This window comes from Providencia xihuensis (assembly GCF_041953405.1).
Taxonomy (GTDB): Bacteria; Pseudomonadota; Gammaproteobacteria; order Enterobacterales; family Enterobacteriaceae; genus Providencia; species Providencia vermicola.
This window is the reverse complement of sequence record NZ_CP169565.1, coordinates 692056-749726: the sequence shown is the minus strand read 5'-3', so window position 1 is coordinate 749726 and position 57671 is coordinate 692056. Positions and strand designations below refer to the sequence as shown.

At 41.3% G+C, this 57671-nt stretch carries 48 protein-coding genes and 1 other annotated feature (1 of these 49 running past the window's edge); of the genes, 20 read left to right on the top strand and 28 right to left on the bottom strand.

Going from position 1 to position 57671, the window contains the following annotated elements; genetic code table 11:
• Both ileS and ribF read right to left on the bottom strand, forming a co-directional pair.
• Positions 1 to 327, bottom strand: the 5' portion of a protein-coding gene (gene ileS, locus ACE2AL_RS03225; RefSeq protein WP_206084533.1) for an isoleucine--tRNA ligase. It extends 2484 nt beyond the left edge of the window; only the first 327 of its 2811 coding nucleotides appear in the window; it begins with the start codon at positions 325 to 327; its stop codon lies off the left edge, out of view.
• A gap of 28 nt (positions 328 to 355) precedes the next feature.
• Positions 356 to 1294: a bifunctional riboflavin kinase/FAD synthetase gene (gene ribF / locus ACE2AL_RS03220; protein WP_206084532.1), complete on the bottom strand. Its 939-nt coding sequence runs from the start codon at positions 1292 to 1294 to the stop codon at positions 356 to 358.
• A gap of 589 nt (positions 1295 to 1883) precedes the next feature.
• Here ribF and rpsT point away from each other — a divergent pair.
• Complete coding sequence (rpsT, locus tag ACE2AL_RS03215) at positions 1884 to 2144, top strand: 30S ribosomal protein S20 (RefSeq protein ID WP_006662810.1); 261 nt, start codon at positions 1884 to 1886, stop codon at positions 2142 to 2144.
• A 59-nt stretch (positions 2145 to 2203) separates the two neighbouring features.
• Here rpsT and nhaR read toward each other — a convergent pair whose 3' ends face one another.
• Complete coding sequence (gene nhaR, locus ACE2AL_RS03210; RefSeq protein WP_206084531.1) at positions 2204 to 3121, bottom strand: transcriptional activator NhaR; 918 nt, start codon at positions 3119 to 3121, stop codon at positions 2204 to 2206.
• A 192-nt stretch (positions 3122 to 3313) separates the two neighbouring features.
• Positions 3314 to 4489 carry a Na+/H+ antiporter NhaA gene (nhaA, locus tag ACE2AL_RS03205; RefSeq protein ID WP_206084530.1) on the bottom strand — a complete coding sequence of 392 codons (1176 nt, stop codon included), beginning with the start codon at positions 4487 to 4489 and terminating at the stop codon, positions 3314 to 3316.
• Between the two features lie 391 nt (positions 4490 to 4880).
• Between nhaA and ACE2AL_RS03200 the strand changes: the two genes are divergently transcribed.
• Positions 4881 to 5729 (top strand): EamA family transporter, encoded by an 849-nt coding sequence (locus ACE2AL_RS03200; RefSeq protein ID WP_272574276.1) that lies wholly within the window; start codon positions 4881 to 4883, stop codon positions 5727 to 5729.
• Positions 5730 to 5858: 129 nt separating this feature from the next.
• Positions 5859 to 7259 (top strand): amidohydrolase, encoded by a 1401-nt coding sequence (locus ACE2AL_RS03195; RefSeq protein WP_206084528.1) that lies wholly within the window; start codon positions 5859 to 5861, stop codon positions 7257 to 7259.
• Positions 7260 to 7325: 66 nt separating this feature from the next.
• Here the strand turns inward: ACE2AL_RS03195 and dnaJ are convergent, their stop codons facing one another.
• Together dnaJ and dnaK are read right to left on the bottom strand one after the other, a co-directional pair.
• Positions 7326 to 8462: a molecular chaperone DnaJ gene (gene dnaJ, locus ACE2AL_RS03190; RefSeq protein WP_206084527.1), complete on the bottom strand. Its 1137-nt coding sequence runs from the start codon at positions 8460 to 8462 to the stop codon at positions 7326 to 7328.
• A 109-nt stretch (positions 8463 to 8571) separates the two neighbouring features.
• Positions 8572 to 10488: a molecular chaperone DnaK gene (gene dnaK, locus ACE2AL_RS03185; RefSeq protein ID WP_206084526.1), complete on the bottom strand. Its 1917-nt coding sequence runs from the start codon at positions 10486 to 10488 to the stop codon at positions 8572 to 8574.
• A gap of 336 nt (positions 10489 to 10824) precedes the next feature.
• Here dnaK and satP point away from each other — a divergent pair, with 336 nt between their 5' ends.
• Positions 10825 to 11391, top strand: coding sequence for an acetate uptake transporter (satP, locus tag ACE2AL_RS03180; protein WP_272538973.1), 567 nt, complete (start codon positions 10825 to 10827; stop codon positions 11389 to 11391).
• Positions 11392 to 11448: 57 nt separating this feature from the next.
• Here satP and mog read toward each other — a convergent pair whose 3' ends face one another.
• Entirely contained in the window at positions 11449 to 12030 is a 582-nt protein-coding gene (gene mog / locus ACE2AL_RS03175) for a molybdopterin adenylyltransferase (protein ID WP_206084524.1), read from the bottom strand.
• A gap of 186 nt (positions 12031 to 12216) precedes the next feature.
• Complete coding sequence (tal, locus tag ACE2AL_RS03170) at positions 12217 to 13170, bottom strand: transaldolase (RefSeq protein ID WP_272539038.1); 954 nt, start codon at positions 13168 to 13170, stop codon at positions 12217 to 12219.
• 473 nt (positions 13171 to 13643) lie between these two features.
• Between tal and yaaA the strand changes: the two genes are divergently transcribed.
• Both yaaA and ACE2AL_RS03160 read left to right on the top strand, forming a co-directional pair.
• Positions 13644 to 14420, top strand: coding sequence for a peroxide stress protein YaaA (gene yaaA, locus ACE2AL_RS03165; protein WP_206084523.1), 777 nt, complete (start codon positions 13644 to 13646; stop codon positions 14418 to 14420).
• 191 nt (positions 14421 to 14611) lie between these two features.
• The gene (locus ACE2AL_RS03160; protein ID WP_206084522.1) at positions 14612 to 15601 is read left to right on the top strand and encodes an aldo/keto reductase; all 990 of its coding nucleotides are present in this window, start codon (positions 14612 to 14614) and stop codon (positions 15599 to 15601) included.
• A 52-nt stretch (positions 15602 to 15653) separates the two neighbouring features.
• Here the strand turns inward: ACE2AL_RS03160 and ACE2AL_RS03155 are convergent, their stop codons facing one another.
• Genes ACE2AL_RS03155 through ACE2AL_RS03135 form a run of 5 tightly spaced genes read right to left on the bottom strand, consistent with a single transcriptional unit; the run spans position 15654 to position 22287 of the window.
• Entirely contained in the window at positions 15654 to 16076 is a 423-nt protein-coding gene (locus ACE2AL_RS03155; RefSeq protein WP_206084521.1) for a DUF411 domain-containing protein, read from the bottom strand.
• Positions 16077 to 16121: 45 nt separating this feature from the next.
• Positions 16122 to 19259 (bottom strand): efflux RND transporter permease subunit, encoded by a 3138-nt coding sequence (locus ACE2AL_RS03150; RefSeq protein WP_272681914.1) that lies wholly within the window; start codon positions 19257 to 19259, stop codon positions 16122 to 16124.
• 3 nt (positions 19260 to 19262) lie between these two features.
• Positions 19263 to 20531, bottom strand: coding sequence for an efflux RND transporter periplasmic adaptor subunit (locus ACE2AL_RS03145; RefSeq protein WP_272574280.1), 1269 nt, complete (start codon positions 20529 to 20531; stop codon positions 19263 to 19265).
• 17 nt (positions 20532 to 20548) lie between these two features.
• A complete protein-coding gene (locus ACE2AL_RS03140; RefSeq protein ID WP_241016854.1) occupies positions 20549 to 20890 on the bottom strand; it encodes a copper-binding protein in 342 nt (113 codons plus the stop codon).
• An 8-nt stretch (positions 20891 to 20898) separates the two neighbouring features.
• The gene (locus tag ACE2AL_RS03135; RefSeq protein ID WP_206084518.1) at positions 20899 to 22287 is read right to left on the bottom strand and encodes an efflux transporter outer membrane subunit; all 1389 of its coding nucleotides are present in this window, start codon (positions 22285 to 22287) and stop codon (positions 20899 to 20901) included.
• Positions 22288 to 22440: 153 nt separating this feature from the next.
• On the opposite strand from ACE2AL_RS03135, the gene ACE2AL_RS03130 reads away from it, so the two are divergent.
• The 4 genes from ACE2AL_RS03130 (at position 22441) to ACE2AL_RS03115 (ending at position 25499) form a co-directional block, all read left to right on the top strand.
• Entirely contained in the window at positions 22441 to 23124 is a 684-nt protein-coding gene (locus tag ACE2AL_RS03130; protein ID WP_353168062.1) for a heavy metal response regulator transcription factor, read from the top strand.
• Positions 23117 to 24505, top strand: coding sequence for a Cu(+)/Ag(+) sensor histidine kinase (locus ACE2AL_RS03125; protein WP_349415725.1), 1389 nt, complete (start codon positions 23117 to 23119; stop codon positions 24503 to 24505). The genes ACE2AL_RS03130 and ACE2AL_RS03125 overlap by 8 nt, the downstream gene beginning before the upstream one ends.
• A 110-nt stretch (positions 24506 to 24615) precedes the next feature.
• Complete coding sequence (locus tag ACE2AL_RS03120) at positions 24616 to 25083, top strand: hypothetical protein (protein ID WP_375083971.1); 468 nt, start codon at positions 24616 to 24618, stop codon at positions 25081 to 25083.
• A gap of 197 nt (positions 25084 to 25280) precedes the next feature.
• Positions 25281 to 25499, top strand: coding sequence for a hypothetical protein (locus ACE2AL_RS03115; protein WP_272574285.1), 219 nt, complete (start codon positions 25281 to 25283; stop codon positions 25497 to 25499).
• Between the two features lie 150 nt (positions 25500 to 25649).
• On the opposite strand, the gene thrC is transcribed toward ACE2AL_RS03115, so the two are convergent.
• From thrC to thrL, 4 genes are all read right to left on the bottom strand, one after another.
• Positions 25650 to 26945, bottom strand: a complete 1296-nt coding sequence (gene thrC, locus ACE2AL_RS03110) for a threonine synthase (protein ID WP_375083970.1) — start codon at positions 26943 to 26945, stop codon at positions 25650 to 25652.
• A 3-nt stretch (positions 26946 to 26948) separates the two neighbouring features.
• Positions 26949 to 27878, bottom strand: a complete 930-nt coding sequence (gene thrB, locus ACE2AL_RS03105; RefSeq protein ID WP_206084512.1) for a homoserine kinase — start codon at positions 27876 to 27878, stop codon at positions 26949 to 26951.
• A 3-nt stretch (positions 27879 to 27881) separates the two neighbouring features.
• Entirely contained in the window at positions 27882 to 30341 is a 2460-nt protein-coding gene (gene thrA, locus ACE2AL_RS03100) for a bifunctional aspartate kinase/homoserine dehydrogenase I (RefSeq protein WP_206084787.1), read from the bottom strand.
• A gap of 24 nt (positions 30342 to 30365) precedes the next feature.
• Positions 30366 to 30487 (bottom strand) — a sequence feature (Thr leader region).
• Entirely contained in the window at positions 30426 to 30494 is a 69-nt protein-coding gene (gene thrL, locus ACE2AL_RS03095; protein WP_071548816.1) for a thr operon leader peptide, read from the bottom strand. It overlaps the preceding feature by 62 nt.
• A gap of 1055 nt (positions 30495 to 31549) precedes the next feature.
• Between thrL and arcA the strand changes: the two genes are divergently transcribed.
• Entirely contained in the window at positions 31550 to 32266 is a 717-nt protein-coding gene (gene arcA / locus ACE2AL_RS03090; protein WP_206084510.1) for a two-component system response regulator ArcA, read from the top strand.
• A 71-nt stretch (positions 32267 to 32337) separates the two neighbouring features.
• Here the strand turns inward: arcA and creA are convergent, their stop codons facing one another.
• Positions 32338 to 32814: a protein CreA gene (creA, locus tag ACE2AL_RS03085; protein WP_206084509.1), complete on the bottom strand. Its 477-nt coding sequence runs from the start codon at positions 32812 to 32814 to the stop codon at positions 32338 to 32340.
• Positions 32815 to 32993: 179 nt separating this feature from the next.
• Here creA and robA point away from each other — a divergent pair, with 179 nt between their 5' ends.
• A complete protein-coding gene (robA, locus tag ACE2AL_RS03080) occupies positions 32994 to 33908 on the top strand; it encodes an MDR efflux pump AcrAB transcriptional activator RobA (RefSeq protein WP_206084508.1) in 915 nt (304 codons plus the stop codon).
• A 40-nt stretch (positions 33909 to 33948) separates the two neighbouring features.
• Here robA and gpmB read toward each other — a convergent pair whose 3' ends face one another.
• Positions 33949 to 34596 carry a 2,3-diphosphoglycerate-dependent phosphoglycerate mutase GpmB gene (gpmB, locus tag ACE2AL_RS03075; RefSeq protein WP_206084507.1) on the bottom strand — a complete coding sequence of 216 codons (648 nt, stop codon included), beginning with the start codon at positions 34594 to 34596 and terminating at the stop codon, positions 33949 to 33951.
• 52 nt (positions 34597 to 34648) lie between these two features.
• On the opposite strand from gpmB, the gene yjjX reads away from it, so the two are divergent.
• Complete coding sequence (gene yjjX / locus ACE2AL_RS03070; protein ID WP_047756997.1) at positions 34649 to 35185, top strand: inosine/xanthosine triphosphatase; 537 nt, start codon at positions 34649 to 34651, stop codon at positions 35183 to 35185.
• A gap of 191 nt (positions 35186 to 35376) precedes the next feature.
• On the opposite strand, the gene trpR is transcribed toward yjjX, so the two are convergent.
• From trpR to ACE2AL_RS03050, 4 genes are all read right to left on the bottom strand, one after another.
• Complete coding sequence (trpR, locus tag ACE2AL_RS03065) at positions 35377 to 35694, bottom strand: trp operon repressor (RefSeq protein ID WP_272574286.1); 318 nt, start codon at positions 35692 to 35694, stop codon at positions 35377 to 35379.
• 440 nt (positions 35695 to 36134) lie between these two features.
• Positions 36135 to 38048: a murein transglycosylase gene (gene sltY, locus ACE2AL_RS03060; RefSeq protein ID WP_272574287.1), complete on the bottom strand. Its 1914-nt coding sequence runs from the start codon at positions 38046 to 38048 to the stop codon at positions 36135 to 36137.
• A 298-nt stretch (positions 38049 to 38346) separates the two neighbouring features.
• Positions 38347 to 38652: a HigA family addiction module antitoxin gene (locus ACE2AL_RS03055; protein WP_375083967.1), complete on the bottom strand. Its 306-nt coding sequence runs from the start codon at positions 38650 to 38652 to the stop codon at positions 38347 to 38349.
• 10 nt (positions 38653 to 38662) lie between these two features.
• Positions 38663 to 38899, bottom strand: a complete 237-nt coding sequence (locus ACE2AL_RS03050; protein WP_375083966.1) for a type II toxin-antitoxin system RelE/ParE family toxin — start codon at positions 38897 to 38899, stop codon at positions 38663 to 38665.
• A 301-nt stretch (positions 38900 to 39200) separates the two neighbouring features.
• Between ACE2AL_RS03050 and ettA the strand changes: the two genes are divergently transcribed.
• Positions 39201 to 40868 carry an energy-dependent translational throttle protein EttA gene (gene ettA / locus ACE2AL_RS03045; RefSeq protein ID WP_225820234.1) on the top strand — a complete coding sequence of 556 codons (1668 nt, stop codon included), beginning with the start codon at positions 39201 to 39203 and terminating at the stop codon, positions 40866 to 40868.
• Positions 40869 to 41061: 193 nt separating this feature from the next.
• Here ettA and nadR read toward each other — a convergent pair whose 3' ends face one another.
• The 3 genes from nadR to serB form a co-directional block, all read right to left on the bottom strand.
• Complete coding sequence (gene nadR, locus ACE2AL_RS03040; RefSeq protein ID WP_206084502.1) at positions 41062 to 42297, bottom strand: multifunctional transcriptional regulator/nicotinamide-nucleotide adenylyltransferase/ribosylnicotinamide kinase NadR; 1236 nt, start codon at positions 42295 to 42297, stop codon at positions 41062 to 41064.
• A gap of 24 nt (positions 42298 to 42321) precedes the next feature.
• Entirely contained in the window at positions 42322 to 43707 is a 1386-nt protein-coding gene (gene radA / locus ACE2AL_RS03035) for a DNA repair protein RadA (RefSeq protein ID WP_047756332.1), read from the bottom strand.
• A 364-nt stretch (positions 43708 to 44071) separates the two neighbouring features.
• A complete protein-coding gene (gene serB, locus ACE2AL_RS03030) occupies positions 44072 to 45049 on the bottom strand; it encodes a phosphoserine phosphatase (protein WP_206084501.1) in 978 nt (325 codons plus the stop codon).
• Between the two features lie 191 nt (positions 45050 to 45240).
• Between serB and ACE2AL_RS03025 the strand changes: the two genes are divergently transcribed.
• On the top strand, positions 45241 to 45996 hold the full coding sequence (locus tag ACE2AL_RS03025) for an AhpA/YtjB family protein (RefSeq protein ID WP_375083965.1): 756 nt from the start codon (positions 45241 to 45243) through the stop codon (positions 45994 to 45996).
• Positions 45997 to 45999: 3 nt separating this feature from the next.
• Here the strand turns inward: ACE2AL_RS03025 and ACE2AL_RS03020 are convergent, their stop codons facing one another.
• Positions 46000 to 46782, bottom strand: coding sequence for an energy transducer TonB (locus ACE2AL_RS03020; RefSeq protein WP_206084499.1), 783 nt, complete (start codon positions 46780 to 46782; stop codon positions 46000 to 46002).
• A 200-nt stretch (positions 46783 to 46982) separates the two neighbouring features.
• On the opposite strand from ACE2AL_RS03020, the gene ACE2AL_RS03015 reads away from it, so the two are divergent.
• From ACE2AL_RS03015 to ACE2AL_RS02995, 5 genes are all read left to right on the top strand, one after another.
• Positions 46983 to 47516 carry an RNA polymerase sigma factor gene (locus ACE2AL_RS03015; RefSeq protein WP_272538963.1) on the top strand — a complete coding sequence of 178 codons (534 nt, stop codon included), beginning with the start codon at positions 46983 to 46985 and terminating at the stop codon, positions 47514 to 47516.
• Between the two features lie 2 nt (positions 47517 to 47518).
• On the top strand, positions 47519 to 48508 hold the full coding sequence (locus tag ACE2AL_RS03010) for a FecR domain-containing protein (RefSeq protein WP_272682011.1): 990 nt from the start codon (positions 47519 to 47521) through the stop codon (positions 48506 to 48508).
• Positions 48509 to 48626: 118 nt separating this feature from the next.
• On the top strand, positions 48627 to 51395 hold the full coding sequence (locus ACE2AL_RS03005) for a secretin and TonB N-terminal domain-containing protein (RefSeq protein ID WP_375083964.1): 2769 nt from the start codon (positions 48627 to 48629) through the stop codon (positions 51393 to 51395).
• Positions 51396 to 51464: 69 nt separating this feature from the next.
• The gene (locus ACE2AL_RS03000) at positions 51465 to 53171 is read left to right on the top strand and encodes an ABC transporter ATP-binding protein/permease (protein ID WP_272574292.1); all 1707 of its coding nucleotides are present in this window, start codon (positions 51465 to 51467) and stop codon (positions 53169 to 53171) included.
• Complete coding sequence (locus ACE2AL_RS02995; RefSeq protein WP_375083963.1) at positions 53161 to 55950, top strand: M16 family metallopeptidase; 2790 nt, start codon at positions 53161 to 53163, stop codon at positions 55948 to 55950. The genes ACE2AL_RS03000 and ACE2AL_RS02995 overlap by 11 nt, the downstream gene beginning before the upstream one ends.
• A gap of 65 nt (positions 55951 to 56015) precedes the next feature.
• Here the strand turns inward: ACE2AL_RS02995 and ACE2AL_RS02990 are convergent, their stop codons facing one another.
• Positions 56016 to 57563, bottom strand: a complete 1548-nt coding sequence (locus tag ACE2AL_RS02990; protein ID WP_375083962.1) for a hypothetical protein — start codon at positions 57561 to 57563, stop codon at positions 56016 to 56018.
• Positions 57564 to 57671 lie beyond the last annotated feature (108 nt).

Below are 57671 nucleotides of genomic sequence, written 5' to 3'. Positions count from 1 at the left end.
GATTTGTTCAACTTTGTGTTCAATCGGTAAGCCATGGCAATCCCAACCAGGAATATACGGGGAATCATAACCCGCTAATCCTTTGGATTTAATAATAATATCTTTGAGAATTTTGTTAACTGAGTGACCAATATGAATACTGCCGTTAGCATATGGAGGGCCATCGTGCAGAATAAAGGTTTTCTTGCCCGATTTTGCTTTACGGATTGCTTGGTACAAACCTTCTTTGTACCAGCGCTCTAACATCTGTGGTTCGCGTTTAGCGAGATCGCCACGCATTGGGAACCCTGTTTCTGGTAGATTCAGGGTATTTTTATAGTCACTCATCGATTCTCAGTTCCAATTTTCCGCTAAATTATCTGATTCCTATTGCAGTAAGATATTCTCTTGCTGCAATTACATCATTAGCAATTTGCTCCTTAAGCGCTTCCAACGAAGCAAACCGCTGCTCATCACGTAATTTCTTACGTAACACTACATCGATATGACGCCCATATAAATCCATAGTGGCATCAATCAGATGAACTTCTAACTGCGTTCCTTTTCCAGATACAGTCGGTCGTGTGCCGATATTCGCCACACCAGGCAAAGGCTTATCACCTAAACCATAAACTTCTACAGCATACACACCCGTCACTGGTGTGACTAAACGTTTTAATGGTAGGTTTGCCGTCGGAAAACCTATTGTTCTGCCAAGCTGGTTACCATGAACCACTCGCCCACTAATACGATAGGCATGCCCTAACAGGTTTTCCGCCAATTCAAGGTCGTTAACCTGAATAGCCTTACGAATGGCCGTGCTGCTGATGCGAAGACCTGAATCACAAAAGCTTTCTGTATCAGCAACCTCAAACCCAAACTCTTCACCTGCTTGCTGCAAAAAGGCAAAATCCCCCATGCGATTTTTCCCAAAACGGAAATCATCACCGATGGCGAGATATTTCACCCCTAATTTGTCAACCAGTAAATCTGAGACAAACTCAGCGGGTGTTAAAGAGGCAAAGTGCTGGTTAAATTCAACACAAAGAAGGTAGTCAATACCACTGTCTGCGAGGTATTTAACTTTATCTCTTAAACGTGTCAAACGCGCAGGCGCTTTGTCACCAATAAAAAATTCAAGAGGTTGTGGCTCAAAAATCATCACAACCGTAGGTAAGCCAAGTTCCTTACCCTTGAGTTTCAAATTTTGAAGTAATACTTGGTGCCCACGATGAACACCGTCAAAATTACCAATAGTCAGCACGCAACCATGATGGCACGCCCGGATATTCTGTATACCGCGAATTAGCTCCATAACAGGCTCAATACCGAGGAAATTGCAGGATTATACCTTGTACGACGCATAAGGTTAACCTTAGTTCGCAAAAGGTTACATTAAACCCTATTTTTTTGATTCTAACACGACCTAATAGCCATCTATTTTACGTGAACAACAAGCCACAATGCTACCCAATATGAGCAATTAGGCATAGATATCAAAAAATGTTGGGATAACCAATGGATTATCAATACAACAAATTTGTTCCGAGGTCTCTAAAAATATTCAATTTTTATCGTTTTCTCATCAATGCCTATAGCTAAACACATTTCGTGATTAATAAGCAATCAATAAGCGAGCAAATATCATACTCTCCTCTTATTGATGGGCTAAAATTTTTTTCTATCGTGATTGTTTTTAATTTTCTGACATCAATTACGCATTTTTTCACGCTAAGATCTGTATTCTTCTCATATTTGCTGATAGAATCTTGCACCATTCACAGCGCATGGACATCGAAGTACACGATGTTTATTTGCACAAATCCATTGACAAATGCAGGGCGAAAGGGCATATTCCTCGACCTTTGAATTGTCCTCAATAGAATACATTTGGGAGTTGGACCTTGGCTAATATCAAATCAGCTAAGAAACGTGCCGTTCAGTCAGAGAAACGTCGCCAGCACAACGCTAGCCGTCGCTCTATGGTACGTACTTTTATCAAGAAAGTTTACCTTGCTATCGCTGCAGGCGATAAAGAAGCTGCTCAGAAAGCATTCAATGACATGCAACCTATTGTTGATCGTCACGCCAGTAAAGGCCTGATCCACAAAAATAAAGCAGCACGTCATAAAGCTAACTTAGTTGCTCAAATTAAAGCAATGTAATTTTGCTTCTTGATTAGCTAAAAAAAACCGGCCTAGGCCGGTTTTTTTATTTGCTTAATTTACTGCCCTAACTTGTCAAATGACACTGAAAATAATTCTGAAAAATCTTTATTGCAAACTCGCTGCACTGCTGGATGCTGAATCATTCTTTCTGCAAAAATAACGTAATATTCTTCTTTTACATTTTCTAATCGCCCTAATTCTACAATATCTTCTCCGCCTAAAAGGTCAGGTGTATACTGAGAAGGAGCAACAAAAATAGCATTATAATGCATGCCAAACGCTTTCATTAATGCAGCATCATCGAACTCGCCTAATACCTCAACTTGTAAATTTTTATTCCGTATCCAAGCTAAAATATGCCGACCTAAAAGATAACGTCTTCCAGGAATCAGTAAGCGACGCTCTTCTAAACATTCAGGAAATGGCTTTTTCGGTATTGGCTGACGGCAAAAAAAGCTCATACTGCATTCACCCAATTTAACGGAAAACAGGCCTTCCTGCTGTGATGAATCAACTGGGCAGTCCGATAAAATCATATCCAACTTATGTTGGCTAAGTTGCTCTAATAACAGCTCGTGAGTTGATTCAAAACAGCGCAAGTGAATCTGTTCATGCTCAACAACTGTCGTTTCCAATATTCGGCTAACTAACTGTTTTGACAATGTATCAGCAACACCAACATCAAATAGTAAGTTGGACTCTCTGCTGTAATTAACTATATCGAGCATTTCTTGGCTAAGCATAAACATTTTATCTGCGTAGCGAAAAATAAGTTGCCCGAGTTCGGAAGGCACTAAACCACGCCCCTGTCGCTTAAATAATTTACCACCTAAACGCTCTTCTAGCGCCTTTATTTGGCCTGTTATGGTCTGAGGAGTCAGGTAAAGTGCTTCAGCCGCCCCCACGACAGACCCCTCTTTACATACATGCCAAAAGTAGTAAAGATGGTTAAAATTTAAATGTGAAACCCGCATATCGATTCCTTTTGTATCGTCAATAACCACACTTGGTGCTATTCACCATACATATCTACCTGTCCCCATGAATCAGGGGCTTTTATTATGTATAACCGTAGTGTATCTGCAAAAGATACACTACGGCATATCATAGAATATTAGTTCGGAAATTCTTACTAAGAATTAACTAAATTACTTTATAATTCTAGTTCACGCTAACTGTTTTTGTTTCGGTAAGACTACTCTTAACATAAAATAACCGAGCACTGCTGCCACTGTGGAGCCAATTAAAATACCTAGGCGTGAGTAAGTACTATATACCTCATCAATACCATCGAATGCGAGCCCAGTTATAAAAATAGACATAGTAAAACCGATCCCACATAACACCGAAACGGCAAAAACTTGCTTCAAATTAATCGACTCAGGTAATTTCGCAAAGCCAAGTTTTACCGAAATCCAACTAAATAAGAAAATCCCAATTGGCTTACCCAATACTAACCCTGCAGCCACACCAAGCGGTAACGGACTCAATAACCCATCAAAGGTGATGCCTTGTAATTGAACGCCTGAATTTGCAAATGCAAAAATAGGTAAGATTAAATAGACAACCCACGGATGTAAGACATGCTCAAGCTCTTCAGAAGGTTTTGTTTGATTTGTGCCCCTTAATGGAATTAAGAAACCAACAATCACCCCCGCCAATGTAGCATGAACACCTGACTTTAATATACATACCCACAATATCAGCCCTATAACTAAATAAGCTGCTGTATTTTCCACTTTGCGCCAATTCATAGTGACCAATATTGCAATACATAAAGCAGCTAAGCCGAGCGCAATCATTGATACAGAGCTTGTATAGAAAAAGGCAATAATCACAATAACACCAAGATCATCGATAATAGCTAGCGCCAATAAAAAGACCTTTAACTCAGTGGGTACGCGCTTACCTAATAACGCCATAACACCTAAAGCAAATGCAATATCTGTTGCCGCTGGTATTGCCCAACCTTGTTGAGTGATTTCATTTCCACCATTAAAAAGCAGATAAATTAGCGCAGGAACAATCATCCCACCTAATGCTGCAATTGCTGGAAATATAGCTTTATCACGACCAGCTAAGGATCCTTCCAATAATTCACGTTTAACCTCAAGACCCACGACTAAGAAAAAAATAGCCATTAGGAAGTCATTAATCCATAAAATTAATGGTTTATCTAGCCCAAAGTCTGAAATTTTAATCGATACTGGGATCGTTAAAAATTGCTGATAAGCGCCTTGCAATGGCGTATTAGCCATAATCAAAGCAACTATGGCAGCAATAATCAGGAGTAAGCCCCCTGCTGCTTCTAACCTTAAAAATTTACGAATAATTGCTGTCATTTATTTTAACCTCAATATTTTTTGAATGTTAATATTATGCTAATTATTAATTCGTAAAAAATCGTTTATTCATCCATTAAAAATCGGAATTAACGATCTATTTAGGTTAGAGATCACTCAAAATGATAAAAAAACGTTAATTTCACTATAGACAACTTTTATAAAAACAAATAATAAATTTTTTAAAAAGTGACTTTATAAATTCAACTTTTTCTCGTTTTTCTAATTTACATTTTTTGATGTTCTTGTCGCAATCATCTATTTTTTCTGTTCGAAGGGTTTCGCAATAATTTTTAATATGGGAGACTGAGTTACAATCGTTTTGCGAAGCGTTTCGCAACAACAACGTTATTTATTTTTCAAACAAAAAAATAATCTTTATCCTTAAATTATGACTACTTACGTATTACTCGCCGTCCTTTTTGCTGCTTTTTGCCATGCAACTTGGAACGCTTTAGTTAAATTTGGTAATGACCGTTTTTTTGGTCTCGTCATGATTTCTTTTTTTTCGGGTGTGCTCGCCATTCCAGCAATATTTTGGTTGGGGTTACCTTCTCCCCAAGCAATGCACTGGTTGGCCTTATCGGTATTGTTCCACATTGGCTACACCTACTTTTTAAGCCAGGCCTATACTCACGGTGATTTGAGCCAGATTTACCCTATTTCACGAGGTTCCGCGCCACTGATTACAGCATTGCTTGGCGCTGTATTATTCAATGAGTTTATTCCATTAATGGGTTTTATTGGCATACTGCTCATTATTAGTGGTGTTTTACTCATCGCCTTTGCTGGAAGAAAATTTCAATTAAATATCAAAGGAAAAGCGTTAACTTTTGCCTTATGTACAGCCTTTTTCACAGCCTGCTACACACTTTCAGATGGCCACGGAGCTCGAGCCAGTGAAGACCCTGTCGTCTACACACTTTGGCTATTTTTATTAAATGGTATCGTCTTAACTATTTCAGGTATTATTAAATATCGCACAACACTTGTGCTCGGTATTCAGCAATATTGGCGTTCTGGGTTATTAGGTGGGTTAATGCAATTAGTGAGCTATGGCATTGCTATTTGGGCAATGAGCCAAGCACCTATAGTTATGGTAGCAGCCATCAGAGAAACCAGCGTACTCTTTGCAATGTTCCTTTCGATTGTCTTTTTAAAAGAAAAGTTCAACTTAATGCGAGTTCTTGCCTGCATAGTTATTTTATCGGGTGTTTTACTTGCCAAACTTAGCAGTTAGCCCGCGATAAGGGACTGAACATAAATATCAATCCCTTATATTTAGGTATTAGAGTGTGGTTTTTAATAAATCCACTTGAGCCTTTTATAAAGAATAAAAACTGATTTTTCATTTGGATATGAGGTAACAATGTCTTTTACAAAGTCTTTATTAGCACTTGCAACAATGACGTCTTCTTTTGCAAGCTTTTCTGTCACACCTGTGGATATGATGATAGTTGATGGTACAGTCTTAACGATGGATGCTAAAAACCATATCATCAAAAACGGTACCGTTGTCATTAAAGAAAATAAAATCATTGCCGTAGGTGGACCAGAGCTTGCAAAAGACTATCAAGCTACGAATGTGCTCAATGTCGAGGGAGACATTGTCATGCCAGGTCTAATTAATACCCATACTCATGCATCAATGACTGTTTTTCGTTCATTGGCGGATGATGTTCCAGACCGCTTACATCGTTATATATTTCCCCTAGAAAACAAGATGGTAAGCCGTGAAATGGTACGCGTTGGTGCGAATCTTGCCAATATTGAAATGATTAAGGGGGGCGTCACAACATATGTCGATATGTATTATTTTGAAGACGAAGTGGCAAAAACGGTTGATAAAATTGGCTTAAGAGCTGTTTTAGGTGAGTCCGTGATCCAGTTTCCTGTTGCTGATGCGCAAAATGCAGATGAAGGTATTCAATATGCAGTGAGTTTTATTAATCAATACAAAGACCATCCACGCATAACTCCAGCTTTTGCACCCCATGCTCCATATACCAACTCAACTGAGCATTTACAGCAAATTTCAACATTATCTCAAGAATTAAATGTTCCAGTCATGATCCACTTAGCCGAAACCGATCGCGAGCAAGAAGAAATTGCTAAGCGAACAGGTGGTAAAAGCCCTGTTCAATACATGGCTGATATTGGTGCACTGAATAATAAAGTCATTGCTGCACACGCAATTATGGTGAATGAGCAAGATATGGATTTGCTGAAAAAATACGATGTCGGTGTCGCACATAATATCAGTGCCAACACCAAATCAGCAAAAGGCGTTGCGCCTGTCACGACTATGTTAGAAAAAGGCATTCGGGTAGGGTTAGGAACCGATGGCCCAATGTCGAGCAATACTCTAACAACATTAAATGAGCTTAATTTAGTCGGTAAAATTCATAAACTAGAGAACAAAGACCGAGCTGCAATGCCGCCGCTCACTGTTGTCGAGCTAGCCACCAAAGGCTCAGCTAAAGTTCTGCATATGGAAGATAAATTAGGCTCACTTGAAGCGGGTAAACTTGCAGATATTATTGTTATTGATACTAAATCACCTAATATGGTTCCAATGTATAGCCCATATGCCGCACTTGTTTATGGCGCGAATGGGGCTAATGTTCGCCATACGATAGTAGACGGTAAAGTTTTGATGCAAGACCGCCAATTACTCACCGCTGATGAAAAAGTGATTATCCAAGAAGCACAAGACTTTGCAAACAAAGTACGTGAAACCGTTATTGCTAGCGGGGAAGTGGTTAAATAACATAAAAAAATGGCTGGTTCTGTATTTCACAGACCAGCCATTCTAATTTATTAAATAATTAACACATTATTTGTTCGTTAAATCATCAAAGAATTTTTTCACGCCATCTAGGAAGCTTTTGGAACGCGGACTATTTTTTTCTCCGCTTTTGCCACCTAAAGACTCGCCAAACTCTTTGAGTAACGCTTTTTGTTTCTCATTCAGTTTTACGGGAGTTTCAACAACAATGTGGCACATCAAATCGCCTTGCAGACCTCCACGCACAGATTTCACACCTTTTCCTTTCATACGGAAAATTTTACCTGTTTGTGTCTCTGCTGGAATTTTCAGTTTTACACGACCATCAAGGGTTGGAACTTCAATTTCACCGCCCAAAGCTGCATCGGCAAAGTTAATTGGTACTTCGCAATGCAGGTTATTACCATCACGCTCAAAAATGTTATGAGGTAATACATGAACTTGAACGAATAAATCGCCTGCTGGAGCTCCGTTCTCACCCGCTTCACCTTCACCCGATAAGCGAACGCGATCACCCGTATCAACCCCCGCTGGAATTTTAACTGATAGTGTTTTATATCTTTCAACACGACCATGACCATGGCATTTGTTGCATGGGTCTTTGATAACTTTTCCGCGACCGTGGCAAGTTGGGCAAGGTTGTTGTACCGAGAAAAAGCCTTGGCGCATATGCACTTGGCCCATACCATGACAAGTGGAACAAGTATCAGCACTGGTTCCTGGTTTCGCACCATTACCATGGCACACATCACAGGTTTCTAGCGTCGGAATACGAATTTCTTTGGTCACTCCACGGACAGCCTCTTCAAGAGTCAATTCCATGTTGTACTGCAGATCAGAGCCACGGCTTGGGCGTTGCTGTCTGCGACCGCCTCCGAAAATATCACCGAAGACGTCACCAAAGATATCGCTAAAGTCAGCGCCACCGCCAAACCCGCCGCCGCCCATTCCGCCTTGTTCAAACGCAGCATGACCATATTGGTCATAAGCGGCACGTTTTTGCTCATCGGAAAGAACTTCGTAAGCTTCTTTAATTTCTTTAAATTTTTCTTCAGATTCGTCTTTATTGCCCTGATTACGGTCAGGATGGTATTTCATTGCTAAGCGCTTATACGCTCTTTTTATGTCTTTTTCTGAAGCATTCTTTTCAAGTTCTAAAACCTGATAAAAGTCTCTTTTTGCCATTTAATTTACCCTTAACATGCGGAACGGGCGCAGAGTTCCCTCAACGCCCGTATCCGGTATCAGTAACTATTAACCATCTTCGCTACAGCTACTGCGCCCGCTAAGGGCATTATTTTTTGTCTTTGTCGTTAACTTCTTCAAACTCAGCGTCAACAACATCATCATCTTTCTTCGCTTCTGCGCCAGCTGCACCGGCACCGCCTGATTGAGCTTGTTGCTGTGCGATTTCCAGAAGTTTTGCAGATGCAGTGACTAAAGCTTGGATTTTCGCTTCGATATCTGCTTTATCTTCGCCTTTCGCTGCAGCTTCTAACTCAGATGTTGCTTTTTCGATGTTTGCTTTATCGTCCGCTGGTAATTTGTCACCTGCTTCTTCGATTTGTTTACGTGTACCGTGAACCAGTTGGTCAGCTTGGTTACGAACCTGCACTAACTCTTCAAATTTACGGTCAGCTTCTGCGTTCGCTTCTGCGTCACGTACCATTTTTTCGATTTCTTCGTCGTTCAGGCCTGAAGAAGCCTTAATGGTGATGTTTTGCTCACGACCGCTGTTTTTGTCTTTCGCAGACACATGTAAGATACCATCAGCATCGATGTCGAAAGTCACTTCGATTTGTGGCATACCACGTGGTGCTGCTTGGATACCGTCTAAGTTAAATTGACCCAGTGATTTGTTATCACCCGCACGTTTACGTTCACCTTGCAGAACATGGATCGTCACGGCTGCTTGGTTATCTTCCGCGGTTGAGAACACTTGGCTGTGTTTTGTTGGGATAGTGGTATTCTTCGAAATTAACGAAGTCATCACGCCACCCATGGTTTCGATACCTAAAGACAGAGGCGTTACGTCAAGTAACAGAACGTCTTTAACATCACCTGCTAAAACACCACCTTGTACTGCAGCACCCATTGCAACCGCTTCGTCTGGGTTAACGTCTTTACGTGGTTCTTTACCAAAGAAGTCAGCAACAACTTTTTGAACCATTGGCATACGTGTTTGGCCACCAACTAAAATAACATCGTTGATTTCACTCACACTTAAACCTGCGTCTTGCAGTGCAACTTTCACTGGCTCCATTGAACGCTTAACTAAGTCTTCTACCAGTGACTCTAATTTTGCACGAGTCACTTTGATGTTCATGTGTTTTGGACCTGTTGCATCAGCAGTGATATATGGCAGGTTCACATCAGTTTGTTGTGCAGAAGACAGCTCAATTTTCGCTTTTTCTGCAGATTCTTTCAGACGTTGCATTGCTAACGGATCGTTACGCAGGTCAACACCTTGTTCTTTTTTGAATTCTTCAACTAAGTAGTTGATTAAACGTGTATCGAAGTCTTCACCACCTAAGTGAGTATCACCATTGGTTGCTAACACTTCATAGGTTTTTTCGCCATCAACTTCATCAATTTCGATGATTGATAAGTCGAATGTACCACCACCTAAGTCGTAAACAGCAATTGTACGGTTACCAACTTCTCTATCTAAACCATAAGCTAATGCTGCTGCTGTTGGTTCGTTGATAATACGTTTTACTTCTAAACCAGCGATACGACCCGCATCTTTAGTTGCTTGACGCTGAGCATCGTTAAAGTAAGCAGGCACAGTGATAACCGCTTCTGTGACTGGCTCACCCAAGTAATCTTCCGCTGTTTTCTTCATTTTTTTCAGAACTTCAGCTGAAACTTGTGGCGGTGCCATTTTTTGGCCTTTCACATCTAACCAAGCATCGCCGTTATCTGCAGCAATGATTTTGTATGGCATGATAGCGACATCGCGCTGAACTTCTTCGTCTTGGAAACGACGACCAATCAAACGTTTGATTGCAAATAAAGTATTTTCTGGGTTAGTAACAGCCTGACGTTTTGCTGGCTGACCAACTAAAATTTCACCATCTTGAGTGTACGCAATGATGGAAGGAGTAGTTCTGTCACCCTCGCTGTTCTCCAGAACACGAGCGGTAGTACCATCCATAATTGCAACGCATGAGTTAGTTGTACCCAAGTCGATACCAATAATTTTACCCATCTAAAACGCCTCCAAAGGAATTCTTTTCACTATGATTTCGATATCAATCTATATGCGGCTCAATATTTCTTTTTCAAGGGCATTTTTCACCCTGAGCCTAAATTATTTTTCAATACGCAATAATTCACAGAGATATCGGTTGATGCTTTAAAGATGGGGTCGTAAATCCATTCATCAAGGGGGGAATTAAAAAAAATTTGCATTTATTGCAAAAAAACCTGTCTTGTGATCATTGTTTAGGCAACTAAAACTGCGTATGATTCGCCGCCACTGCCATTTTAGCGGTGTTTATTTCTTTTTATCTATTTGAATTTTATATATTTTACCAGAGGTTATATGCAGTCTAGCTCTCTTGCAAATCCAGGCCCACTTGGTTTACTAGGCTTTGGTATGACAACCATCCTGTTGAATATTCATAACGCAGGATTTTTTCCGCTTTCATCCGTTATTTTAAGCATGGGTATTTTTTATGGTGGGATTGCCCAATTTATCGCAGGGCTGATTGAATATAAAAAGGGCAATACATTTGGCGCAACCGCATTTACCTCTTATGGGATGTTTTGGATTGCATTAGTTGGTTTATTATTTTTACCAACTATGGGGTTAGCCGAAGCCACCTCGCCTGAATTTTTAGGCGTTTTCCTTGCTATTTGGGGGATTTTTACCTTTTTCATGTTCCTTGGCACATTTAAAGCTAACGTTGTGCTGCAATTTGTTTTTGGTAGCTTAACAGTCTTATTTGCCTTACTTGCTATTGGCAATCTAACGGGCAACGCTGCGCTGCTCCAATTTGCAGGTTTCGAAGGAATTATCTGTGGTGCGAGTGCGTTCTATTTAGCGGTCGCAGAAGTGTTAAATGAGCAATACGGCAGAACTGTGCTACCTATTGGCCAGCGCGGCTAATTATTGCTAATGGTATTTAATCAGGTGAGTGAATGCTCACCTGATTGTATTCAAAACTTATTCAGTACGGATCGCCGATTTTGGCCTAAACGCCTTAACGATTGTAGGATCAGTTTCCACATACGGGCCATCGAGCAATTGAATGCAATAAGGAACACTGGCAAAAATCCCTGATACCAGTACATTTCCTTCCTTATCTTTCAACCCTTCCAATGTTTCAGCAATGGCTTTTGGCTGCCCTGGTAAGTTTAAAATTAAGGCCTGATTGCGGATCACGCCGACTTGACGCGATAAAATAGCAGTGGGAACGAATTTCAAGCTAATTTGGCGCATTTGCTCACCAAACCCTGGCATTTCACGATCGGCGATGGCTAATGTTGCATCTGGTGTCACATCACGACGAGCAGGCCCTGTGCCACCTGTGGTAAGCACTAAATGGCATGCAAACTCATCCACCAGCTCACACAAAGTTTGTTCAATCATGACTTGCTCATCTGGAATTAACCGCGTTTCAATGCGAAAAGGCGTTGTTAGCGTTTTTGCTAACCACTCTTCTAATGCAGGGATGCCTTTATCTTCATAAATACCGCTCGAAGCACGATCAGAAACAGAAACCAGACCTATGCGCAATTCATTCATACAAACCTCAAAAATTGACTTATCAGAAACTGTTTATTTGCCCATAAACAGGTGTAATATCATACCATGAAGCATATTTTCATGCAGCGTTGTGGCTTTTTTATATTTAAATTGAGATATAAATCAATGAAAAATAGCCATAAAAAAACCCAACCAATTGGCTGGGTTTTGACGACGCTAGAAAAATTACAGTAAATCCGCAATCATTTTTTCCAGTTTTTCTTGGTCTACAGCAAACTTACGGATACCGTCAGACAGTTTATCAACCGCCATTGGATCTTGGTTATGCTGCCAGTAGAATTCAGCTTCAGTCAGTTTAGCACCTGGCTCTTGCGTTTTACCCGCGTCAGTCAGTTTACGTACTAATGTGCCTTCAGACTCAGACAGCTCTTTCAGTAAGCCTGGGGAGATTGTTAAGCGATCGCAACCTGCTAATTCAATGATTTCGCCCACATTACGGAAACTTGCACCCATAACAACTGTTTTATAGCCGTGCGCTTTGTAGTAGTTATAGATTTCAGTTACAGAAACCACACCTGGATCTTCTTGTGGTGCAAACTCTTTTTTGTCAGTATTTGCTTTGTACCAGTCAAGGATACGGCCCACGAATGGAGAGATCAGGTAAACACCTGCTTCTGCACAAGCGCGTGCTTGAGCAAAAGAAAATAATAAAGTCAGGTTACAGTTGATGCCTTCTTTTTCCAGTTTTTCCGCTGCACGGATACCCTGCCAAGTAGACGCTAATTTAATCAGGATGCGATCATTGCTGATACCCGCATCGTTGTACATTTTGATTAAATGACGTGCTTTAGCAATACAGGCTTCTTCGTCATAAGAAAGACGTGCATCAACTTCGGTAGAAATACGACCCGGAACTAATTTCAGAATTTCCAGACCGATATTCACAGCCAGTTTGTCACAAGCATCAATAATTTGTTGCTCACGATTGCTGCTTTGCTTACGTGCCCATTCAACCGCTTCATCAATTAATTTACGGTACTCAGGAATTTGTGCAGCATTTAAGATCAGCGACGGGTTGGTGGTCGCATCTTGTGGTTTGTAAAGCTTCATTGCTTCGATGTCGCCTGTATCAGCAACAACAGTTGTCAGACTACGTAAGGAGGTCAGTTTATCGGTCATTTCTTTAATCTCGTTGTTATACCCGTTATATTTCAAGTTGTAGCGGTGTTGGCTACGCTCTCTCGCTCTAGTCATATACTAATGTATGCTCCTAGAGACTCGTTTACTTGCCGCCTACCTACAACTTGAAGTATTTAGGGTAACCCGTCATGCTTCAAGTTGTAGATGTATTGGCTAACAGACTGCAACTTGAATTACTTTGCGTATTATAAAGGAATTGTGGCTATCGCCGCACCGTCTACAGATAATATCATGCATCCATATTGCTGCAAGCAAGGAAATCTAGTCAAAAGCAACTATTTGATTGGCAATCGGTTTCGCAACTTGATATCAAGCTGAATCCTTTTAGCGAAATATCTCGTCAGCTAACAATAGCAAAGAATAATATTGATTTGCCTTATTGCATCAATTAGCTATTTAGGATGAATTTTTGCTAAAGTAAGCGTTATTATTCTTTTATAAAGGGTCAAGTCATGCTTATTACTATTTCACCTGCAAAAACACTAGACTACGAAAGCCCGCTTGCGACAGCAAAATTTACGCAACCTGAGTTATTAGCAGAATCGCAAAAGCTCATCAAAGAATGCCGTAAGTTAACCCCTGTGGATATCGCCAGTTTAATGAAAATCAGTGATAAATTGGCAGGCCTCAACGCCGCTCGTTTTGCAGAATGGCACGCAGACTTTACCCCTGAAAATGCACGCCAAGCCATTTTAGCGTTTAAAGGTGATGTTTATACGGGAATGAAAGCAGAGACATTTTCCCCAGCAGATTTTGAATTTGCCCAATCCCATTTACGTATTTTATCGGGTCTTTATGGTATCTTGCGCCCATTAGATTTAATGCAGCCTTATCGCCTTGAAATGGGAATTTCACTAAAAAATACCCGTGGTAAAAACCTCTATGAATTCTGGGGCGATATCATTACCAAACAATTGAACCTGGCTCTTGCTCAGCAAAAAGACCAAGTCTTAGTCAACCTTGCATCTGACGAATATTTTAAATCGGTAAATACCAAAAAATTAGATGGGAAGATTATTAAGCCTGTTTTCCTTGATGAGAAAAACGGCAAATACAAAGTCATCAGCTTTTATGCAAAGAAAGCACGCGGTTTAATGAGCCGATTTATTATTCAAAATAAACTGACAAAAACCGATCAATTGTCTGACTTTAATTTAGAAGGTTATCAATTTGATGAAAGCCAATCTAAAGGTAATGAGCTCATTTTTACTCGCCCAGAACAAATTTAATCTTCTAACAGAGGGTATTCACTCACAGTGAATACCCTCTGTTTTCAATGCATCCCAAAATTCTTCGTACACCATCACAATTTCGCGATAAAAAGACCATACTAAATTAAATTAGCATCGATTCCTCAGCTCACATTTGGGGTTTATGACAATATCAGAATGATTTTTGCTCACTATTTTGGAGGTGAAGTATGCCTTATGTCGCATCATCAAAGCGCTATACTGAAATGGAATACCGTTTATGTGGCCGCAGTGGACTGCGTTTACCACTGATTTCATTAGGGTTATGGCATAATTTTGGCGATAACAAATCGTTTGATAACTGCCAAGCCATGGTGCGCCATGCTTTTGACCTTGGTATTACGCATTTTGATCTTGCCAATAACTATGGCCCTCCTCCAGGATCTGCCGAAACGAGGTTTGGCCAGATCTTACAGCGAGATTTTCTACCTTATCGCGATGAAATGATCATTTCATCAAAAGCGGGGTTTACCATGTGGGATGGCCCCTATGGCGATTGGGGAAGCAAAAAATATTTGGTTGCCAGTCTCAACCAAAGTTTAAAGCGTATGGGGCTTGATTATGTGGATATTTTTTACCACCATCGCCCAGACCCTGATACGCCATTAGAAGAAACCATGGCTGCTCTTGACTTAATTGTTCGCCAAGGAAAAGCACTGTACGTTGGGATTTCAAACTACCCCGCCGATTTAGCGAAAGAGGCCATTGGTATTCTGACTGAATTAGGAACACCCTGCCTTATCCACCAACCAAAATATTCCATGCTTGAACGCACGCCCGAAGAAGGTTTGTTTGATGTTCTTGAAGAAGAAGGCGTAGGTTCAATCGCATATTCTCCACTTGCTGGCGGGATCTTAACGGATCGCTATTTAAATGGTATCCCCGCCGACTCACGAGCTGCTGGTAATCCGTCATTGCCTCCTGAGCGACTGACTTCTGCTATCTTAGCAAAAGTTAAACAGTTGAATGAAATTGCGGCAAAACGCGATCAAAAGCTAAGCCAAATGGCATTAGCGTGGTTATTACGCCATGATAGGATCACTTCCGTTTTGATTGGGGCAAGCCGTATTAGCCAAATTGATGACGCAATAGGGATCTTAAAAAACCGCGATTTTAGCCAAGAAGAACTAAAATCTATTGAGCTGATATTAGAAAGCTAACCACCGTCACAAAAGTTGCAGGTTCCCCTGCAACTTAATCTATTTTTCTGAACTAACGGTATTCGCCATTGGCTTTAAATTGAACCACTGAATACGGCTGCGTTCTTCCATCTGGCTGCTCCATCCCTAAGCTGCCAATTGGCATACCTGGTACTGAAATTCCAACCACATCCGCAGGCAACGTATCAATCGCATCTAAACTGCTCACAGGCACATGCCCAACAATCACTTTACCTTTATATTTCGCGATATGGCAGCTGCGTAAGTTATATGGCACATTCAGCTCATCATTCAGCTTGTTCAATTCATCATAACTGATTTCATTGACCACAACGTCATACCCTGCTTTTTTTACTCCTTCTCCCCATAACTGGCAGCAACCGCAATTGGCATCTTTATATAGTTGCACGCTCTGGTTTTGAGAAAATGCAGAAAATGACAGTAAAAACATTCCACCTAAAATTATCTTTTTCATTGCTATTTACCTTATCAATAATAATGATTAATACCTGTAAAATTTCTATTTCTTATGGCGTATTTGGCAAATTAATTTATATGCAGCTGGAATGATAAATAACGATAATAATGGTGCCGTTATCATCCCGCCAATCATTGGGGCAGCAATTCGGCTCATCACCTCTGACCCAACTCCTGTTCCTAATAAAATTGGCAATAATCCCGCTAAAATAACGGCAACTGTCATCGCTTTAGGTCGGACGCGCAATACTGCCCCTTCATATAACGCACTATCTAAATCCTGATTGGATAATGTATTTATTCCTTGCAGTTTTTCTCTGTCTTCAATGGCATGCCTTAAATAAATCAACATCACCACACCAAATTCAGCGGCAACCCCTGCTAATGCAATAAAGCCAGTCCCTGTTGCAACGGATAAATTAAAGTTCATCCCATATAGGAACCAAATCGCACCCACTAATGCAAAAGGCAAACTTAATAAAATCAACAGAGCCTCGCTAAAGCGCCTGAAAGCTAAATAGAGCAAGACAAAAATAATCATAATAGTAGCAGGTACCATTAACATTAATTTTTGGTTGGCTCTTTCAAGTAATTCAAATTGCCCTGTGAAGGAGTAGCTGACCCCTGGTTTCATTTGAATATTATTTTTTATTGCCATATCAATATCATTAATGACAGAGACCATATCCCTATCCCGCGCATCGATATAAATCCAACTGGTGGGCCGTGCATTTTCTGTTTTTAGCATCGGTGGCCCCATTTGCACTACCACATCAGCCACATCACTGAGAACGATTTGTTGCTTATTGGGTGTTAAAATCGGTAATAGTTTCAATGCAGAAACACTGTTTCGATAATCCTGTGGGTATCTTAGGCTAATGGGATAACGCTCAATCCCTTCAACGGTTTCTCCTATCATCTCCCCCCCTGTCGCCATAGAGATATAAACCTGTACATCGCTGATACTCATACCAAAACGAGCGGCTTTTTCCCTATCGATTTTGACATCAACATACCGACCGCCCACCAGCCGTTCGGCTAATACAGAGACGACCCCTGGGACTGTTTTCGTCACTTTTTCAATCTGTTGCGCAAATGCATCGATTTCTTCGAGGTCTTTCCCTGAAACTTTAATGCCTATCGGGCTTTTGACCCCTGTGGAAAGCATATCGATTCGATTACGAATCGGTGGAACCCATAAATTAGCAACTCCTGGCAAACGCACAGTTTCATCTAACTCATCGATAATTTTTTCCAATGTCATCCCTTCACGCCAGTCAGACTGTGGCTTTAAACGAATGGTGGTTTCGATCATTTCCATCGGTGCCGAGTCAGTAGCAGTTTCTGCTTTCCCCACCTTGCCAAAAACGGTATCAACTTCAGGAATAGTTTTGATTAGCTTATCGGTATTTTGTAATAAAAACGCCGCTTGAGCAGGAGATACCCCCGGTAGTGTCGAGGGCATATACAGCAAATCACCTTCATTAATTGACGGGAGAAATTCACCCCCTAAATGCTTTAATGGCCATATCACAGTAAACAATGACAGAATGCCAATCAGCAATGTCGTTTTCGGCCATGCCAACACTTTTAATAAAATTGGGCTATATATTGCAATTAGCCAACGGTTTAGTGGGTTTTTATTTTCATTTGGGATATTACCGCGGATCCAATACCCCATTAATATCGGAATTACGATTAATGCTAGTGCAGCAGCCCCAGCCATCGCATAGGTTTTGGTAAATGCCAGAGGGCCAAATAAACGCCCTTCTTGGCCTTCCAACGTAAAGATGGGAATAAAAGACAACGTGATAATAAGTAAGCTGATAAATAATGCAGGCCCGACTTCAACCGCTGAGTCAGTAATTAATTTCCAACGCTGTGTATTATCAAGAATTTGCCCTTCATGTTGATGTTGCCATTTTTCTAATTTTTTATGGGCATTTTCAATCATCACAATAGCCGCATCAACCATTGCGCCAATCGCAATCGCAATTCCCCCAAGCGACATAATGTTTGCATTTATTCCTTGGTAACGCATAACAATAAACGCAATAAATAGCCCTAGAGGTAAAGAAATAATCGCTACTAAAGCAGAGCGGAAATGCCATAAGAAAACTGCACAAACTAAAGCAACAACAATAAACTCTTCTAACAATTTATCGCTGAGGTTATCAATCGCATTATCAATCAGAATGCTTCTATCATAGGTTGTGATGATTTCAATACCGTCTGGCAAACTCGCGCTCAAATCTTCAAGCTTTTGTTTTACATCATGAATAACATTTCGCGCATTTTCACCTGAACGTAATAAAATGATCCCACCGACAACTTCACCTTCCCCGTTAAGCTCAGCAACACCACGGCGCATTTCAGGGCCTTCTTGAATGCGAGCCACATCTTTCAGGTAGATTGGGACGTTATTTTCCGCCATTTTTAGGTAGATTTTATTAAAGTCATCCATGGATTGCAGGTAACCATTGGCTCTAACCATAAACTCAGCTTCGGCAATTTCGATGGAAGACCCACCAGCCTCTTGGTTCGCCATTTCAACTGCTTGTTTTATTTCAGGTAACGTCACTGAAAACTGCGTTAATTTAAGTGGGTCAACAATAATTTGATAGGACTTCACTACACCACCAACTGTTGCAACTTCAGAAACATTTGGCAGCGCTTTTAATTCATATTTCAAAAACCAATCTTGCAGCGATCGTAATTCAGCTAAGTTATGTTTACCGCTTTTATCAACCAAGGCATATTCAAACACCCAACCTACACCCGTTGCATCTGGGCCAATTGAGGCGACCGCACCTTTTGGCAGTTTTGCCTGAACTTGGTTTAAATATTCCAAAACCCGTGAACGAGCCCAATATAAATCCGTATTATCCTCAAAAATCACATACACATAAGAGTCACCGAAGGCAGAAAAACCGCGAACTGTTTTCGCCCCTGGTACGGATAACATTGTGGTCGTAATCGGGTAAGTAACTTGATTTTCAACCAGCTGGGGAGCTTGCCCTGGGTAAGTGGTTTTGATGATCACCTGCACATCAGATAAGTCAGGCAGTGCATCAACAGGCGTACTACGGATACTCCATATTCCTATTATGACTAAAAATACCACCCCCATTAAAACTAAAAAGCGATTCGCAACCGAGCGTCTTATAATCCATTCCAACATAGCCTACTCCTTAGATTTATGCGATGAATGATTTAATGACGTGGATTGCACGGGAAGCGCCTCCATTCGGGCTAATGCACCCGCAATATTTGCTTCTGAATCGATCAGGAAAATACCTTGCGTCACAACCTTTTCGCCAACTTGTAACCCTTGTGAAATAGCCGTTGTTTGCTGGGACTCTGCCATAATACGCACGTTCTTAGGGATAAACTCCCCTTGCTCCCCCACCACAATAACGTGTTGTTCTTTCCCTGAATCCACAATAGCTTGAGAGGGGACTAATAAACTTTCTTGGCCTTTCGCCAATACGTTTAAATAGGCGGTCATTCCTGGTTTTAATACATTGGCGTTATCTTCAATTTCTGCACGGATATTGATGGTACGGCTTGCTTGATCCGCACTTGGTAATACTAACCAGTTTTTCACTATAAATTGCTGAGTTGAATAAGCGGGAATAGAAACAGAAAACTGGGCTTGTTTAGTCAATAATTCCGCCGCTGATTGGGAGACGGATGCATTCACCCACAGGGGATTAGTTCCCTGTATTTGGGCGATAGTCACTTCTTTAGAAATATTCATTCCTAAACGTAGATTTAATGCAGTAATAACACCGGATATCGGTGCTTGAATGGTAAAGCGTGTTTGCACTTTCCCCGTTTTAATAAATTGGGATAGCGATCCTTCAGGCATTCCATTTAATCGTAAGCGCTCGATCACGCTATTAAGATCAGATTGGTTAGCACCCATTTGTTTTAACGCTAAATATTCACTTTGCGCCTCAACCCACGCAGGGATCGTTAAATCTGCAATTGGAACGCCTTTTTGAATTCGTTCACCAACGGTAAATGGATAAACTTTTTCCACAAAACCGCTTTCCCTTGCTTGTACAATCGCAAATTGGTGATCATTAAACGTAATTTCAGCAGGAAATGTTAGGTCATAGCTTAATTGCCCCCATTTTACCTCAACCGTTTTTAACCCTAAATTTTGGGTTTGAGTTGGATTAATGGTGACTCCTTTACTCTTTGCTGATCCTTGGTTTTCATCGGCATATTTAGGCACAAGATCCATGTCCATAAATGGCGACTTACCTGGTTGATCAAACTTGGTATTTGGATACATAGGGTCATACCAATACAATACCGTTCGTTCTTGTTTTTCCATCAGTTGACTATTATTTTCTTCAACAAAAAAATAGCGATAAAACAAGATTGAAATAACGCTCGATACAATAATAACCAACAGCAATTTAGTGAGGTTAATTAATGACATAACATCTCTCTATCTAATTAGTTTATTTTTTCGACGGATTTCAATATTGAAAGATTGCCTTTTTGCTCAAAGGAAAATTTTAATTCGTCATTGTCTTGTAAGCCTTTAATCATATTTTCATCTTCATAAGTGAAGCGCATCGTCATTGGTGGCCAACCAATACTTTCAATCTCTTTGTGGTTAATCGTTAATTTCTTATTTTCTTTATCAATAGAAATTAATTTCCCTTCCGTATTGATAACAGGTTCTGCAACTTTTTCGGGGTAAACTGAGTGATTATGATCCGCTGTATTTGCGTAACCTGTCGCAGTGAACATGCCGATTGAAAGGGCAAAAATAATGCCGTTTAACTTTTTCATACTTATCCTTATGATTTAATAAACCCACCACCTAGTGCAGAGAATAAAGTCACCTCATTCTTCTGCTGTTCGATTTTTAACTTCAGTAAATTTTGCTGCTCAGTAAATAAGCTTCTCTGTGCTTCAAGTACATCAAGGTAGCTAGCACCCCCATGGCGGTAACTTGATTGTTTCTGTGTTAAGACACTCTGCAATGTATTGACGTACAGTACCTGCTCACTTAATTGCCTCTCCAAACTCGACTTAATAACCAACGCATCTTTCACTTCACGAAATGCTACTTGAATACTTTTTTCGTAGTTCACTATGGCTTTATTTTTACGAATATTTGCGAGCTCTAGATTTCGGCTATTTGTTCCCCCAGTAAAAATAGGTAAGGTGATTTTAGGAATAAAATTCCAAATACCATTAGAAGAATCAAATAAGCCAGATAACGAGTCGTTACTGTTAGCAACACCAGTATTGAAGGAAATCGACGGGAAAAAGGCGGCTCTTGCTACGCCAATATTGGCATTTTCAGAAATAATGTTTTGCTCTGCTGCTATAATATCTGGACGGCTTAATAGAATGTCAGACGATAAGGCTGAGGGGGCTGTAATCAACGGGTAATTAAGCTCAAAACCACCTTCTGGCATTTTGACTTGTTGAATATAGTCATTCGTTAAAAAATTCACTAAGTTTTCATTTCTGGCAATTTCGCGGTGAATGTTTTCGATATTGATCTCAATTGACTGAACTTGCCCTCTCGCTTGTTCTAAATCAGCTAATGTCGCTTTTCCCGCTGCCACTTTTTGTGCCACAATCGACTGGCTATTGAGGTAACTGGCTTTCGTCTCTTGTGCAATCAATAAGAGTTGCTGGTTATACGCCACATCTAGATAAGCCTCAGCGACCGTTTTAATGGTTAAAATTTGAGTCGCTCTGAGCATCTCTTCTGAGGCAATAAATTTGGCTCTATCGGCTTCAGTTAAGTTCCTTATTCGCCCAAAAAAATCCAATTCATAGCGAATATCTACGCCTGCATTATATTTTTTATCGAATACAGCGCCTTGCTGTAACCCTTGGCTATACTCGCTCCCCATTGAAGCATTCATCTGCGGATATTTTTCTGCACTGGCTAACCCAAAACGGGCTCGAGCTTCTTCGACATCCAATACCGCTAAATAAAGATCACTATTTTTTTCAAGCGCACGCTGAATAACCGCTTTTAGTTGCGAGTCTTGAATAAATGCTTGCCAGCTTGGTACTGAAAATGTTGATTTTTCACTTGAGGTGGGTGCACCGCTGTTTAATTGGTTCGGGATATTTAAATTTGGGCGTTGGTATTCAGGCGCTAATGAAACACAGCCACTTAAAATTAGGGCATTCGCTATCAATAATATTTTGGGAAAATACATGGTATAGCCATGCCTCTAGTGATTTAAATTAGCGTTATCGTAAAAAAAGCCATCTGTTAGATTCATGACATGAAAATGACAAATTTGTCATTTTACATTTGTGGATTTCAATGCTTAGAATGAAGTCGTACAAATATTGTCGTTGAGGTGACTGTGAAATTACTGATTGTGGAAGATGAACATAAAACCAGAGAATATTTATCCAAAGGATTAACAGAATCTGGCTTTGTGGTTGATGCAATAGAGAATGGGATCACAGGCCTACATATGGCGACAACTGAAGCGTATGATTTAATTATTCTTGATGTGATGCTACCCGATATTAATGGTTGGGAAATTGCCAAAAACTTGCGATCAATGGGAAAAAATGCCCCCATATTAATGCTAACAGCCTTAGGTAATGTTGAGCATCGAGTAAAAGGGCTCGAATTGGGAGCCGATGATTATTTAATCAAACCTTTCGATTTTTCTGAATTACTAGCACGCGTTCGTACATTACTGCGCCGTGGTAATAATAGTATCCAAAAAACTCAATTTCATATTGCAGACCTTCATGTCGATTTAATAAAACGACGCGTTACTCGTGCCAACGATAAAATTAATTTAACCAGTAAAGAATTCGCGCTACTTGAATTTTTTGTTTTACACCAAGGTGAGGTTTTATCTCGCTCTTTGATTGCCTCAAAAGTGTGGGACATGAATTTTGACAGTGATACCAATGTCATTGATGTGGCGATTAAGCGTTTAAGATCAAAAATAGATCTCAATTACGAGCCAAAATTGATCCATACCATCAGAGGAATGGGATATTTACTAGAGATCCCAGAAAATGATTAAATTATTTAATACGCCTGTCTCTATCTTAACTCGACTCGTCATTTTGATCGGTGCGACACTATCACTGGCTTTATTATTATTTAGTTGGATCATGATCAACTCCGTTGTGTTACATTTTAAGCAACAGGACGAATACACCTTAAGCCAGATAAATTTAACCATTAGTAGCTTATTAAGTGAAAACTCAGATCCACAAAATGAACAATTTTCTCGTATACAAACTATTTTAAATGAGCACCAAGATATTGCTGTTTACCTTTCAGATAATCAGGGTAATACGTTAGTTTCCCCCAATACGAATAAAGAAATTATTGAAGCATTAAAAAACTATAATGTTGAAAAAGATAACCACGACCAATATCTTGAAAATTACCGTATTGCTGAAAGTCATATTCAGGTTCGCGTGCCGAATGACACAAAAAAATATCGATTAGTAACCGCACTTTCTCTTAACTTTCATCATGATTACCTGAGCTCCTTAATCAATAACTTAATCATTAGTGCTGTTTTACTCTGTTTATTAACAGTTATTATTGTCTATTTTCTCGTCATTAAAGGGCTTAAGCCCCTTAAAGAAGTCAGTGACAAAATTAAAAATGTCACGTCGGAAAATTTGAGCATTCGGTTAGACCCCACATCCGTACCAAAAGAATTAAAGCAGCTCACTGAATCATTTAACCAAATGATAGTGAAAATTGAGGATGTTTTTGTTCGGCAGACTAATTTTTCTGCCGATATCGCTCACGAGATGCGAACACCGATTACAAACTTAATGACAGAAACTCAAATTTCGCTAAATAAAAATCGGACAAAAGAGGAGCTTGTCGAAGTCCTTTATTCAAACCTAGAAGAATATAACCGACTTTCCAGAATGATATCCGATATGCTTTTTCTTGCTCAAGCAGATGATAATATGCTTATCCCTGAAAAAAAACTTATTCATATTAAAGCTGAGATTGAGTTAATTTTTGATTATTTTGAATATCTTGCTGAAGACAATGAAATAAAACTGAAGCTTATTGGAGATGCAGAACCAATTATGGCTGACAAAGATATGCTTAGAAGAGCTATCACAAATTTAATTTCAAATGCTATTCGTTATACGCCCAAGGGTGACACTGTTAGTATTAATATATCCAATATAAAAAATGGTATTGAGCTTATTATAAGTAACCCTGGAGTTAAAATACCAGAAGAACACTTACCAAAACTTTTTGACCGTTTTTATCGAGTTGATAAGTCAAGACAACGAAAAAATGAAGGAAGCGGAATTGGCCTAGCAATTGTTAAATCAATTATTTTAGCGCACAAAGGATATATAACAGTCTCTTCAGATGATTATTCAACACGTTTCACTTTAATTTTGCCAAAAAATTTTTAATCCCAATAACGCTTAAATGGCATTTTTGTCATTTAAGCGTCAGCATGAAGACAGAAATGAAACCTTATTATAGTAACAAGAAAAGCAATTTAATTTAATAAGGATTTATTATGAACAAGTTTGTCTTTGCCTTAACGCTTCTGGTATCAACAACTCAGGTTGCATTAGCCCAAACTAATGCTGAAATACATGAAAATGCGGCTACAGCACTAAGTTTCACCGAGAACAATACGGCTTATTCCAATCTAAAAGCGATTAATAGTCATTTAAACCAAGCTGGTATATCCACAAATAAAAACACTCGTTCTACCGAACCATTTTCGCAACTGGATAGTCATGAACAAGCCGCTATTGCTTTAAGTTTTACCCACAATAATACCTCAGCATCTATCTTGAATATGATTGAAAAACATCAAGAAAAATCAAAAAAATCGACCAAAAGTGAAACCTCAGTAGCAAAACTATTTAGTGATATGAATGAGCATGAAAAAGCCATTGCCATGCTAAACTTCAACAAAAACAGTTCATCTGAATCAATTCAAAAAGAAATACAGTTTCATTCCAATAGAATGAATTAGAGTATAATTAAAAGCCATATTAATATACAAATATGGCTTATTCTTAACATATCAAATTATTAAAATTAATTTTTATTATTTAATTGACTAAATTAAATTTTATTACGTTATCTATTCTAGATTTGCTTTTAACCTGACCATAAATAAACTAGTCTTTTTTATGCAGTTCAATTTTAACTTTTAAAAAAGGAAATTATATGTATATAAAATCCACTCTATTCTCATTAATATTATTCCCTCTAGTATCTTCTGCCTTACCAATTTTTCCACCGATTCTAACTCCACCTATTATTTATCTACATTCAAATCAGACTCAAGCAACAAATGGAGATGATGGTGATGTTTGGGTAGAAGAAAAAAAAGGGGATGAGGGCGATGTCTGGGTTAACAACAATAAAGGCCATAAACATTCTTAAGTTATTAAGATATAACATTGCACTTAATTTATTCACCTGAGCAATAGTTATATAAACAAATGATAGTTATGTTTTGGCAATACTTAAAAATAAAGTGGGATATTCTCTTTGTTTATCCCACTTTGTATTATTTTTACGAATGATTTCTAATTATGATTTAGGTGCAAGTTTCATCAAAAAGTGACGTAGCTGCGCAAAATCAGAGGGTAAGAAATGCGATAACAATGGCAAATCTGCACGCTCAGCTAATTCTTTCGGTAAAGGTATTTCCTTATTAAGGATTTCTTCAACACTTTCCTTAAACTTAGCAGGATGTGCCGTACCTAAAAATAGACCATATTCACCCGCTTGGAGTTGATCACGTAACACACGGTAAGCAACCGCCGCATGAGGTTCAGATAAATAGCCTTTTTTATCCAATTCGCGAACAGTATCTTTTGTCACTTCATCATCAACTGCACCAAATCCAAGTTCTTTCAAAGACCAACTTTTGCGGCGAAAGAGTTCTTCAATACGTGGCCAGTTATTTGGCTGGCTCACATCCATCGCATTAGACAATGTTGCGACAGTTTGATGCGGTTTCCACTCACCTTCGACTAAATAACGTGGAACAGTGTCATTCACATTGGTTGCCGCAATAAAGCGTTTAACAGGTAAGCCCATGGATTTCGCCAATAAACCTGCCGTGAGATCGCCAAAGTTGCCGCTAGGAACCGAGATCACCAGTTGATCGCGTTTTTCTGCTGGGATCTGTGCAACCGCTTCAAAGTAATAACAGATCTGCGCTAATAAGCGGCTGATATTGATCGAGTTCGCGGAGTTTAAAAATAACGCTTTTTTCAACTCTTCATCATCAAACGATTGTTTAACTAATGCTTGGCATGCATCGAAATCGTCTTTAATTGCCACCGTGTGAATATTTTCACCCAGCGTACAGAACAGTTTTTCTTGTAGCGGGCTAATTTTGCCTTCTGGGTAGAGGATCACGACTTGGACGTTATTTAAACGATAGAAAGCATGTGCCACTGCCGCACCTGTATCACCAGACGTTGCGGTTAAAATAGTCACAGGTTGCTCACCTGCAACTTGCCCCAGAGCTTGTGCCATAAAGCGTCCACCAAAGTCCTTAAATGCCAATGTTGGCCCGTGGTATAGCTCTAGAGTTGCCACGTCATCTTCCACTTTAGAAACAGGTGCAGGGAAAGTAAATGCCGTTTTAACACGCGCCGCAAGCTCTGCTTCTGGAATCTCATCACCAATAAATGCGCTCAGAATTTTACTACTGCGCGTAACGAAATCTAATTTTAATAATTCGTCGATTTCTGCTGTGCTAAATTCTGGCAAATCTTGTGGAAAAAATAGGCCTTGTTGCTTGCCTAAACCTTGCTTGACGGCTTGCGCAAAGCTGACTTGTTCGTTGTTATCTTTTAAATTATACAGTTTCATTGTTTACCCTATTGTCCTTGCCCCGGCGAGATCCAAACGGCAGATATGCACAAAGCCTTCATCATTCTGAATATAATGTTGTTGCAAATACGTGGCCATTTTTTCGGCGATGAGTTTGTCATCACAAATAGCAAATAATGTTGGCCCTGAGCCAGAGATCCCGCAAGCTAATGCACCAATTTCTTTAGCATTTTGACGAGCCTCAGCAAAGCCAGGTAGCAATTGTGTACGGTATGGCTCTGCGACAACATCTTGGATCATCGTCGCCGCCAATAATGGCTGGTGAGTATGACAAGCGTGAATAAAGCCCGAGAGATAACGCCCATGATTAACGATATCATGACGCGGATAGCTGTTTGGTAAGATAGCACGCGCTTCAGCTGTCGAGACTTTAATTCCTGGATACGCCATTACCCAATACCAATTTTCAAATGCTGGTACAGGTTGTGAAATAATACCATTTTGCTCAATAATCAGCTGTAATCCGCCAAGGAAACACGGTGCGACGTTATCGTAATGCACGCTACCTGAAATACGCCCTTCCAATTCTCCCATCATGCCAAGCAGCTGAGTGTCATCGAACGGCTTTTGCGCAAATTCATTCAGCGCCATCAGTGCAGCAACAACAGAACATGCGCTCGAACCTAAGCCAGAGCCAATTGGCATGTTTTTCTCCAGCGTCATTGCCACATTCAAGGTTTTCCCCAAACGCTCACAAAACAGCTGCCAACATTGGTAAACGATATTGTGCTCGTTTTTCTTTGGTAGCTTAGAAACAAATTTGCCTTTATTGGTTAACGAAAACGTCTCTGCCGCTTCGACAGTCACACAATCGCCTAATAATGAGCCGTCAGCGGGTGAAACCGCCGCTCCAAGGACATCAAACCCGACACTAACATTACCAATTGAAGCGGGTGCATAAACTTTAATCACTTATTAAACTCCCAATTTCCATGACAGAGTACGTAACATATCTGCAAATACACCCGCTGCTGTAACATCATTACCCGCACCATAACCTCTTAATACTAAAGGAATTGGTTGGTAATAGCGTGTATAGAAAGCCAATGCGTTTTCGCCATTTTTGACTTTAAAGAGCGGGTCATTACCATCCACTGCAACAATCTTAACTTGGCAGCGCCCTTCTTCTATCAATCCAACATAGCGTAACACTTTTTGTTCTGCTTCAGCGGCTTTTATGCGTTCAGCAAATTGAGCATCGAGTTGCGGTAAACGTGCCATAAACTCAGGAACTGGGCCTGAGCTGTCAAAATCAGCTGGGAGAACGGCTTCAATTTCAATATCTTGTAACTCTAATTTATAACCTGCTTCACGGGCTAAAATTAATAATTTACGCGCAACATCCATCCCTGATAAATCATCACGAGGATCTGGCTCAGTAAAGCCTTTTTCTTTCGCCAAGGTTGTTGCTTCAGATAATGACATCCCTTCATCTAACTTACCGAAAATAAAGGATAATGAACCTGATAAGATACCGCTAAAGTGCACCAGTTCATCACCTGCATTCAATAAATTTTGCAGGTTTTCGATAACAGGCAGACCCGCTCCCACATTTGTATCATATAAAAACTTACGCTTTGACGTTTCACTTGCGGTACGTAATTGGTGGTAATAATCCATGGATAACGTGTTTGCTTTCTTGTTCGGTGTCACCACGTTAAAACCATCTTTTAAGAAGTTCACATATTGTTCAGCAATTTCTTGGTTAGAGGTGCAATCGATGATCACTGGGTTTAAGAAATGATATTCACGTTCTAAACGGATCAAACGACTTAAACTAAACGGTTCTTTTGCTTGTGCTAATTCTGCTTTCCAATTATCCAGATCAATGCCCTGCATATTGGTCAACATTGCGCGCGAATTAGCAATACCGCACACACGCAGGTCGATGTGTTTTTGCTTCAACCATTGCTGTTGGCGATGAATTTGTTCAATCAATGCATTACCCACACCGCCGACACCAACGATGAATGCTTCAATCACTTGTTCTGCATTAAACAGCATTTGGTGACAGAGGCGAACCGCCGTTGTCGCTGACTCATTTGCAATCACAGCAGAAATAGAGCGCTCAGACGAACCTTGGGCGATTGCCACTATGTTGATATTACCGCGGGTCAATGCCGAGAAGAAACGCGCAGAGATGCCTTTTAATGTGCGCATACCATCACCAACAACGGAGATGATAGCCAGTTGCTCCATCACATCCAGCGGGTCTAATACGCCATCTTTAAGTTCTAGATAGAACTCTTCTTCAAGAGCTGTACGTGCACGCTGCAATTCTCCTTGAGGCACACAGAAGCTAATACTGTATTCAGACGACGATTGAGTGATTAGCACGACAGAGATCCCCTTACGAGACATCACTGAGAAAATACGTGCAGCCATCCCTACCATCCCTTTCATTCCAGGCCCTGAAACGTTGATCATCGCCATATTGTTCAGGTTAGTAATGCCTTTTACTGGTGTGCTATCATCTGTTTGACCGTCACCAATTAGGGTGCCTGGAGCGCTTAAGTTAGTGGTGTTTTTGATTAGGCAAGGGATTTGGAACTGGGCAATTGGGGCAATTGTTCGAGGATGAAGAACTTTAGCACCGAAATAAGAAAGCTCCATGGCTTCTTGATACGACATCCCTTTCAATAAACGGGCGTCAGGTACAAGACGTGGGTCACAGGTATAAACACCATCAACATCAGTCCAGATTTCACAACAATCTGCGCGCAGACAGGCAGCTAATACGGCTGCTGAGTAGTCAGAACCGTTACGCCCTAAAACGACTAACTCCCCTTTTTCATTACCTGCGGTGAACCCAGCCATTAACACAAAGTGGTCTTTGGGAATATTTAGATCAGCAATACGCTTTGTTGACTCATTAATATCAACTGTAGACTCGAGGTAGTGCCCCTTGGCTAATAAACTTTCGACAGGATTGATTACCGTGACGTTATGACCCCGAGCTTTTAAAACGGACTCCATAATGGCAATTGACAGTTTTTCACCACGACAAATAATTGATGCGTTAATGCTATCAGGACATTGGCCTAGAAGAGTAATACCATGCAGTACTTGTTTAATTTGCGCGAATTCTTGTTCAGTGAGTTTTTTCAACCTGTCATATTCAAAACCAGGCTGTTTTTCTTTCAATCCTTTTAACAAGCTAGCAAAAATCATTTCGGCATCATTCACATGCGTGATGACATCCTGACCTGCAACCGTTTTATCAATCATTGCAACGAGATGGTTTGTGATTTTTGCTGGTGCTGACAACACCAGAGCCACTTGCCCATCTGCTAATTTACTTTCAGCAATGTCAGCAACATTCAGTACTCGTTCATCATTCGCAACCGAAGTACCGCCAAATTTAAGCACACGCATGGTATTTCTCTCCTGAATTAACACCAAAAAAAAGCCCGCATCTGGTAGGGATGCGGGCTTTTTCATTTTTATTTTTTGGATGCGTCAGCCCGCCCCGTTTCCTGTGGTTACGGTGGTGGTGGTAATAATAATAGTCAGGCTGATATTACGCATAAATTCTGTCTGTCTCATTTGATTCATTAGGTTTCTCCCTATACGGTTAAAGCAATTGCTATAAATTGTCAAATTTATTTGTAAAAACATATGGCTAAAATTGCTTTTTTTGATTAAAAACTATCTACAAAAAGAGCTAAACCTTGAATAAAAACAGAGTGAATACAAAAAATGCAGTTTTTAACACCATAAAATATTAAATTTTAAGTTTAATATCTTTTTGAAAATTTTAATTCAAATCAGGTCATTAAATAACCAAAAATAACAAGTATTCTGGCTTTACTGTGAGCGATGTACATCTCTAAAAACAAAAAATTCATTGTTATTTTGATTTTTTCTTCTCAAGTAAAATCACCTATCCAAAACTAAGTTTTTTTACTTAGTATTATGATTTTATTGGTATCTACCCAACAACAACACTGAGTAATATGTTTCTTAATTGTAAAAAAAACCAATTAATTAAAATAAAATAGAGAACTTTCCAAACTAAACACCACAAAACCCCAAGATGGATGTTTTTATTTTATCTTCCCGCTATCACTGATTCTCCAAAGAGGCTTTCTGGCAACACAAATAACCCTCTAGAATTCGAACTAGGTCACAAATTGAGCATTAATAGTCATGGTATATTTAGCTGGCTAAAAACTTATTGCTTTAATATCAATCCCAAACAGGAATCCCTCTCATTAGCTCCTGCAATTTTAAGCTCCTATCTGATATCTAAACCACAAGTTAATTTATATAATTATCTACCTAACAATTTTTGTTAACGTGCTACAATTGATTTTGATATGTATCAACAAAAGTTAGTTTTTTAGGTGGTAAATGCAGTATTAGCTGTTATATTGCTGTTAACAGCCCAATATTGGGAGAGTGCTTATATTTTGATTCACTTTTAGAGTCAATTGCTAGAAACGGCAATATAAAGTCACTGTTGAATTTCAAAACAAATTTATACTCATAAACGTGTTTTCCCAGAGAACAATATTAATAACCACCTAACTGGAAACGGCTTGTGAGTTCAGTATTTTTATTTTAATACTTAGGTAGCAACTATGCAGACCCCACACATTTTGATTGTTGAAGATGAGATTGTCACACGCAATACGCTGAAAAGTATCTTTGAAGCGGAAGGCTATGTGGTCCATGAGGCAACTGATGGCGAAGAGATGAACAATATCCTCTCTGAGCATGACATCAATTTAGTCATCATGGATATTAACTTACCAGGTAAAAACGGTTTATTATTGGCACGTGAGTTGCGTGAGCAAGAAAGCATCGCTTTAATGTTCCTAACAGGCCGTGATAACGAAGTCGATAAAATCCTTGGCCTCGAAATTGGCGCTGATGATTATATCACCAAACCATTTAACCCACGTGAACTGACCATTCGTGCGCGTAATTTATTATCTCGTACCATGAATTTAGCAGGTGGCACTGAAGAACGCCGTCTTGTTGAAAGTTATAAATTCAATGGTTGGGAATTGGACATTAACAGCCGTTCATTAGTCAGCCCAGCAGGTGAACACTACAAATTACCACGTAGTGAGTTCCGTGCGATGCTGCATTTCTGTGAGAATCCGGGCAAAATTCAAACCCGTGCTGATTTACTGAAGAAAATGACTGGTCGTGAATTAAAACCACACGACAGAACGGTTGACGTAACTATCCGTCGTATCCGTAAACACTTTGAATCGACACCAGACACGCCAGAAATCATCGCGACTATTCACGGTGAAGGCTATCGTTTCTGTGGTGATTTAGACGAATAATTAGCTCTCTATTTTTCGATGTAAAAAAGCACCTGAAAAGGTGCTTTTTTGTGTTTATCACTCGCTCAGCATCACCAAGGCATAATCGGCACAGCACTTAAGGCATTTTTCGGGGAACCGTCGATCATTTTATCTGAGTAAGTTAAATAAATTAGTGCATTCCGTTTTGGATCATAAAAACGCACCACTTGCAGCTTCTTGAAAACTAACGACGTTCTTTTCTGGAAAACAACCTGACCTTTTGTTGGCTTGCGTTTTACACGGTCGCTCAGCTCAATAGGGCCAACTTGTTGGCAGGAAATTGCTGCATCTGAAGTATCTTCCGCTAACCCCAACCCGCCCTTGATCCCACCCGTTTTTGAACGACTCAAATAGCATGTGACATTTTCAACATCAGGGTCATCAAAGGCTTCAACAACAATTTTATGGTCTGGCCCAAAAATTTTAAACACAGTATCCACTGAACCAACTTCTTCAGCGAGCGCTGAACCAGACGCCACCGCTAATAATGACGCAAATACAACCTTTTTTAATGTGGAAAAACGCATACTGGGTTTCCTATTCAATTTAAACCAATAAAACACCGTTACAGAGTTAATTATTCACTTTTCTAACTAATTCTCAAATACAACTCATTTACTATAAACGAAAAAGATAACTTGATATAGAATAGCAATTCATTGATAGATTATATCTGTTCGATAAGTCGCATTGGCTGGGGATATACATGGATCAAACTAATATTATTCGCGACTTGCTTCGCTGGATAGATGATAACCTCGATAAACCGCTTTCGCTGGATAATGTCGCCGCAAAAGCAGGCTACTCTAAGTGGCACTTGCAACGTATGTTTAAAGAGGTCACTGACCAAGCGATTGGCGCTTATATTCGAGCCAGAAGGCTTTCTCGTGCGGCTGTAGCACTACGTTTAACCAGCCGACCAATTTTAGATATTGCTCTGCAATATCGCTTTGACTCGCAACAAACATTTACGCGCGCCTTTAAAAAGCAGTTTAACCTAACGCCCGCTTTTTATCGCCGCAGTGAAGAATGGTGCGCCGCGGGTATTTGCCCGCCAATTATTTTAGATAACCACGTCAATATTGATCATGAGTTTATGCAAATGCCTGAGCTGTCACTGGTTGGCTTAGAACAAAGCTGTTCATATGCTCTCGAAGAATGGTCAACTGCGTGTTCGAAAATGCGCCAATCGTTCTGGCACTACTATTTGGATAACACTACAACTATTGCCTCTGAGGTTTTTGGCTTGCATCATGCGATCCATAATCCCGAAAAAGAGGATGAGCAGACGGTGTTTTATACCACGGCTGTAAAACCAGAAGATGCGAGTTTCAATACGGATCAATACTCGAATATCACCCTACCGAGTGGAAATTACGTCAAATTTTCATTTAGTGGTGTGCCAACTCGTGATGCACTACAAGAGTTTCTGTATCAAATCTACGGTGTTTATTTACCAAAACTTAATTTAACCCGTCGACCAGGTTATGATATCGAACACTATCGATTAAAAAACATAGAGCTACATAACATAAAACCTGACAGTGATGACCCCAAAACGCACATCGATACGTTTGACTATTATGTCCCTATCAAAACGGATGTTGCTGCAGCAGCTTAAACAAAAGGCGTTTCACCGTTGAAACGCCTTTTTTCTATCACTATCCCTGCTGTTCATCCAACGCGGGTTGCGTAAGATGAGTAACTTCCCCTGCCGTTTCAACAATCCAACCACTCGCTAACCAAGGGCTGTTTTGGTAATCCACGCGAGATAACGAGCAATTACGTAAACGTAAACGACGCTCTGAGTATGCAGGAACCCCCATGATACGGCTAATTAATGAACTCAATGCAATACCGTGACTCACTAATAATGGACGACTACCTTCGGGTAAATCTAAGCAGCTATTCAACGCGGCAAACATACGAGTGTAGAGTTCCTCCATGGATTCACCATTCGGGATACGTCCACCACGAGTGCCATCAATCAAACTTTTGCGCCATTGTTCTTCTTCTGCCGTCAATGATTCAATCGCTCTTTGCTCTAACACGCCCATATTTAGTTCACGTAGACGCGGTTCTGTGATAATTTCACATCCGCATACACTTGCAATGATTTGTGCAGTTTCTAGTGTGCGCCCCATATCACTAGTGATAATATGGGTAATGCCTTCTGATTTTATCCTTTCAGCCACCTGCTTTGCTTGCAATCGTCCTGTGGCTGTCAGAGGGCTATCAGATTGTCCCTGGATGCGACGAGCCAAATTCCATTCAGTTTCGCCATGGCGAACAAGATAAACCTGTAACATAGATGTGTTCCGTTATTACTTTTCGAAGTATGTGTTCAAAGGAAAATAATGAATGTACCAAGTTATAGCTGCAACGACTAACCCTGCCAAAATTAAAGCGATCAATCTAGCTTTCGATGCTGTATTTGGGCCTGGCAGTTATCAAATTGAAGATATTAATGTCGATAGCAGTGTTCCACAGCAACCTATCGGTAATAATGAAACCCGTACAGGTGCTAGACAACGCGTGATGGCTTCAAGACAAGTTCGCCCTGAAGCCGACTTTTGGGTCGGTATTGAAGCGGGTATTGATGATGACATGACTTTCGCTTGGATTGTCATTGAACACAAACAAATTCGCGGTGAGTCTCGCTCTGCAAGTATTATGATCCCAGAAAAAATTCTGGCAGGTATTCGCGAAGGTCGCGAACTTGGCGATGAAATGGCCTTTTTGACGGGTATCGATAATATCAAACAACAAGGTGGTGCCATCGGTTTTTTCACTGACGGTGTATTAACCCGCACCAGTGTTTACCAACAAGCCTTGATACTGGCTTTGGTTCCCATTAAGCATGAAATTTATAAAGAGCTAAACCAAGTCGAAGACTAATTATACTCAAAATAATTAAAATTGCATGTAGGCAAAAGCACCACTTTTATACACACTAAAGTATGGGAAACCATACTTTTTTTTGCCTATCAATTCAAAATATGAAGAGTATTAATATTCTAAATAATTCTTACTGTGACTAGGGCTAGCAAGCGCAGCCAACACCCCTACAATTTGAAGTATGACGAATATCAAAGGAGTTGCTGCTCCAACCACACCTTCACAGGAATAGGCGCTGATTTTAAGCTATTTGACCCACGTGTAATTGTTGCGATCCCAACACCGAGCTCATTTTTCAATTCTCGTTGGCTCATTTCACCGCGCATCAATTCTTGCACGATTTTTACTCGGGTTGCTAACGCCGTTCGTTCATCAGGGGTGAGTAATAATTGCAGAACTGGCAATTGAATATCTTGTTCAAATGCCAATTGAAGTAAATTCACAAAGCGCAGCCAGTCAGCGTTCTCATCGGCCGTTAGCGCCGGATCATTGTGTTGATTTGCTGTCATCGTTTATCCATCCATACTATTTAACTAGTACAAATGATAACACACTCTGATTAGAAATCATCAACCAACCAAACAAAAAAAAAGCGAATTTCATTTAGTTACTGCATTAATACGCTAAATAATTTGAGTTGTGGCTAGGCTAACATATGAAGCCAACCCCCTATCATTCGAAATATGACAAGTCTTAATACTCAAAATAGTTCGGATTGTAGGTAGGCGGCAAAATGTGTTAGGCCCTAGGAGCATACAAAGGTATGTGACTAGGCTAACACATGAAGCCAACCCCTATCATTCGAAATATGACAAGTCTTAATACTCAAAATAGTTCGGATTGTAGGTAGGCGGCAAAATGCGTTAGACCCTAGGAGCATACAAAAGTATGTGACTAGGGCTAACACATGAAGCCAACACCCCTACAATTCGAAATATGAAGAGTATTTTTAGTATTTCATATTCCATTCGTTAGGCATAAGAACCTTACTATTCTTTTGCCCCATAAAATGGCGATAAAATAAATCATACGACAGCACATTTTTCACGTACCCGCGAGTTTCCGAGAATGGAATACTCTCAACAAATGCCACGGCATCGATGCGACCACCGCTGTTTCCTAGCCAACGTGTCACTCGTGATGGGCCTGCGTTATAGGCTGCACTGGCTAAGATACGGTTGTTACCAAATTGCTGATACACATCTTCCAGATAAGCCGTCCCCAGCTCGATGTTCATCGTTGGGTTAGTTAGCTGGCTAGTATTCACATAATCAATGCCTTGCTTCTGTGCCGTATGTTTTGCGGTTGCTGGCATTAACTGCATCAAACCTGTCGCACCAACAGGCGAACGTGCTTGCGGGTTCCAAGCACTTTCTTGGCGGGCGATCGCCATCGCATAACTTTTTTGTATGTCTTTTGATTTGGTATACAGATTAAATTCTTTATCCCACGCCAATGGGAAGCGCTCTTCAAGGTGATCCCACAGTTTTGCCGTGATCGTCGCTTGCACGCTGAGATCCGCCCATTTATTATCGAACGCATAGCGGGCCAACTGTTCTTGTTGATTAGCTGGGCGGGATGCCACCAAGCTTGCCCATTCTGAGCGCGCTAAATTATCCATTTCCCAATACATTAGCTCTCGCACACGTTGGACTTCAGGGAGCTGGCTGATGCTCGCATCAGGCTTCACCGCGCTTTTGACTAACACAGGGTAATCAATCTCTAACACTTGTGCGGCAACCATCGGGTAGAAACCACGTTTTTCAGTTAGCTGGCGAAGCAGCGTTTCGCCTTCCGCTTTTTTCCCTGCATCAATTAGCGTAATCGCCTGCCAATATTGCCATTCTTCTTTGTTTTTCACTTCCGCTGGAAGCTGCCTTAACCATGAAGCGACACCCATTTTATCCCCTTGCCCTAACGCAAGACGAACACGGCGCTCTTTTAACGAAGCTGAATTCGTTTCCTGAATAGTTTCATCACGCCACTGCGCTTGTTCAGGAGTCACATCTCCCATGTACTGCCATGCAATGCTGTCTTTTAGCTGCTGGCTTTCAGCCATATTCATTTTTTGCGCAGAGCTTACGCGGCTTAATACGGAGCGAGCAGCATCTGGCGATTGGCGAGCATAACGGTTAAATGCCGCAATGGTTGCTTGGCGAGTAAAATCCGTTGGGGTGACAGTGTTTGCAAACGAAACCACCGAAGCTGGCTCATTTTGCAATTTAATCAACGCATCACCAATGGTTTTATAACTCGGCGGTAGACGTTTTGCTAAATAACTGGCAATCGACGGGTTCCCTTCTTTAATCGCCAGATTAATACGCTCCAGCACCATTTCAGCACTTAAATAGCCTGCTTTTTCCCATTCGTTAAATAGTTTATCGCAGGCAGCGGGCATTGAATGGCCATTTAACCACGCTTTTTCAGCGCCTTGCCAAGCCACTTGTTTGTTCCCAACCGCCCAGTTAGCAAAATAGAAATTACATTGTGCTTCGGCAGGTTTTGGTGCCTCAGGACTAAATTCAAGCAATGATTTCCACTCTTGGCGACGGGCAAGTTCATTGACAAAACGCGTTTTTAAATTCTTAGCAACAGGTAGCGTTGGATAGGCATTAATAAACTCTTGAACTTGACGAGGTGAAACAATATCAAGATCTTGCGTCAACTCACGGTAAGCCAAATAGGGATAAAGAGGATAATCATGCAACGTCGGCAATAAGCGCTCCACTTCATCCATTTTATTTGCATCCCAAGCGGTTTTAATCGCTTGATACCGCTCCCGCTGTGACTGTAGGGAATCTGCCCATACGGTGCTAGAAACCAGCATCATTGTTACTGGAACTGCCGCTAACCAACGTTTCATATCCTCTCGCTCCATCGCTAAACTAAAGTCAAAATACAGGAGAAACCTTAACCTATATATACCCCAAATAATTCGAGTTGCAGGTAGGCGACAAGCGAAGATAGGCGAGGAGCATAGATAAACTATGTGACTCTGCTAACTGAGCGCTGTCACTTATACCTCAACGAAAAGCGCTGCAACTTGTAGGATTACGGGTATATTAAACATATATCAATACTGTGAATGCTACCGAAAGTTTTTATTTAGTAACAGAGGAGAGTTCTTGAATTTATCGACTTTACAGTCTTTTACGTATCAGTCAGCCCATAAATGATTTAAAGTCTTTGCTCCTCGGAAATAACGGTTTAATTGCGGGGCGTTCTTCCAAAGAAGCTTGCCAAAGTTCACATTGAGCCTGCATTTCTACCCACATCTTTGCACTGGTTCCTAATGCCATTTCCAAGCGGATCGCCATATCTGCTGAAACGCCACTGCTACCATTAAGAATACGCGACAATGTTGCACCAGTGACACCCAGCCCTTTCGCAGCGTCTGTCACTGAAATTCCCTCTAAATACTCACGCAGCACAATACCAGGGTGTACAGGGTTATGCATTTTATTCATGATTTTCACCTTAATGATAATCTTGATAATCAACGAGGATGGCATCTTCACCCTCAAATTTAAACGTTAATCGCCAATTTCCATTGACGGATATTGACCAATGACTTTGCAAATCAGCATCTTTTAACTGATGTAGTTTCCAACTAGATGCAGACATATCTTGTGGCCTTTTGGTCGTATTTAACGCAGTAAGCGGTATCCATAATTTTGTAATATGTTTCGCTGGAATACCTGAGGTAATTACCATCCTAAAAAACGCTCTATTCCTTTGTGCATAAAACTTTTTATCACAATTCACTCCCTGTATAGCGTATCGACTCACTATGCAGTCAGAGTTAAAAAAGTAAATGTTTAAAAATAAAACACCGCTGTTATCTGCCTATCTCTCATCAGATAACGGGGAGGGATGGATGATCCTCTGATGTTCAGGTATAGTTCAGGACAAACAATTTATCGCGGTTTTTCTCTGTCTTTTAGGGCATTTTCCCCTGACGTACAGAAAACAGCATAAAATTAAAATTCCCTTTATAAAACAAAAGGTAAATAACTTGGCTCAATTCGTTTATAGTATGTATCGGGTTGGAAAAATTGTTCCACCGAAACGTCATATTTTAAAAAATATCTCTCTGAGCTTCTTCCCGGGGGCTAAGATCGGTGTTTTAGGTCTCAACGGTGCAGGTAAATCAACATTACTGCGCATCATGGCGGGTATTGATACCGATATCGAAGGTGAAGCACGTCCGCAACCTGGTTTAAAAATCGGCTACCTGCCACAAGAACCAAAACTGAACCTTGAGCACACTGTGCGTGAAGCGGTGGAAGAGGCTGTTGGCGAAGTTAAACGTGCATTAACGCGTTTAGACGAAGTTTATGCCGCCTACGCTGAAGAAGGTGCTGATTTTGATAAACTGGCCAAAGAACAAGGCGAGTTAGAAGCGATTATTTCAGCACAAGATGGCCACAATTTAGATAACCAACTGGAGCGTGCTGCTGATGCGCTGCGCCTGCCAGCTTGGGATGCAAAAATCGAAAACCTCTCCGGGGGGGAACGCCGCCGTGTTGCAATTTGCCGCCTACTGCTGGAAAAACCAGACATGCTGCTGCTCGATGAGCCAACCAACCACTTGGATGCCGAATCCGTTGCGTGGTTAGAGCGCTTCTTACATGACTACGAAGGCACCGTTGTCGCCATCACGCATGACCGCTATTTCTTAGATAACGTTGCAGGCTGGATCCTCGAACTTGACCGTGGTGAAGGTATTCCATGGGAAGGTAACTACTCCTCTTGGCTTGAGCAAAAAGATGAACGTTTGGCGCAAGAAGCATCAACTGAAGCCGCTCGCCGTAAGTCTATCGAGAAAGAACTTGAGTGGATCCGCCAAAATCCAAAAGGCCGTCAATCGAAAGGTAAGGCACGCCTTGCTCGCTTTGAAGAACTTAATAACGTTGAATATCAAAAACGTAATGAAACAAGCGAGCTCTTTATTCCACCTGGACCACGTTTAGGTGACAAAGTGATCGAAGTTGAAAACCTAAGCAAATCTTATGGCGACCGCGTATTAATCGATAACCTGAATTTCTCCATTCCTAAAGGAGCCATTGTTGGGATCATCGGTCCAAACGGTGCGGGTAAATCCACGCTGTTCCGTATGATTTCAGGCCAAGAGCAACCAGACTCAGGCACGGTCACCTTGGGTGAGACGGTAAAAATCGCGTCTGTTGACCAATTCCGTGACTCAATGGATGACAGCAAAACCGTGTGGGAAGAAATTTCCAACGGACAAGACATCATGCGCATCGGCAATTTCGAGATCCCAAGCCGTGCTTACGTTGGCCGATTTAACTTTAAGGGCGTTGACCAAGGTAAACGTGTTGGCGAATTATCCGGTGGTGAACGCGGTCGTTTACACTTAGCAAAACTGCTGCAAGTGGGCGGCAACGTGCTGTTACTCGATGAACCAACCAACGACCTCGACGTAGAAACCTTACGTGCATTAGAAAATGCGCTGTTAGAGTTCCCAGGTTGTGCGATGGTTATTTCCCATGACCGTTGGTTCCTTGACCGTATCGCTACGCATATCATTGATTATCAAGATGAAGGTAATATTACGTTCTTCGAAGGTAACTTCTCTGAGTATGAAGATTACAAGAAGCGGACGTTAGGTGCAGAAGCATTGCAGCCGCACAGGATGAAGTATAAACGTATGACCAAATAAATCCCTGCCATAATTTCGGATTATAGCGGTGTTGGCTGCGCTCGTGAGCCCTAGTCACATACTAATGTATGCTCCTAGGGACTCACTCCCTTGCCGCCTACCTATAATCCAAATTATTTAAGGGATAGATGGAGTAATAGAGTGTTAGTAAAATAAAATTAGCACCTAATGATGCCGTTTTTATTGGATAATTTTATAAGTCATCTAGCATCAATAACTGCTGAACGAGGGTGACACACTCCAAGAAGCGTGTATCGTAATCTGAGGATTCCACCCGCACAAATTCAATATTATTTTTCTTAAGCATTTCAATCAGTAGGTTTTGAAAAGCTTTTCGGTCTTTATCACTGCCCAAGCTTCTTAAACCATCTGCCACCCAAGGGGTGTTATTCTCTAAAACTATTACCAAATCGAATCGGTATTCGTCTATCAATGCCTGAACAAATGGGTGCTCTTTACCTTCATAGCGTAAACAAAAGGCTTGAGTCGTGACGAAGTCGGTATCAATAAATGCGACTTTATTGGCATATTTCACTGCGAAATCAATGTACTGTGCATGCCCCAATGCAATTTTGTCGTAGTCCGAATATTGCAATGCCATCTCATCACCACCTAAGTGGCTAAACACATAGTCACGACCATATTCCCATGCACTGGAGGTATTGAAAATATTAGCTAACTTATTGACTAACGTCGATTTTCCACTGGATTCACCACCAAGAATAGCGACTTTACGAACAAAGAAGGGTTTAACTTCCGTTGGGATATATTCCCAATAACGAAAAGGTGCTTGGCGAATTTGGTTGCCGCTGATATTCATAAAAGTACGTTCAGGGTCAATTAAAATAGTTTCGACACCTAAGTGTTTCTTGTACCGCAGAGTATCATTGGCTTCCCCAGAATAAATATATCTCGGGTTAATATTGTGCTTTTTCAAAAAGCCTTTCATTCCATCGCTCCACACTTCCCAACCGTGTGGATAAGGCTCAATACCTTGCTCATCAAACGAATGAATATGAATATTTTTTTGATATTTAAAGGTTTGTAGCAACCAACGCAATCTGTCGCTCACCGTGGGTTGTTGGGACATGGAGCTATTGACGAACAGCTCTTTATCACGAGGTTCATCATGGCACAAAATAATGTGCAATTCATCCACTTGGCTACACGCCCGCTGAATAAGATAGATATGCCCCGTATGTAGCGGGTAAAATTTACCAAAAACCACACCAATCGTTTTTTGCTGATTGGGGAATTCCAATCCAAGAAAGCGATGAAGCGCAGCGATTTTTTGGGCGCTTGGGCTCTTAATTTTGTCGTTAATCAACTGGCTGAGATAGCCTTTGGTCATATCTGTCGCATCCGCAACCTGTTGAAGCGTATAGCCCGCTCTTTTGATCGCGTTTTTTAGATAGTCAAATTCAGCCATGGTTTTTCCTTTTTGCTCTAAGCGTTATAGCTCATCCAAAATACTTAATGCATCCGCTAATTTCTTCACCCCATACACTTTCATATCTGGTGGTGATTTTTTCGGCATATTGGCATGGGGAACAATAGCGCGTTTAAAACCGTGTTTTGCCGCCTCTGAAATACGCTCTTGCCCACTTGGTACTGGGCGAATTTCACCCGCCAACCCGACTTCGCCAAAAACAACAAGGTCGCGCGGTAATGGCCTGTCACGGAAGCTGGATACAAGAGACAATAGCAAAGCGAGATCAGCACTGGTTTCAGTCACTTTTACGCCCCCTACTACATTCACAAACACGTCTTGATCCGACATTTGCAAGCCACCGTGACGGTGCAGCACCGCCAATAAAATGGCTAAACGGTTTTGCTCTAAGCCAACAGCTACACGACGTGGGTTCGACATCATTGAGTGATCGACCAGCGCTTGGATTTCCACCAGCAGTGGGCGTGTCCCTTCCCACACCACCATCACGGAACTCCCAGACGTAATTTCATCGCCGCGACTTAAGAAAATCGCGGAGGGATTGCTCACTTCTTTGAGGCCTTGCTCTGTCATCGCAAACACCCCTAATTCGTTCACTGCCCCAAAACGGTTTTTATGGCTACGCAAGGTACGGAAACGGTTATCGGCATCACCATCTAACATAATCGAGCAGTCAATACAGTGTTCAAGCACTTTAGGCCCTGCCAGTGAGCCGTCTTTGGTCACGTGACCTACCATAATGATGGCGACACCGCGGGTTTTGGCAAACCGCGTTAAATAGGCAGCAGTTTCACGGACTTGCGCAACACTGCCCGGTGACGATTGGATATCCGCCATATGCATCACCTGGATGGAGTCAATCACCATTAATTTAGGCTGTTCTTGCTCTGCGGTTAAACAAATTTGTTCGATGCTGGTCTCAGAGAGCATATTGAGCGAGTCTGTCGGCAAACCTAATCGGTGTGCGCGCATCGCCACCTGTTGCAATGACTCTTCCCCCGTAACATACAGGGTTTTCATTTCACGAGATAACAAACACATGGTTTGCAGCAACAAGGTACTTTTACCCGCCCCTGGATTTCCGCCGATCAAAATGGCACTTCCTGGCACAACTCCACCGCCCAATACACGGTCAAACTCTTTAAAACCTGTCGTAAAGCGAGGCAATTCTTCAAGGCTGATATCAGAGAGTTTCTGAACTTTACTCACCCCAGCCGCATTCCCCGCATACCCCGTTAACCGGTCATTACGTGAAGCCGAGTTTGTTGAGGCAAGACGCACTTCCGTAATCGTATTCCATGCATGGCAAGCACTGCATTGCCCCTGCCAACGCGGGTAATCCGCCCCGCATTCATTACAGACAAACGCCCTTTTTACCCCTTTCGCCACACCAAACTCCTCGTTAAAATTATGCTGTTTTACAACCGACGAACCACAATGTTCTAATGTTCTTGAGTCTTGAAATCTCGAAAATTAAATTAGCTTAATATTCAAAATGGATTGTGTTGTAGCAAGGCGGCAAGTGAAACTAAGCCCTAGGAGCATACACAAGTATGTGACCCAAGTAGCCGAGTGCAGCCAACACCGCCACAGCAAACTCTTCTTATAAACTAAATTAATTTAAAACTAATATTCAAAATAGTTCGTGTTGTGGCAAGGCGGCAAAGGAGGATGTATTGGGGAGCATACACCAGTATGTGACCCAAGCAGCCGAGTGCAGCCAACACCGCCACAGCACGAAATATGAAGAATATTAGCGTTCCTCGTGCTTCAGGCCCCCACTGAGTACACACAACACCCCCATGAGATCCGCATGACGAATCGCCACTTTTGCTCTCGCATACACCTTTGGTTTCGCATGATATGCTATTCCCAGACCTGCCTTACGGATCATTTTTAGGTCATTGGCACCATCGCCGATCGCCACGGTTTGCTCTATTGGGATCTCGAGTTTTTCCGCCAGTTTTACTAGGGTTTGCGCTTTATATTTTGCATCAACAATCGGCCCTTTAACTTTCCCTGTTAGCTTACCATTTTTCACTTCAAGCTGGTTCGCTACAGCCGCCACTAATTTGAGTTTTTGTTTTAGGTTGTCGGCGAAAAACGTAAAACCGCCTGAGGCAATTGCAATATGCCAGTTCATCGCTTGTAGCTTACGAACAAGGTTCGTTAACCCCGGCATTAATGGCAGTGTTTCTAAGACTTTATCTAAGATAGCTGCATCTGCGCCTTCCAATAATGCGACACGGGCACGTAGGCTTTCGGTAAAATCCAGCTCCCCTTGCATTGCTCGCTCAGTGACTTCAGCCACTTGCTCACCCACCCCTGCTAAGCGGGCGATTTCATCAATGCATTCGATTTGAATTGCGGTGGAGTCCATATCCATCAACAAAATCCCCGGCGAACGTAAGCGCGGGATTTGCCCTAATGGCACCACGTCTAGTTGACATTCATCAGCGAGCTTTTTAATTCTTGGCGTGATGCTGCCTGCAATCCTTACAACTTGGTAGTCATCAATGCGCCATGAAGACACAATCACAATCGCAATTCCCAGACGTTGTTGGAAATTACTGATCCTCGCTTTATCTAAACCGCGACCATAGAGCAACCACCCACTGTCACCAGCACGATAATCAAGGGGCATCACTTCTTCCCCACTTAAAGAAAGGGGCAGACCAGGCCATTTTTGGATTTCGTCGGGTAGGTAACAATAGGTCAAACTCGTTGACATGAAAATGCGCTCCTGTAATCGAAATAACTTTTTTATAATGATGTGTTGCGAGTAGCCGAACGAAGCCACTATACTAAACTTTAAGGCTTTATAACCTTACGTTTTTACTGCGAAAACGAAATATAAACCCCTATTACTTGAGTATAAGGCTATCTTTATACTCAAAATAAGTCGAGAGCACCAATAAAGCAATGAAACGCACCTTCAGGCTACATAAAACTGTCATTATCGTTATCTGCGTTGCGCTGGTAACTTTACTGATGCACGGCATTTCCTATTTAGGTTATAGCCAAAATCAAAGCCGAATCGAGCAATTTAAACAATTGACTTATGTTCTTGCTGAACAGGTTGCTTTCAGCTTATCTGATTATATTGTTCCTGGCAGCAAAGATTTTAATTTGGAACGAATTAATGCCAATTTAAATAATGTGGCAAAAGACCGCTATATTTTAGATGCGAGTATCTACACCGCGAGTGGGACATTGGTCACTCAAGTTGGAGAACCAACAACAGTCAAAGAACGCCTTGCCATTGACAATAATTCTTCGCTGCAAAACTTTCAATATCAACTTGTTGTCCCTATTCAAGGCGCGAAAGAACCGAAAGGCTACTTACGCCTGACAATTGATACCGAATTGCTAGCAGCGGAAATTCAGCAAGCAGATAACAGCACCAACGTATTACGCATTTTTATTTTATTCGCGCTGTGCATAGGTTTTGTTTTGGCCAATACCTTACTGAAATTGAAGAAAAAGAAAGGCCACAAACAGCCACCACCGTTAGTGGTAAATACTGAAGAAAATAACGAAGAAAATGAAGTAGATAACCAAAGCGATGAGCCGGCTATCCGCGCAAAATCTGTCCGATTGCGGCGCAAAAAAGAGCCTCGTCCTTATCGGCCAAAACGGCCTGCCTCAAAGCGCAAGCCGTCACAATCGGAAAAATAACGCTTAAATTGAAGTTGTATCAAATACAATCGGAGCAATAAATTCCACACGTCCATCAACTAATAAAGTTTCTGGCGGTACTGGAAAAGGTGCCGCGCGTGAAATTGTTGCAATGGCTTCTTTATCTAAAATTTTTGTGCCTGACGAATTAAACAAACTCGCGGTGACAACTTCCCCTTTGCTATCCAGCACCACTTTCACTTGGGAAACCCCTGTTGAGCGAAAACGCAGCGCTGCACGTGGGTAACGCTTTGTTTTTGCAATACGTTGATGAACTTCGCTTTGCCACCCTTGGTGACCACTCACTGCCATCGAGGCATTGCTAGAAAAGTTTGCACTGCTGCTGGATTCACTTCCTGACGCGGGTGCGGATGTCACTGCAGACTCTTGGGTCGTCACAGGGGCATCTTCAAACACTTTTTTCTCTTGAGGAATTTTTTTCTTTGGTGGGCGTTTTCTCTCCGTCACTTTCGTTAACGTACCATTATCCACCAGTGCAGTTTCAGGCAATTTCTCCGCTTTTTCCACCACTTCTGGCAAGGTTTCCTCGCGAGTCACCACTTGCTGTTTAGGCGCATGGTTCACCTCAGGCTCCGCTTGCTGCTCTAGCTGGTAAACCCCGAGTTGCAAAGAAATTGCGGGTGGCAATACGCCTGTTTTGGGGATGGAAGACGTAAACCATCCAATAAAAATAATTGCTAGTGTTCCATGGAAAAGACAACTCAACGCCAAACCGCCCAGTGGACGGAAAATCGGGCGTTCTAACTTGCCCGTTATACTGCTCATATTCTGCCTCACGACTTTATTTTTTGCAGATTATAGGCATAATACAAACAAAAATGATATTCATTATTATTATTAAAAATACAATAATTAAAATAAGATATTGATTCATAATAAAAAGTAATCTGAGCGGATTATTCATCAGCGCATTTAGGGCTCCCATCCTGTTATTTGCGCACTTTGATAACATTGACACCAGTAAAATGACCATCGATAAATCCCTTGCCCGCAAAATTAGCGGTGCGTATCAGTCAACTTATAGCCAACTTGTACGGTTTTTCCGCAATCGGCTAGACAACAGCAACGATGCTGATGATTTATCACAGGATGTGTTTACACTATGGCTTAATCGCAAGGAACAAACACCAGTAAAAGAGAGCCGCGCTTACCTGTTTAAAATTGCAAATCATGTGCTGATTGATCATTGGCGGCGTAACCTGCGCCAAACCAAATCAGAAACCGCCATTGATGAGATCGCGCATGAACACAGTTTAGAGCAACGCGAAGCTGATCCCAGTGAAATACTGGAACATCAGCAACGCATTCAACGGTTAAGTGAAGCCCTTGAAACTTTGCCTCCTCGTCGGCGAGAAGCATTCTTGCTATATCGTTTTGATGGGTTATCGCAAAGTGAAATCGCTGAGCGAATGGAAATTTCAATCAGTATGGTGGAGAAACACATTGCGGCGGCGTTAGTTCATTGTAAAAAACACCTTGATAATCAGGGCAATAAATAGTCATGACACACGAGCCTTTGCACGAATCAGAGGATACAGACCGCATTGATGAAGAGGCTGCACTTTGGTTTACCCGAATGCACAGCCAACGCATCAGTGAACAGGAAACCGCGCAATTTAAACAATGGCTTGCGGCGTCCTCTGAACATGCAAAAGCCTATGACGCAATGGCGTCAGTATGGCGTGATTTTGATGCAATGCCTCGCCCTGCCAGTGCTAAAAAAGAGGCAAGTGAAAAACGCCCTTTTTTTCGCCTCTGGCGGCCGCTGGGTAATACATTAGCCGCATTTTTTATCGCTGCTATTTTATTTTTACCTTACAGCCATTTACCCTCCATGTTATTGAATAACATGACATTAGTGACGATGGATACTCCAAAAGAAGTCACATTACCCGATGGTTCTCAATTATTTCTCAACCGCCATACCCGTGTCCGTGTTGCCTATGAAACGCCTGTGCGTAACCTGTACCTTGATGAAGGCAATGCGTATTTCAAAGTAAAATCAAACCCTTACCGCCCCTTTGTTATTCAATCTGACCAACGGCGTATTCAGGTTGTTGGTACCGAGTTTGAAGTAAATAAGGCCGCACAACAGGTTTCGGTGAATGTTAGCCAAGGCATTGTGAGCTTCCAAAGCGAACAAAACTCCCACCCTGTTTTTTTGCTCGCTGGCGATAGCGCGGTCAGTGCCAGCCCGAGTAGCAAAATTACCCGACAACACGTGGATGCGCAGGATGTCGCGCGCTGGCGCTTTGGCGAATTGGTTTTTGTGGATAAACCCCTTGCTGAAGTACTCGCTGAACTCAAAAACTATTCTGCTGTTAATGTTGAGCTTTCACCTGCCACTTTAGCAAACAGTAAAATCTCAGGGCGTATCAATATCCGTCAGCCAGATCTGTTTTTTCAAGCCCTTCCGTCACTATTACCTGTCCAAGTTGTCTATCAAGATAAAAATAACATTTTGATTATCAACAATAAAAAAAATAAATGAAAAATATTTTCATTTACAGGTGAGGATAATTCTCATTTCACCCTCTTCTTAAGTAGTTCGTTTTTTTACTGACTATTTTCCGCACACTTTTTGTGCAGCTTAAGAATAAGGGATATCCATGTCTATTCAGTTTACTCAAGGCCGGTTAAAGCCGCTTGCCCTTGCTGTGGCAGTTGGTAGCGCAATAGTTTGCCAATCCGCAGCTGCACAAGAGCTGGCATTCTCACTACCCGAACAATCGCTCGCAACCTCCGTTGCAGAAATTAGCCGCCAAGGCCAAATCCAACTATTGTACGATAAAAGCCAATTAAATGGCTTGCGTGCACCTGCATTGTCTGGCAATTACTCAGCACAAACCGCATTACAAAAAATACTTATCGGTAGCGGGTTAGAACTTGTCAGTGAAAATGGCGTTTTCGTGATCCGCCAGCAAAATTTAAACCAAGGCACATTGGTTTTACCTGAAACCCAAGTCTCGGGTGTGGTTCAGAATCACCCTGCAACCGATGTGATGTCAGCACCGCAATATGTTACCGCCGAAGAAATCAGCCAAAAAAATACAGGTGATGGCAACATTACTGACCTGATGAAAACCAACCCTGCGGTGCAATTTGCCAACAACGACAGCAACTCCATGAACCAAGGGGAAATCAAACCTTCCCGCGTGTCGATCCACGGTTCAAGTAGCTACCAAAATGCCTATCGCCTTGATGGTGTGAGTTTTAATAATGACTTTGACCCTGCTGATAACGGTTTAGGGGAAACGTCAACCCGCTTAAGCAGCAGCGACCAAGGGATTTACATCGATAGCCGTCTCATTGACAGTATGACGGTGTACGATAACAACATTCCTGTCGAATTTGGTGGTTTTACGGGGGGGACCGTTGAGGTGAATAGCCGTCGCTGGCAAGGGGAAAATAGCGCCCATGCCTATTACCGCTTAACCCGTTCAGGTTGGAATAATTTGTTCCACGATTCATCACAAAGCATCGATACCACTAAAAATGATACCGCCAACCCTGCGCGTTTCCAAAACCGCTACGATAAAAATGACTTTGGTGGCTGGTTTGAATTAGGAGTGAGTGAAAATTCAGGGATTGTCTTCTCTGCCTCACGCCGCAGTTCGACCATTCCGATGACAGTCACGGGGGGTGAAGCCTTTGTGCTGGAGAATAACCAAGTTGAGCCAATCACCACTGATTCGGGTAAAAAAAATCAGCGCCGTACTTCGGATAACTACTTTTTAAAATATTCATTGGATTTATCCGATAAGAGCTCATTAGATTTATCCGCTAATTACGCCAACTATGATAGCCGCCTTTTTTCGTCTTCAATCAGTAACTCAGGCTATGATTCAACGCACAATGGCTTAGGTTTTACCGCCATATTCAAGCATCAGCTAGATTTAGGGCAGCTAGAAGTCACGGCGAATACCCAAGATTTAAAAGATGATCGAAAAAATGACCAGAAATATTCCCTAACGATCAGAGCATTCGACGACAATTGGAATATGATTGAACGCAATAGCGGAGGTCTTGGCGACTTAGAATCTAAACAGAAAACTCATGGACTAAAAACCGTGATGCGTTTTAATTCCCAAGAGGATGCACTTGGATTAACACACCAACCCACACTCGGCGCTGAGGTAAATTACACCAAAGGAACCTACGTTCGTGATCAAGACTATTTCCGTTACACCTACACTGGCGACATCATTGATAATGACTTATACGATGGTTACTTAAGTAATGTCACTCGGTTTAAAAAAGGCTCATATTCTGCGGATTATACCAATTACGCCATCTTCCTTGATGATAGCATTCAATATGGCAAATTAAATTTGCGTCCAGGGGTGCGTTTGGATCGCGATGATTTTGTCAATCGTACCAATATCGCCCCTCGTTTAAGTGGAACTTATGATGTCTTCGGTGATGGCTCAACTCAATTGATAGCAGGGGCTAACCGTTATTATGGACGTTCAATGCTCACTTATGCGTTATACGGTGCACAAAATGACGGGATGCAAAATTGCTTGGGCTATGGCAAAGATTTCGCATGTTCGCTTAACCCTGACAATAACGATTGGGATAATAAAAAAGATTACGAAGGCATCGATTCACTAAAAACTCCATATAACGATGAGCTCACCTTAGCACTGCAACAAGAGATCCTTTCGACTACATGGCGCTTGCAATACGTACACCGTGAAGGGTATGACGAAGTCAGAACTCGCACCAAATATGACACACGCGATGCCGACAAACGCAGTATTCGCATGTATGACAATGGGGGGCGTAGTTCACATGATACAGTCACTTTATCCGTGAAAAATAGTCAACCATGGGAATGGGCTGATGCCTCTCATGTTATGAATGCGTCTTTTACATGGCAACAAACAGAAAGTAATACACCAAAAGATTCAGGCTATAACTCTTTCGATCCCGCCAATAAAGTGAACCTGAATAAAGTCTGGTATGACGGTAAAGTTATAGATGCCTCAAAACTGCCTTCAACCAGCTTTAACTCACCTATCAAGTTAAACCTCGAACTCACCAGTGTCTGGGATGAATACGATGTTACTTGGTATAACCGTCTTCAATGGTGGGGAGCTCGCAGCCAAGCCGTTCGTTATGACAACTCTTATTATAGCGACCCTGAAGTGGGCCAACTACGCAAATACACCAAGCAAAACTTTGCCAGCAAATACACATGGGATACCCGCCTCGGCTGGAAACCCGACTTTGCCCATGGCTTCGGTTTCTCGGTTGAAGTGAACAACATATTGAATAATAAAAATATTGCGGACCGCTTTATGTTCGAAGACCGCGTGCTGAAGTCCTATGACCCGGGCCGTCAGTTCTGGTTACAAGTGAATTACGACCTGTAATCCACCAGCAATGTGAGCAATTAAAACAATATTAATCATTAAAATAAAACAACAAATGAATAAAACGTCATGAAGACACTGAAACAATTTTTCTATTTAGTAAAACCTTTTTGGGGGCAGCGTGCTGCCCTTTTGTGCTGGATACTACTTTTCGCCTCGCTGGGGCTAACGCTCTCATCCGTGTGGTTCAACGTCAAAATGAACATGTGGAACGGCGACTTTTATAACGCGCTACAAAAGCTTGATGGGCAAGCACTGTATGGCTTATTACAGTACTTTGTTATCTTAGTCAGCGGATTAATATTTGTAGTGGTCATGGGGAATTACCTCAAACAAATGTTGATTATCCGTTGGCGCAAAGGCATGACTGAGCAAGTCCTTGGCCGTTGGTTATCCCCCAACAGCAAACATTACCTATTAAGGTTGACCGCCCAAGAGCCCGACAACCCAGACCAACGTATTGCCGAAGACATTCGCTTACTGATTGAATCAACCCTCAATTTGGTAGTGACATTCCTACACTCAATGTTAACACTCGTCTCATTCGCGGCAATTTTATGGACGCTCTCTGGTAGCCTGTCGTTTAACTTTGCCGATAGCGATTGGACTATCCCTGGTTATATGTTCTGGGCTTGCATCATTTATACCCTAATTGGTATCGCCCTCACCCAGTGGATTGGCTTTCCACTGCGCCGTTTGCATATGGACAAGCAGCGCCGTGAGGCAGATTACCGTACCTCGCTCATTAACTGCCGCCAACACGGTGATGCCATCGCAGGGCAACGTGGTGAAAACCAAGACAGAAAAGAGTTAATGGGGCGTTTTGGTGAAATCATCACTAACTGGAACCGTTTGATCCGCTGTGAACGAAATTTATCTTTTTACACTGTGGGTTACCAACAAGTCACCGCATTAGCACCTGTTTTATTGGCCTTGCCTAAATTCCTTGCAGGGGAAATTATGTTAGGTGGGTTAATGCAATTGCGCCAAGCGTTCACTAGCGTTGCCACCTCTTTGGGCTGGTTTATTTTCGCCTATAAAGAAATCGCGGCATGGCAAGCTACCGTCTCTCGTTTATATAACTTCGTGGTGTTATTGGAAAACGACAATAAAGCACAAGTCACTGTTGATGAGCAACATGCGCCGTTAACCGCCAAAATTAGCGTATCAACGGCAGATAACCGCCTACTGGTTGAAGATGTTAATTTTACGGCTAAACAAGGGGAACTGACATTAATTTCAGGGCGCTCTGGCATTGGTAAATCCACCTTACTGCGCACACTTAGTGGGCACTGGCCGTTCTTTAGCGGTACGATTTCACGTACAGAGCACGTCATGTGGATCCCACAGCGCTTGTATTTACCTATCAGCCGCTTAGATAACCTATTAGCTTACCCACAAGCTGCCAGCCAATTTAACCAACACGATTTCCAGTATGCACTGACCTTAGTGGGGTTAGAAAAACTACACCATCAGTTAGCCTTAGAAACGGACTGGAACAACCGCCTATCTGGAGGCGAACAGCAACGCATTATGTTTGCGCGTTTGTTGCTTAACCGCCCGAAACTGTTGTTACTTGATGAAACCACATCGGCGTTAGATGAAAACAGCGCATTGGAATTGCTCGCGCTGCTAAAAGCGGAACTGCACGATAGCGCGATTGTCCTCGTCAGCCACCAAAGCTTTGTCACGCAATTTGCAGAACAAAAAATTCACCTTTCAGAGTCTGTCCGTACTGACTCTTTAATGACAGGAACACCTGAATATGCTTCGTAAAATCACTTTTGTTACTTGCATCAGCTTAGTGTTGGGCGGCTGTGCAGGTCATGCTACCACTAGCCAAAATGCACAAACTTTACTGCCTGTGCGTAGCGACCTACAGCATTATAAATTAGATAACGGCCTGCAAGTTTACCTCTTACAGCGTAGCCAGCCAGGTGTTGAGCTGCGTTTATTAGTGAGTAGCGGCTCATTGCAAGAAAATGAACAGCAGCTTGGCCTTGCTCACTTTACCGAGCACATGGCGTTTAAAGGCACTAAACATTTTCCCAGCACAACGGGCTTTAAACAGCTGGAACAACAAGGACTGAAGCTGGGTAGCCACGTCAATGCCATCACCAGTTTAAATTCCACCCTGTATAAGTTGTCGTTACCCGATGCAACCACAAAACAGGTAGAGACAGGCTTGCAAGTCATGGCAGACTGGGCTTCAAATATGACGTTCGACCAAGACGCATTTGAAAAAGAACGTCCAGTGATTGTCGAGGAGTGGCGTTTACGCCAAGGGATGGGTTATCGCATTAATGATAGCCTTGAAAAACTACGTTACCACGGCAGTCGTTATGCAGAACGTAACCCGATTGGCTCCCTCGATATCGTACGCCAAGCCCCAATTGAACAAGCCAAAAACTACTATCAAACATGGTACCAACCACAACGCATGACCCTGTTAGTGATTGGTGACTTTAATAGTTCTTCAGTTCGCAATCAGGTCAATACGTTATTTGCCTTACCTAAACCTGAAAAAGTGGCGGAAGATAACCCACAATGGAAGCAATTTGCTAGTTCCACCAATATGTTAGTGCAAGGAATTTTTGATAAGGAACAAGGTGCACGCTATGTCCAATTCGCATTGCAAAAGGATGTTAGCGCACCGCTAAATACCCGCTTAGGGCAGCAAGAAGACTTATTAGACAGTTTATGGCTCGCCATTTTAAACCAACGCTTTACGGTGATGGTAGATAACGGCGTTCTACCGTCAATCAGCATCAATGAACAAGGTGCAATGCTGGATAACCAACGTTTACAGCAACTGATGATTATCCACCCGAAAGGCAATGACTATGCAGGTGCCACGCAAATTCTGTTTACGGAATTACAACGATTAGCCACAGAGCCTGTAACCCAAGAAGAGCTCGATAGCGCAAAACAAGCGATGTTGAAAAAACTCAGTTTACAAGCCGCCTCTGAACAGCGTTACAGCAATGATTATCTGGCAGGGCAACTGACGACCGCCCTTGAGTATGACATGCCAATGTGGAATAAACGCCAGCAATTGGATGGCAGCTATCAATTGATTAATGGAATAAAACCACAAGCGTTACAGCAACACGTGGCAAAATTCCTGCAAGTGGCTTCCCCGCGCTTAGCGCTGATTGGCCCAGATACTGATGCCCCAACCGTGGATAAATCCACATTTAATACCCAATGGCTCAACGCCCGCCAAAGCTCACCAGGGCCATTTACGTTGCGTTCAAAAGCGATTACCTTGCAACTGCCTGAAGTAGTAAAAGGCACTATTGTTAAGCAAGACAAATTGCCTGTTGATAAAACCGAGCAATGGACATTAAGTAATGGCATCAAAGTGATTGTTAAAACGGATAAAAATCTTAAAGATGATATTCAGTTTAACCTTCAATTACCAGGCGGCCGTTCCTTAGAAACCCAACAAACTGCAGGTTTAACCGACTGGGCATTGAAACTGCCTGAAAGCAGTGGTTATGGTCACTACAGCGCGCGTGATTTAGCGCTGCTGGCAAAACACAACCAAATTTCGCTACGCCCTTACAGTGAGTTACTGACACACGGTTTTCGTGGTAAAACCCCTGTAGATAACCTCGAAACGGCATTGCAGCTGCTGAATTTAAAGCTCACTGCGCCGCAATTTAGCGGGGAAAAACTCGAGCAACAAAAACAGTCTTTCGCGTTAAATTTATCGAAAACCCCGGTAGAGCGAACCTTCCTAGATAATATCAATCAGGAAAGTTATACCCACGGTGAATTTTTAGTCATCAATCCACAAGGTGGCTGGCAGCAATTCACCGCACAACAATTGCAACAAGCCAATCGCCAATTGCTCACCTCAACCGCGGATATGACGTTGGTCATAACAGGGGCGATGAATAGCAAGGACCTGAAACCAATGTTAGAGAAATGGGTTGCTTCACTGCCATCTAGTGACCAAAAATTGGTATCACGCGACCAAGGCATCATGCCAAAAATGGCGAGTTTCAATAAAACCTACCCAATCAGTAGCAGTGATAAAAGCATGGTAAGCATTCAATTTGCGGCGCCTGCGGTTTGGTCGCAACAAGATCAACTGGCACTGCAATTGATTGATACCCTTGTTAGTCAACGCTTACGCGGGGAACTACGTGAAAAAGCCAGCGGAATTTATGCACTCGGTTTTTCGCAGATGTTAGCGAAAAAACCACAGCCTTATTACCTTGCTCGCTTGAACTTCACCACCTCCCCTGAGCGTGCGCAGGAAATGACGGCAATCGCGCAAAAAACCATTGCGCAAATTCGCCAATCGGGTGTGAGTGAAAAAGAGTTAACCGAAGCCAAAAATATTTGGTTAACAGAGAATTCACAAGTCACTGATAGTGCGAGCTATTGGACTGAAGCATTGGCACAAATCGCTGCTGATGATGGGCAATATCAACGTTTAAACCAAGAGCAAGCTATTGTACGCCAACTCACGGTTGAAGATATAAACCGTTTGGCTGGTCAATATTTAGGGCAAAATAGCAAAGTGTTTATGATGACGCCTTAATATCAGAAAAACCAACAGCTTTATTTATCAAGCTGTTGGTTTCCATAGGTACATTAATCGTACTATTATTTAAATGAATGCCTTACGTTATAGATAAAATTTAACACTCGATTATTTAAGTTATTAAAGAATGAAGATATGCGCTCTTGAAATGACATTCTTTTAGATTTCGCTATTTCAACCTCTAGTTTTAATTGTTCCATTGAAATATTCAGATAGTGTTCAATATCGTTAGTAATTTCATTACCTTTAATTCTTTTACACTGGAGAATGTTGATAATTAAATCAATTTTAGAGGAAAGCAGCTCTATCTTTGTGTCACTTCTTTCTTTATTAATGACTTGAATCACAGAGTCTACAATACTTTTAGGTATTTTTTTTGCTATTAACATTGATTCAATTCTATTAATAGCAGCATCTATAATTTCATTTTTCTTTTTAATATACTGGTTATATGCATTTATTTCTTCTAAATATTTCTCATTATATTCAGATTGTAACAATTTAATATCTAAATTTATTTTATCTTTTATAAAGTCAATAATTCTTTCATCCGTTAAATTATGACTCAGTTCCGTTAAAAACTTTCTGTTCTCACTTGTAAATTCATTTTCAGAGAGAACATTTTTAATTAAATTAATTTTATCAATACTTTCAATCTCCTTAAAAACTGAAAAATCCGAATGTTTTTTTATGTTTTTAATATATTTTTTATACTCAGATTCGTTTAATTTAATCTTAGATAAATATTCATTCGAATAACCAATAAGGCATTCTTTAACTTGAGTGATTATTTCCTTAGGGAACTTTTGTTTTTCAAGTAAACTTTCTATCGCGTAGGTTTCAACTCGACAGGATGCGTTATATAGAGATAAGAAGCGTGCATTTTGATATATAAGAAGAATTTTTCTTTTATCTACATCATTATTCAATGAATCGTGAATTTTCTTAAATAAACCTTCAAGTTCCCCCCTTACACTTTCATTTCTATCGATTGTATTTTTTGTTATAATGTAACTCATCAAAATTTTTATATGATTCAATCCATTCTCAGATAAAGCGCCTCCTTTTTTTAAATCATTAATTAAATCATCAAAGCTATCATATTCAACTTTCTTTATTTCCTCACTCTCTTCAGCTCTCTTTTTTTCTTTTGTTGACTCCATTTTACTTTCAATATTACCTGCCATTTTATTTACAGCCTGTTTAAATTTCTTTTCTATCTTACTACTAAAATCGCACCTCTCACATTCATTTTCAGAATTAGATATTTCTTTATCTTTAACACCTATAAGTTGGAGCGTTGCCCCTTTATCACTAAAGTTTATCTTTATATTTTTATTTATTGAAGGATCACTATCAACTTTCAACCCTTGATTAAAATACTTATCAATTTTTTCTTTCGCTTTCCCGCTCGCAACAATACCCCATGATTTATTTATTTCTGCCCAGCCATTCTCGCCATTGTTTTTGGCTGTTTTTATTTTATTGATAATGATATCGCTTTTCCCTTCGAAAACCCTTGGATTTCTGGTTATTGCTATTACCATCTCATTCAATGACATAGTTAGATATTTTTGTTCATCAAATTTTTGTTTTCCAAAAATTGGCATATCAATCCCCCTCTAACATTCGTTTTATTTTTAAATAAAAATTTATATATCATAAAAATAGTATAGTGATAGATTAGTCTTTTATATCAAATAACGATTATAAAACGT

Coding starts and splice junctions, on each gene's coding strand:
- ribF (WP_206084532.1), bottom strand. CDS start 1,294: ATGGAGCTAATTCGCGGTATACAGAATATCCGGGCGTGCCATCATGGT.
- nhaR (WP_206084531.1), bottom strand. CDS start 3,121: ATGCGGGTTTCACATTTAAATTTTAACCATCTTTACTACTTTTGGCAT.
- nhaA (WP_206084530.1), bottom strand. CDS start 4,489: ATGACAGCAATTATTCGTAAATTTTTAAGGTTAGAAGCAGCAGGGGGC.
- ACE2AL_RS03200 (WP_272574276.1), top strand. CDS start 4,881: ATGACTACTTACGTATTACTCGCCGTCCTTTTTGCTGCTTTTTGCCAT.
- ACE2AL_RS03195 (WP_206084528.1), top strand. CDS start 5,859: ATGTCTTTTACAAAGTCTTTATTAGCACTTGCAACAATGACGTCTTCT.
- dnaJ (WP_206084527.1), bottom strand. CDS start 8,462: ATGGCAAAAAGAGACTTTTATCAGGTTTTAGAACTTGAAAAGAATGCT.
- dnaK (WP_206084526.1), bottom strand. CDS start 10,488: ATGGGTAAAATTATTGGTATCGACTTGGGTACAACTAACTCATGCGTT.
- satP (WP_272538973.1), top strand. CDS start 10,825: ATGCAGTCTAGCTCTCTTGCAAATCCAGGCCCACTTGGTTTACTAGGC.
- mog (WP_206084524.1), bottom strand. CDS start 12,030: ATGAATGAATTGCGCATAGGTCTGGTTTCTGTTTCTGATCGTGCTTCG.
- tal (WP_272539038.1), bottom strand. CDS start 13,170: ATGACCGATAAACTGACCTCCTTACGTAGTCTGACAACTGTTGTTGCT.
- yaaA (WP_206084523.1), top strand. CDS start 13,644: ATGCTTATTACTATTTCACCTGCAAAAACACTAGACTACGAAAGCCCG.
- ACE2AL_RS03160 (WP_206084522.1), top strand. CDS start 14,612: ATGCCTTATGTCGCATCATCAAAGCGCTATACTGAAATGGAATACCGT.
- ACE2AL_RS03155 (WP_206084521.1), bottom strand. CDS start 16,076: ATGAAAAAGATAATTTTAGGTGGAATGTTTTTACTGTCATTTTCTGCA.
- ACE2AL_RS03150 (WP_272681914.1), bottom strand. CDS start 19,259: ATGTTGGAATGGATTATAAGACGCTCGGTTGCGAATCGCTTTTTAGTT.
- ACE2AL_RS03145 (WP_272574280.1), bottom strand. CDS start 20,531: ATGTCATTAATTAACCTCACTAAATTGCTGTTGGTTATTATTGTATCG.
- ACE2AL_RS03140 (WP_241016854.1), bottom strand. CDS start 20,890: ATGAAAAAGTTAAACGGCATTATTTTTGCCCTTTCAATCGGCATGTTC.
- ACE2AL_RS03135 (WP_206084518.1), bottom strand. CDS start 22,287: ATGTATTTTCCCAAAATATTATTGATAGCGAATGCCCTAATTTTAAGT.
- ACE2AL_RS03125 (WP_349415725.1), top strand. CDS start 23,117: ATGATTAAATTATTTAATACGCCTGTCTCTATCTTAACTCGACTCGTC.
- ACE2AL_RS03120 (WP_375083971.1), top strand. CDS start 24,616: ATGAACAAGTTTGTCTTTGCCTTAACGCTTCTGGTATCAACAACTCAG.
- ACE2AL_RS03115 (WP_272574285.1), top strand. CDS start 25,281: ATGTATATAAAATCCACTCTATTCTCATTAATATTATTCCCTCTAGTA.
- thrC (WP_375083970.1), bottom strand. CDS start 26,945: ATGAAACTGTATAATTTAAAAGATAACAACGAACAAGTCAGCTTTGCG.
- thrA (WP_206084787.1), bottom strand. CDS start 30,341: ATGCGTGTGCTTAAATTTGGCGGTACTTCGGTTGCGAATGATGAACGA.
- arcA (WP_206084510.1), top strand. CDS start 31,550: ATGCAGACCCCACACATTTTGATTGTTGAAGATGAGATTGTCACACGC.
- creA (WP_206084509.1), bottom strand. CDS start 32,814: ATGCGTTTTTCCACATTAAAAAAGGTTGTATTTGCGTCATTATTAGCG.
- robA (WP_206084508.1), top strand. CDS start 32,994: ATGGATCAAACTAATATTATTCGCGACTTGCTTCGCTGGATAGATGAT.
- gpmB (WP_206084507.1), bottom strand. CDS start 34,596: ATGTTACAGGTTTATCTTGTTCGCCATGGCGAAACTGAATGGAATTTG.
- yjjX (WP_047756997.1), top strand. CDS start 34,649: ATGTACCAAGTTATAGCTGCAACGACTAACCCTGCCAAAATTAAAGCG.
- trpR (WP_272574286.1), bottom strand. CDS start 35,694: ATGACAGCAAATCAACACAATGATCCGGCGCTAACGGCCGATGAGAAC.
- sltY (WP_272574287.1), bottom strand. CDS start 38,048: ATGAAACGTTGGTTAGCGGCAGTTCCAGTAACAATGATGCTGGTTTCT.
- ACE2AL_RS03055 (WP_375083967.1), bottom strand. CDS start 38,652: ATGAATAAAATGCATAACCCTGTACACCCTGGTATTGTGCTGCGTGAG.
- ACE2AL_RS03050 (WP_375083966.1), bottom strand. CDS start 38,899: ATGGTAATTACCTCAGGTATTCCAGCGAAACATATTACAAAATTATGG.
- nadR (WP_206084502.1), bottom strand. CDS start 42,297: ATGGCTGAATTTGACTATCTAAAAAACGCGATCAAAAGAGCGGGCTAT.
- serB (WP_206084501.1), bottom strand. CDS start 45,049: ATGTCAACGAGTTTGACCTATTGTTACCTACCCGACGAAATCCAAAAA.
- ACE2AL_RS03025 (WP_375083965.1), top strand. CDS start 45,241: ATGAAACGCACCTTCAGGCTACATAAAACTGTCATTATCGTTATCTGC.
- ACE2AL_RS03020 (WP_206084499.1), bottom strand. CDS start 46,782: ATGAGCAGTATAACGGGCAAGTTAGAACGCCCGATTTTCCGTCCACTG.
- ACE2AL_RS03015 (WP_272538963.1), top strand. CDS start 46,983: ATGACCATCGATAAATCCCTTGCCCGCAAAATTAGCGGTGCGTATCAG.
- ACE2AL_RS03010 (WP_272682011.1), top strand. CDS start 47,519: ATGACACACGAGCCTTTGCACGAATCAGAGGATACAGACCGCATTGAT.
- ACE2AL_RS03005 (WP_375083964.1), top strand. CDS start 48,627: ATGTCTATTCAGTTTACTCAAGGCCGGTTAAAGCCGCTTGCCCTTGCT.
- ACE2AL_RS03000 (WP_272574292.1), top strand. CDS start 51,465: ATGAAGACACTGAAACAATTTTTCTATTTAGTAAAACCTTTTTGGGGG.
- ACE2AL_RS02995 (WP_375083963.1), top strand. CDS start 53,161: ATGCTTCGTAAAATCACTTTTGTTACTTGCATCAGCTTAGTGTTGGGC.
- ACE2AL_RS02990 (WP_375083962.1), bottom strand. CDS start 57,563: ATGCCAATTTTTGGAAAACAAAAATTTGATGAACAAAAATATCTAACT.